This window comes from Rhodococcus tibetensis (assembly GCF_024438035.1).
GTDB lineage: Bacteria > Actinomycetota > Actinomycetes > Mycobacteriales > Mycobacteriaceae > Rhodococcus_F > Rhodococcus_F tibetensis.
The window spans coordinates 230,459-274,689 of sequence record NZ_JANFQF010000006.1 but is presented as its reverse complement, the minus strand read 5'-3'; the positions used below and the strand labels follow the sequence as shown (position 1 = coordinate 274,689).

The window sequence follows — 44,231 nt, the reverse complement described above, 5'->3', positions numbered from 1 at the left end:
GCAACTGGATCAAGACCTGGAACGACGACCCGAAGCCGTTCGTCTGGCACAAGACCGCCGAGGAGATCCTCGATTCCCTGGCCAAATATATCGCACGAATTTCTGACGCGGGACACTAGCCTAGGACGATGAGACCCCGAGGCAGGCAGTGGTGGAAACTCGTCGGGCTCGCCGGTGTGGTGGGCGTGGCAGCAACCGGCGTCGTGGCCGTCCGCGCGGAGCGGCAACGCAAGGCATACACCCCGGACGAGGTTCGCGCCCGACTCCACGAGCGCTACACCCGTGCGTACGCAGCGCGCGACGGACAGCAGGAGATGGCTGTGACCGCGCGGACCTGGCGGACTCGGGCGACTGCCGCCCTGCACGGGGTCCGCAGCCGGCTACCGGGATCCAGTTAGCCGAGTGCGCGGCCGATCCCGTCGGCGAGCGCGCCGACCTGCTCATCCGTCATGACGAACGACGGCGAGATCTGCATCGCACCTTGTCCAGCGGCACGACTCGAAATACCGTATTCGCGAAGTGTTTTCACGAAGGGCAATGCTTCCGCCGGATCGGCGAGCTGCACGGCCGCCACGGCACCGAGACCGCTACGAATCTCCTCGACCCGGGGGTGCTCGGCGAGCGGTGCGAGGTGCCGGTGCAACGACGCTTCGAGGCGTTTCGACTCCGCGAGAAGGTTCTCCCGCTCGATGATGTCGAGGTTGGCAAGTGCAGCGGCCGCCGCGCCGGCGTGCCCACCATAGGTGTAGCCGTGACGCCACCAGACGCCGCCGGTGAAGAAGGGTTCAGCCACCCGCGGCGCGACGAAGACCGCTCCCATCGGAACGTAGCCGGAGGTCAAGCCCTTCGCGGTGGTCATCATGTCGGGTTCGAGACCGAACCGCGTCGACGCGAACCAGTCGCCGCCGATCCGCCCGAAGCCCGTGACCACTTCGTCGACGACGAACAGGATGTCGTGCTCACGGCAGATGTCCCGAACCTCGGTGAGGTAACCGTCCGGCGGCAGGTACACGCCGCCCGCGCCGATGATCGGCTCGCAGAAGAACGCCGCAATCCGGTCGGCGCCGAGCTTCTCGACGAGCTCGAGGAGACTCTTGGCGTCGTTCCATGCGACGGTCGCGGCGTCGGCCATCAACTCGCCGTAACCTTCCCGGTTGACGGGGATGCCTGCCAGCGCGGTGCCCGCGACATGCATTCCGTGGTACGCCTTCTGCCGGCCGACCACGATCGTCTTGTCGGGCTTGCCCATTTCGTGCCAGTAGCGACGCGCCAGTTTGGCTGCCGTGTCCACGGAGTCGGATCCACCGGACGTGAAGAAGATCTTGCTGTCGGGTACAGGGGCCAGCGCCGCCAGCCGGTCGGCGAGTGCCGCAGTGGTTGCGGGCACGAAATCGCCGAAGTTGGAGAAGTGCGCGACGGTCCGAAGTTGGTCCGCCACAGCGTCCGCTATCTCCGAGCGTCCGTGGCCGACGTTGGTGAACCACAAACCCGCGGTCGCATCGAGGTAGCGGTTACCCTGATCGTCCCAGATGTACGCGCCGTCGCCGCGGGAGACGACGAATGCGCCGCTCTTCTCCACCGCGCCCATATCCGAGAAGCCGTGCCACAGTGCCGACGCCATGATCATCCCTTCGTGAATCCCACTCCGAGGCGACTATGCCATGTCACTCGGGTCGGGATTTCGCCCGCCTACTTCTCGGCGTATGTGGTGGGATGCGGTTCCGTGTCGATTCCGGGCATGCCTCGGCCTCGAATGGAGGCTCCTGCCGTCTCGGCCACGAAGTACAGCGCGACGAGACCGATTCCACACGCGATCATCATGTAGAACGCGGGCATGAGCGTGTTGTCCGTCCACTCGATCAGTAGTTCGTTGACGGCAGGCGCCGTTCCCCCGAACAACGAAGTGGACACGTTGTAGGCGATGGCGAATCCCGCGAAGCGGACGTGCGTGGGAAACATCGCCGGGAACGTGGCGGAGATCGTCGACAGCTGCAGCACGTACAGCAGTCCCAGGACGGCGAAAGCGATGATTGCCCAGGCAAATCCCTGACGCATGAGCAGATACATCGGAATCGCCAGCACGATGAGGCCGACGAGAGAGACGTACCACAACGGTTTTCGCCCGAATCTGTCCGACAACCCACCGGCAAACGGGATCACCGCCATCATCACGAGCTGCCCGACAATGAACAGGGTCAACGAGGCGGTAGACGACAGACCGATCTGTGTTTCCAAATATGTCGGCATGTAGCTGAGCAAGGTGTAGTTGGTGACGTTCAGCGCGACGACGAGACCGGCGAGCAGCAACATCGGCCGCCAGTACTCCGTCACCAGGTCTTTGAACTCCGTCGCGGCGCCCGCCTCGACCGCCCCTTCCTCGTCGAGTTCCCGGAAGACAGGAGTTTCCTCGAGTTTTGTGCGTAGGTACAAGCCGATCAGACCCATCGGGCCCGCGATCAGGAATGGAATACGCCATCCCCAGGTCTCCATGAACGGTTCGGTGGACGCCACCTCCACCGTCAGAACCACAATGGCGCCCAGTGCGTATCCGCCGAGTGTGCCGAATTCGAGGAAGCTCCCGCAGAAACCTCGCTTGCGGTCCGGCGAGTATTCGGCCATGAAAGTTGCTGCGCCACCGTATTCACCTCCGGTGGAAAAGCCCTGAACCATGCGCAGGAGCACCAGCAACAGTGGCGCCCAGAAACCGATGACGTCGTATCCGGGCACGAGTCCGACGCAGAACGTCGCGCTCGCCATCAGCAGGATGGTGAGCGCAAGTACCTGGCGGCGACCGAGACGGTCACCGAGCGGGCCCCACACCAGTCCGCCGAGAGGTCGCACCACGAAGGAGACAGCGAACACCAGCAAGGCATACAGCGTGGCAGAGCCGGTGTCGCCGGGAAAGAACGTCGCCGAAATATACGACACGGTGAACGCGTACACGCCGTAGTCGAACCACTCGGTGGCGTTGCCCATCGCCGAAGCCGCGATCGCGCGGCGAAGAACTCCTGGGGGCAGGGCATCCTGATCTGCTGGTGAATTCTCGTATGCCATGTTCCGCCTCCTCGGGGCTGCTGTGAGGTGTCCATTGTGGCCCGAGTGGCAGATGTTGTCGCCGCTTTGCCGATCGCCATCGAATCCCTGACGCCGAATGGCGAGGCGAATCGGCCAGGATTCCCATCGTTGCTCTTCCAGCCGGTCGCGGACGAGAAAGCGGTCAAGAATCGCCTGCACCTCGACATCGCCCCGTCCTCGCGCACACAGGACGGCGAGGTACAGCGACTTCTCGCGCTCGGAGCCCGGCTGCGAAGCGACGACCCCAGGGTGCCGTGGGTGGTGCTCACCGATCCGGAGGGCAACGAATTCTGTGTTCTTCCCCCGCGGCCGGAGGTTGCCGACGCGGGCGGATAGGCAGGCCCGTTCGGTCAGCGCCGCGCCGACCTCGACACCTTCTGCCGGAACGCCCGCTGCCACGCCTCGACTCGGCGACGGGCGATCTCGACCCACGGATGCTCGGTGACCAGCTGGAGGGCGTCCTGCCAGGCACTCGGCGACGGTAGCGATTCCACCGACCTGGTGATGAGGCGGTCGAGCGCCTCCGAGACGAGTGGTGCCCGTTCCAGATGCACCATATGACCCGCGCCGGGCACCCTCACGAGTTCCGCCTCCGGCAGTTCCACGGCGATCGCTTTCGAATACCGGAACGGTGTCAGAAGGTCTCTGTCACCGCACAGCACCAGGGACTGAACCGGTTCGAGCAGCGGTAGCACGGCAGTCTCGTCATGGTTCTTGAACGAGGGCAGGAAATCGACGAGGGTCTTCAGCGGTGTGTCGTTGATCATCTTTTCGGAATGCCACACGATTGCCGGGCTGATACGGCGATCACCGAATGACGCCGACCGCAGGATCGGAGCGAGGACGCGCTTGCTCGCTCCACGGCCACCCTGTACGACGCGCGGCAGGGCACGCGCCGCGGTGCTGAACCCGGCCACCACCGGCGTGTTGAGGGTCCGCGCGAGGCCGACATCCCCCAGTGCGCCCGCCGCGGTGGCAATCAGTCCGACCCCCACCACACGGGAACCGATCAGGTCGGGATGCAGGCCGACATACGAGAGCACCGCCATGCCGCCCATGGAATGCCCGACCAGCACGATCGGCCCCTCGGGAACGAGTGCCCGGATCACGGCATCGAGATCCCGGGCGAGATGTGGGATCGTGCACGTGTCACGGCGTGGCACGCCTGAATTGCCGTGCCCACGCAGATCGAAGAACACCATGCGGATCGTCGGTCCCCACACCTCTTCGAGGTGAACACGCTGAAAATGCCACCCGGTCATCCGGTTGCAGAACCCGTGCACGAAGACCACGGTCAGCGGGGCATACTCGGGGCCTACCTCACGGACGGCGAGCGGAACGCCGTCGTCGGCCGCGACGACGCTGCCGCGGTCGAGGCTGAGCAGGTCGAAGTCCTCACCTGCGAACTCGTCGAACATAGTCTCCCAGCCGTTGCCGATGTCGGGGTACGCGTCTGACGTTGGTCGCCTCGGAGGATAGCGGAGTTCACGGCCGGATTCGTACAGCGAACGGGCGCACCACCGGGTCATTCACCGGGTTGGCTAGGCTGTAGCTCAGCATGTCCATCACAGCACCGAGCCGGCGAGATCTGAAGAACTCCCTCGGCGAACTCACTTTGCGCGACGAGCACCGGCTCCGCAGAAGACTGGACCGAGCGCGCACGCCGCAGGCGCTCGCCGGCGTCTCGGACGAAATCGCCGCCGCGCGAGATCGCCTCGATCGGCGGCGAGCGAGTGTTCCTCGCATCGAGTTCCCCGACGCCCTCCCCGTCAGCCAGCGTCGCGACGACATCGCACGAGCCATCTCGGAGCACCAGGTGGTGATCGTCGCGGGTGAGACCGGCTCCGGTAAGACCACGCAGATCCCGAAGATCTGCCTCGAACTCGGCCGCGGTGTCCGCGGGCTCATCGGGCATACGCAGCCCCGTCGGCTCGCAGCACGCACCGTCGCCGAACGAATCGCCGAAGAGGTGCACAGCGAACTCGGGGAAACCGTCGGGTACACGGTGCGGTTCACCGACCAGGTGTCGGACAGCACACTCGTCAAGCTGATGACCGACGGCATTCTGCTCGCCGAGATTCAGCGTGACAAGATGCTCCGCCGGTACGACACCCTCATCATCGACGAGGCTCACGAGCGCAGCCTGAACATCGACTTCATCCTCGGATACCTGCGCCAGCTACTCCCCCGGCGACCCGACCTGAAGGTCGTCATCACCTCAGCCACCATCGATCCTCAACGATTCGCCGAGCACTTCGCTGTCGACGGCGTGCCCGCACCCATCGTGGAGGTATCGGGACGGACCTTCCCCGTCGAGATGCGCTACCGCCCGCTCACAGTCGAAGTGGGCGATCAGACTTTCGATCGCGATCCCGTCGACGCGGTATGTGAAGCAGTCGAGGAACTGTCCGCCGAGGGCGATGGGGACATCCTCGTCTTCCTGTCCGGCGAACGGGAGATCCGCGACACCGCAGACGCCCTTCGGGACCGTCGACTGCGCGGTACCGAGATCGTTCCCCTGTATGCGCGGCTCTCTGCGGCAGAACAGCACAAGGTGTTCACTCCCCACACCGGACGTCGGGTCGTCCTGTCGACGAATGTCGCCGAAACGTCCCTGACAGTGCCCGGCATTCGTTACGTCGTGGATCCGGGAACTGCCCGCATCTCGCGCTACTCGGTGCGCACGAAGGTGCAGCGTCTTCCGATCGAGCCGATCTCCCAGGCCTCCGCCCGTCAGCGCTCCGGCCGTTGCGGACGAGTCGCGGACGGCATCTGCATTCGGCTGTACTCCGAAGAAGACTTCGAGTCCCGGCCCCCGTTCACCGAGCCGGAGATTCTCCGCACCAACCTCGCGTCCGTCATCTTGCAGATGACGGCCCTCGGTCTCGGTGACATCGCCGCGTTCCCGTTCGTGCAGCCGCCCGATCCGCGGGCGATCCGGGACGGCATCGGCCTGCTCGAGGAGCTGGGTGCGATCGAGCAGTCCGCCCAGAAAGAGCAGCCCGTGCTGACCTCGGTCGGACGCGAGCTCGCCCAGATACCGGTGGACCCGCGAATGGCCCGCATGCTCGTCGAGGCGCACCGCAACGGGTGCCTCGCCGAAGTCCTCGTGATCGTCTCTGCCCTGTCGATCCAAGACGTGCGCGAACGTCCCGCCGAATTCCAGCAGGCCGCCGACGAGAAGCATGCGCGTTTCGCCGTCGAGAATTCCGATTTCCTCGCGTTTCTCGAACTGTGGAAGTATCTCGCCGAACAACGGAACGAGCTGTCGTCCAATCAGTTCCGGAAGATGTGCCGCAACGAATTCCTCCACTGGCTCCGCATCCGCGAATGGCAGGACCTCCACGGTCAGCTCCGCCAGATCACGCGGGGACTCGGCTGGGAGGTGAGCAGCACCACCGCCGGTGAGGCCGCGATCCACCAGTCGCTGCTGGCGGGCCTGCTGTCGCACATCGGACTTCGCGAGGGCGACAAGCGTGACTTCCTGGGTGCACGCGGAAGTCGATTCGCCATCTTCCCCGGTTCGGGCCTGTTCAAGAAACCCCCACGGTGGGTGATGGCCGCAGAGCTCGTCGAGACCTCCCGGCTGTGGGCCCGCATGTCCGCCAAGATCGAACCCGAGTGGGCCGAGAAGCTGGCCCCGCACCTCGTGAAACGCACCTACTCCGAACCGCACTGGTCGTCCAAGCGCGGATCCGCCATGGCCTATGAGCGGGTGACGCTGTACGGGATTCCTCTCGTCGCCGGGCGCGCGGTGAACTACGCCGCCATCGATCCCGAGACCTCCCGCGAGCTCTTCATCCGCCACGCGCTAGTCCAAGGCGAATGGCAGACCCAGCACAAGTTCTTCCACGCCAACCGGGCACTACTCGAGGACGTCGAAGAACTCGAGCATCGAGCGCGCCGACGCGACATCCTGGTCGACGACGACGCTCTGTTCGACTTCTACGATCAGCGTGTGGGCACCGAGGCCGTGTCTGCCCGCCACTTCGATTCCTGGTGGAAGGTGGCGCGCCGCACTACCCCCGACCTCCTCACCTTCACCCAGTCGACCGTCGTCAACGCCGATTCGGCGACCGTACTGGGCGGCGACTACCCCGACGCCTGGCGTCAGGGTGACATGCAGTTCCCGCTCACCTACCAATTCGAGCCCGGGAACGAGGACGACGGCGTCACCGCTCGCATCCCGATTGCACTGCTCGCAGGGCTCCGGCCGGTCGGATTCGATTGGCTCGTCCCCGGCATGCGCGTCGAGTTGGTGACGGCACTGATCAAGACACTTCCCAAAGGCCTACGCCGGCAAGTGGTCCCGGCTCCCGACTTCGCGGCAGCGGCCCTCGCTGCGGTGAAACCGCGTTCCGAGCCGCTCGTCACGGCGATGGCCCGCGAGTTGTCGCGACTCGGGGCCTGTCGCATCGATCCGAAGGACTTCGATGTCGCGGCACTCCCCGACCACTTACGGATGACGTTCGCGGCGGTGGACGAGAAGGGCACCGTTCTGGGTCGCAACAAGGATCTGGTGGCGCTCCGCACGTTCCTCGCTCCCCGCGTGCAGAAGGAAGTCGCGAAGGCGGCCTCCACTTCGGAGCGGCCACCTGCGCTCACCTGGACGCCGGACACACTCGGTGCGCTCGAGCCGACTGTGACACGCGAACTGGGCGGGCAGAAGGTCACCGGCTATCCCGCGCTCGTTCCCGAGGGCGACGGTGTCGCCGTCCGTGTCCTGAGCACGCCCTCGGCCCAACGAGCGGCGATGCGTGCCGGAACCCGCACCTTGCTCCTCGCGGCGGTGCCGACCCAGGCCAAGACGGTCATCTCCGGACTGAGCAACACGCAGCGACTGGCGCTCGGCCAGAACCCGGACGGGAGTCTCGACGCGCTGATCGACGACTGCCGCAACGCCGCGGCAGACCAGTTGATCGCCGCACACGGAGCACCGATCCGCACTCCTGAAGAGTTCGATACGCTCGTCACACGGGCACGGGCGGCGATGGCCCGCGACGTTGCAGTACTGCTCCGCCTGGTCCTGCCGACTCTGGAGGCAGATCACCGGCTGGCTGTGGTTCTCGAACGGGCAACCGGCGAGTCTGCCGACGATGTACGGGAACAGCGCGCCTCGTTGCTCGTCCCGGGGTTCGTTGCCGACATCGGAACTGCGCGGCTGCGTGAGCTTCCCCGCTATCTCACCGCCGCCACGGCGCGACTCGAATCGCTTCCTGCCAGTGCACCTCGCGATCGGAAGGGGATGGACGTTCTCGACCGCGTGTATTCAGGGTACGAACGCATGCTGGCAACGCTGCCGAAAGAGCGGCACCATTCGCCCGAGGTCGACGCGATCCACTGGATGATCGAGGAGCTTCGAGTCAGCTTGTTTGCGCAGACGATCGGAACACCGATCCCGGTGTCCGAAAAGCGGGTCTTCAGCGCGATGCAGAAGGTGCGCTGACGGCAGCGTCCCGTCTCATCCGTCGTCGCGGGCCTCGCGGTGAGCGCGCAGCTCTTTGATCTCGCGCGAAAAATCCTCCGCCGAGCTGAACGAGCGGTATACGGATGCGAATCGCAGATACGCGACCTCGTCGAGGTCCCGCAGGGGACCCAGGATGGCTAGTCCGACCTCGTTACTCGGGATCTCCGCAGAACCTGACGCCCGCACGGCGTCTTCGACCTGCTGGGCAAGAAGATTCAGTGCGTCGTTGTCGACCTGACGGCCCTGACAGGCACGACGAACCCCGCGCACCACTTTCTCGCGACTGAACGGTTCGGTGACGCCACTGCGCTTGACGACCGAGAGCACGGCGGTTTCCACGGTGGTGAAGCGGCGGCCGCATTCCGGACACGACCGTCGCCTGCGGATGGCCTGACCTTCGTCGGCTTCTCGGGAATCGACCACACGTGAATCGGGGTGCCGACAGAACGGGCAGTGCATGGCGATTCCTTCGTCGTAGCCGTCGTGGCCGCAACCTCTCGCCTCCCCCGATGGCGAACCGACGAATACGGATTCACACAGCGGATGCACGATCTCGACGCGACCACTCGAAGTGGTGGGACTGACAGCATTCGAGACTACTCGTCCGCCGGTCGGCGGAGTCATGCAGAGCCACCCCGATCACCGGGTGCCGGACGCGGGAACGATCAACGTCTGCCCCGGATACACGGCGGAGTTCGACATGGCATTGAGTTCCATGATCCGCTCGACCACCTGGGCCACCGGACGTTCGGGTGAGATAGTCGCGGCCACGACAGCGAGGCTTTCCCCCTCCCGCACGTGAATGACCTCCGTGGCGCCCGACGATCCCATGCTTTCGGTGGCGGCCAGCTGCGCCACCCCGACGAGCCCCACGAGGACCCCGGCCGTGATCACGACGCTCGCCAGCACCATCCGCCACCCCACCTCGCTTCCGCGATGCGCATGCTCGGCGCGAGACACCCGTGACCGGGCGGAGCCGTACGCGACCGTTCCGGCCGCGGGACGACGAAGATCGCCCTCGACGAAAGGCCGGCGAGGTTCAACCCGGTAAGGGCGACCCTGACGCGAGCGGACGACCCGCGAGCGTACGACGCCCGACCGAACAAAACGCCGGTCGAGTGCCTGTCGATCCAGGACGGCCTGGTCGTTCAGAACTGACTGCCGATGGAGAACTGCGTCGCTCATCGGTACCTCCGCTGCTCGAATCCGTTTCCGTCCCGCCAGGCGTTGCGTCTGCCGGGTGTTCGATCACGCGTTCGAAAGAACACATGTTCGATTTCTACCACGTCGGTCCGACAATGTCTTCACTCCGGCCCGCTCGACTCGTCCACGACACAGGTCGAACAGGTGTTTGATACTGCGGCGGAACCGGGATAGATTCGAGGCACACGGCACAACAGTCACTTGCGACCCATTCCGATCAGATCCAACGACAGAAGTTCCACACGACAGAAGTTCGACACCACAAACGGAGGCCCCTCGCCATGAAGGACGACAGCTCGACCGACGGTTCGGCTCCACGGGTGAGCGGCGGCGCCCCCGCCGGGTTGACTGATCGGCAGCGCCGCGTCCTCGAGGTGATCCGCACGTCCGTGAACGAACGAGGCTATCCGCCGAGCATCCGCGAAATCGGTGACGCAGTGGGCCTCACGTCGACTTCGTCGGTCGCCCATCAGCTCCGCACGCTCGAGCGCAAGGGCTTCCTGCGCCGCGATCCCAATCGTCCGCGCGCCGTCGACGTGCGCGGCCTGGACGAGGTTGCCGCAGGCGCCGCCGCGAATGCCGCCAATGCGGGGAATGCTGCGCGCGCCACCACCGCCCCGCTGGCTGCGGTTCCGTCCGGTGTCGACGGCGCACCGCTACCGGAGCCGACCTTCGTGCCAGTTCTCGGCCGGATCGCCGCCGGTGGCCCCATCCTGGCGGAAGAGGCCGTCGAAGACGTCTTCCCGCTTCCCCGCGAGCTCGTGGGCCAAGGGTCGTTGTTCCTGCTGAAGGTGGTGGGCGAGTCGATGATCGACGCCGCCATCTGCGACGGCGACTGGGTGGTGGTGCGCCAGCAGAACGTCGCGGAGAACGGTGACATCGTCGCCGCGATGATCGACGGCGAGGCCACTGTGAAAACCTTCAAGCGCACGAAGAACGAGGTGTGGCTGATGCCCCACAACGCATTGTTCGAGCCGATCCCCGGCAACGAGGCCGTGATTCTGGGCAAGGTCGTCACCGTGATGCGCAAGATCTAGCGAGAAGGAGAGCTCTCGCACGAAAGAGCCCGCGGCGCGTGCCGCGGGCTCTTTCGGTCTTCTCGGAGGTCCCTGACTGGGTCAGAGATTCAGGCCCCGACCGATGATCTCCTTCATGATTTCCGTGGTTCCGCCGTAGATGGTCTGCACACGAGAATCCATGTAGGCCTTGGCGATCGGGTACTCCTTCATATACCCGTACCCGCCGTGCAGCTGCAGGCACCGGTCGATGAGCCGGACCTGGGCTTCGGTGGTCCACCACTTGGCCATGGCGGCTTCCTGGACGGAGAGCTTCTCGTCGTTGAGCAGTTCGATGAACTTGTCGACGAGAACGCGCACGGCCGTTGTCTCGGTGGCGAGCTCGGCAAGCACGAATCGCGTGTTCTGGAAGCTGCCGATGGACTTGCCGAAGGCCTTCCGGTCGCGGCAGTACTGGATCGTCATCTCCAGCGCCGACTCCATGGCGGCTGCGGCCACCACGGCGATCGACAGGCGCTCCTGCGGAAGATTCTTCATGAGGTAGAGGAAGCCCATTCCTTCCTCGCCGAGCAGGTTCGCCGCCGGAACACGTACATCGGTGAAGCTCAATTCTGCTGTGTCCTGGGCTTTCATACCGATCTTGTCCAGGTTGCGGCCGCGCTCGAACCCATCCATTCCCCGTTCGACGACGAGGAGGCTGAATCCCTGCGCACCCTTGTCGGGATCGGTACACGCGACGACGATTACAAGGTCTGCGTTGATGCCGTTGGTGATGAAGGTCTTCGAGCCGTTGAGCACCCAGTCGTCACCGTCCCGGACTGCACGGGTCTTGATTCCCTGCAGATCACTGCCGGTGCCGGGTTCGGTCATCGCGATCGCCGTGATCAGCTCGCCGGAGGCGAAGCCGGGCAGCCAGCGCTGCTTCTGCTCCTCGTTGGTGAGTTCGAGCAGGTAGGGAGCCACCACGTCGTTGTGCAGCGTGAAGCCGATGCCGCTGTAGCCCCCGCGCGTGGTCTCTTCGGTGACGATCGCGTTATACCGGAAGTCGCGGACTCCGCCACCGCCGAATTCCTCCGGCACCGCCATTCCGAGGAAACCCTGCTTACCGGCCTCTACCCACAGGCTGCGGTCGACGATGTTCTGCTCTTCCCACTGGGCATGGTTGGGCTCGGCGTGTTGGGCGAGAAACTTTCGGTACGACTCCCGGAACAGGTCGTGCTCCGGTTCGAACAGGGTGCGCTCCACGCCGACTCCTCATATCAAACTTGTTCGGGTACGTCTCGTTCGACGGTAGAGGTGGGGGACGCAGCGGTGAAGGACCCAGGTGATCGCGATTCGTGACCCATCCGGTCGGTCAGGACCTGCGGATCTTCGCGAGCGACCGCATGACGGGATAGGCGACGAGGATGCCGATGGAACCCCAGGCGATTCCGCCCAGCTCCACCGAACCCATCGTCAGCGTGAGGTCCCCGATGCCGGCGACCAATGCTGCGGCCACGACGGTCAGGTTCACCGGGTCGGTGAAATCGACTTTCGCCTCCATCCAGATGCGTACGCCGAGGACGCCGATCAGCCCGTACAGCACCAGTGTGGCGCCGCCGATGACACCGCTGGGGACTGTGAAGACCAGGGCGCCGAACTTGGGCGAAAACGCCAGGACCACGGCCGTGGCGGCGGCGACCCAGTACGCGGCCGTCGAGTAGACCCGTGTTGCTGCCATGACCCCGATGTTCTCGGCGTAGGTGGTGGTGCCGGAACCACCGCCGAAACCTGCCAGTGTGGTGGCAAGTCCGTCGGCGACGAGCGCGTCGCCGGCAACGTCGTCGAGTGAGCGGCCCGTCATTGCGGACACCGCTTTCACGTGGCCGACGTTCTCGGCGACGAGGACGATGACAACGGGCAGTGTCAGCGCGATCACGGACCATTCGAATGTGGGCCCGCGCAATTCGGGCATTCCGAACCAGGCGGCGTCGCGCAGAGCGGTCACGCGTTCGTCGGCGAGGCCGCCGCTGGTTGCCGCGAAGATCCAGCCGACGACGACGCCCATCAGGATCCCGAGGCGGCCCAGCAGTCCGGGTCCGAGAACGGTGACGAGGAGAATCGCCAGCAGGGTGACACCCGCAACGAGGGGTTGTGACTCGAACGAGCCGACCGCTGTCGGAGCGAGATTGAGTCCGATCAGCGCCACGACGGCGCCCGTGACGACAGGTGGCATGATCGCGTCGATCACTCGGGAGCCCGCCAACTTCACGGCCACACCGACCAGCAGCAGGAGCGCACCCGCCGCCACCACCCCGCCGAGCTGCGCGGCGGGGCCGGATCCCTGGGATGCCGTCAACGGGGCGATGAACGCGAAAGAGGAACCGAGGTAACTGGGAATGCGGCCGCGGGTGAGAAGCAGGAAGAGCGCCGTTCCGATCCCCGAGAACAGCAGCGTGGTAGTGACCGGGAAGCCGGTGATCGTCGGCACCAGGAGGGTGGCACCGAACATCGCGATGACGTGCTGCATCCCGATCCCCACCGTGCGGGGCCACGTCAGACGCTCGGCGGGTGCAACCACGTCGCCGTCGGCAATCCGCCTACCGTCGCCGTGCAGGGACCACCCGAAGGACTTCGTGGTGGCGGCCCCCTCGGGAGCGCCGCCGACCGGCCCGTCAGGGGCGTCGGTTTCTCTTCTCGTCACAGTTGGCCAATAGTAGGGACGGTCTGCGATTTTCGCGCCGCCGGGACCGAATCGGCGCTCGAGGAGCGCCGTCAGCCCAGCACGCGGGCGGCAACGTTCCGCGCCTCCACGGGATCGCTGGTGGTCAGCACCTCCTCGGCGGCACGACGGCACTGCTCCTCGGATACTGTCCCCACCTTGGCACCCACACCGGACACCGCAGCCCCTGCGCAGGACAAGGACGTCACCCCGAGCCCTACCAGTACGCAGGCGAGGAGCGGGTCTGCTGCTGCCTCACCGCACACACCCACAGGTTTGCCGGCCGCAAGTCCCGCCGCGGCCGTGCGCGCCACGAGGTCGAGTACCGCCGGCTGCCATGGATCGGTGAGCGCCGCGAGTTCGGAGGACATGCGGTCGGCAGCCATCGTGTACTGCGCAAGGTCATTCGTGCCGATGGACAGAAAGTCGACGTGCCGGAGCAGTCGGTCCGCGAGCAGCGCAGCGGCGGGTACTTCGATCATCACGCCGGGGGTCAGACCCCGTGCCCGTACCTCAGCGGCGAAGCTTTCGGCCTCCGCGGCGGTGGCGATCATCGGCGCCATCACCCACGGCTGCGACTGCGTCTGTTTCGCTGCGGCAGCGATGGCGTCGAGTTGCCTACCGAGAATGCCTGGATTCTGCGCCGCGATGCGGATCCCGCGGACGCCGAGGGCCGGGTTCGCCTCGTCGGGGGAACTCGCGAAGCGCAGCGGCTTGTCCGAACCGGCATCCAATGTGCGGATCACCACCTTCCGATCGGAAAACGCCTCGAGCACCTCCGCATAGATTTCCGCTTGCTCGTCGACACCGGGTTCGGAATCACGGTCGAGGAAGCACAACTCGGTCCGGAAGAGGCCGACGCCCTCGGCGGCAGTCTCCCGTGCAGATCTGGCGCCGGCGCCGTCCTGCACGTTGGCGAGGATCGACACGGGGCGGCCGTCACTCGTCTGACCCGGACCCGACCATGACGAGATTCTCGCCCACTCTGCCCGGCCGTGTTCGACGGCTGCCCGCGCTTTTTCGGGATCCGGTTCCACCACCAGTTCGCCCGCCGCACCGTCGAGCAGCACGGGGGTACCGGCTGGCACCGCCTCGAGATCGTGTACTGCCACCACGCACGGAATGCCGAGCTGCCGCGCAATGATCGCGGTGTGGCTCGTCGGTCCCCCGAGCAAGGTGACGAGGCCGACGATCGACGCGGGGTCGAGGCCCGCGGTGTCGGCTGGAGCCAGATCCCGGGCACACAGAATCGACGGCGCGTCGGGAACGGGAATGCCGGGTTCGGGTAGTCCCCGAAGCTCCGACACGACCCGGTCGCGGATGTCGCGCAGGTCGGTCACGCGTTCGGCCATCAGCCCACCCATCTTGGTGAAGAGCGTGGCGAACTGCTCGGTTGCTTCCGACGCCGCTTCTTCGGCCGGCGTCCCACCGGCGATGAGTTTCGAAGCGGCGCCGAGCCAGCCGCGGTCCGCCGCCATGGCCGCGTTGGCCTGTAAGACCTCCGCCGCCGCTCCGGACACTGTGGCTGCACGATCGCGCAGGCGCTGGGCCACCACGGCCGCGGCCTCCTCGAAGCGGGCCTTCTCCTGGTCACGCCGGGACTCGTCGACCCTCGGCAGGCCCCCGGTGACTTCGGGCCGGGCGGCAGGCCAGATGACCGGCGCATAGGCGATGCCTGGCACCACCGGGGTACCTCGCACGATTTCACGGTTCTCGGTCATCGGGTCCTCCTGGCCGCTTCGTTCTGTTCGTCACGCCGCTCGCGATCGCATCAGCTCTGTGACGGAGATTACTCTCAACTCTTGACATGTCAACACAGTCGGGCGTAAAACAACATGACACAACATTTCGTGTGATGCGGACCATATCGGATTCCTCACCCGAACATCTACGAGACAAGAACGGGGAGACGGTGTACCCGGAAGAACGTCAGCAGGCAGTCACCACACTGATCTCACAACGTGGCCGCATGTCGGTCACGGATCTCTCCGACACCTTCGGCGTCACCACCGAGACGGTGCGGCGCGACCTCGCCCTGCTCGAGCGGTTGGGACACGTCCGCCGAGTGCACGGTGGTGCGGTACCCGCAGGATCCCTCACCGTCACCGAACCGGGTATGACGGAGAGGGACCACACCCGCGCCGAGCAGAAGGACCGGATCGCCAAGCGCGCCGCCGCCTACCTGCCCCCCTCCGGCGGAAGTGTGCTGTTCGACGCAGGAACGACGACCGGCCGGATCATCCCGGAACTTCCGTCCGACGCAGACCTCACGGTGATCACGAACTCCGTGCCGATCGCCGCCCGGCTCGCCGGACTGAACTCGGTCACCCTTCACCTTCTCGGTGGCCGGGTACGCGGCATCACCCAGGCCGCCGTCGGCGAGGAAGCACTGCGCATCCTCGACGTTCTGCGCGTGGACGTCGCGTTCATCGGCACCAACGCCCTCAGCGTCGGCCACGGCCTGTCGACCCCGGACACCGACGAGGCGGCAGTGAAGCGGGCGATGGTCCGATGCGCCAACCACGTCGTCGTAGTAGCCGACTCCTCCAAGGTGGGGCGCGAGCACCTCGTGAGCTTCGCACCCATCCACAGTGTCGACATTCTCGTCACCGATGCCGAGATCAGTACCGCAGACCGAGCCCATTTCCACGACCAGGGAATCGAGGTGGTGATCGCATGATCGTCACGCTGACCGCCAATCCGAGTATCGACCGCACCGTCACCCTCGGGGGACGGCTGGTACGCGGATCCGTCCTTCGCGCGGCCGCGACCCACAACGATCCGGGCGGCAAGGGCGTCAACGTGGCCCGGGCACTGACCTCGGCCGGTGTCGCGGCAGTGGCGATCCTCCCCGCCAACGCCGGCGATCCGTTGCCCTCCGCCCTCGCGGAGAACAGGATCGAACACGTCACGGTGGCCATGTCCGGTTCGGCCCGCACCAACATCACGATCACCGAGCCCGACGGCACCACCACGAAGATCAACGAACCCGGTGTCCCGATGACGGCACAGTCTCTCACCGACCTGCACACCGCGATCTCGGAGTTCGGCGCGCGTGCCGACTGGGTCGTGCTGGCCGGTTCGCTTCCGCCGGGCGTCCCGGCCGACTGGTATGCCACCCTCGTCGAGTCGCTGCGCTCGGCGTCCTGCAAAGTGGCGGTCGACACCTCCGACGCTCCCCTGCTGGCCCTCGCAGAGCGCTTTCCCACCGCTGCACCGGACCTCGTCAAACCGAACAGCGAGGAACTCGCCCAGCTCACCGGATACGACGGGCATCTACTGGAAGAGGCCGCGCTGCAAGGTGATCCGGCTGCTGCCGCCCGTGCAGGCAGGCTCCTGCTCGATCGAGGGGTCGAGACAGTGCTCGTCACGCTGGGAGCGGCCGGTGCAGTTCTCGTGACAAACGACGGTTCCTGGTGGGCGACGCCTCCGCCCATCGTTGCGCGCAGCACCGTCGGCGCCGGTGATTCTTCGCTGGCCGGCTATCTGGCGGCGCACGTGGCGGGTGCGCCACCCCCGGAATGCCTACGATCCGCCGTCGCCTACGGCAGCGCGGCGGCAGCCCTTCCCGGTACCACCCTGCCGAGTCCCGAGCACGTGCACACGGACGCCGTCACCGTCACCGCCCTTACTACCCCCGCCCCCGATCCGGCCTGACCCGAAGGACACACCATGTCTCACTCCACTCCCGACCGCGATTCGGGGCCGCAGATCATCAGTGAAGATCTGATCTCCCTGGATTCCGACCTCGGATCCTCCAAGGAGGACGTGATCTCTGCGCTCTCCACCCGATTGGCCGACACCGGCCGCGCCACCGATGCCGGCGCTCTCCGCGACGCAGCATTGGCACGTGAATCACAGTCCGCGACAGGTCTTCCCGGCGGAATCGCCATTCCCCACTGCCGCGCGGCGGCGGTGGAGACCGCCTCTCTCGGATTCGCCCGGCTCGATCCCAAGGTCGACTTCGGCGCCCCCGACGGTCCCGCCGACCTGGTCTTCCTCATCGCCGCCCCGGAGGGCGCCGGGGCGGAGCACATGAAGTTGCTCTCGTCTCTTGCCCGGGCGCTGGTGCGTCCCGATTTCGTGAACGCTCTGCGGGGGGCGTCCGCCCCGGCCGACGTGGTCACCCTCGTCGAGGACGTGCTGTCCCCGGCACCGTCCACCCCCGCGGCGTCGACGCCCGCGCCGACACCGACCCCGGCGCCGACACCCGCAGCTGCTTCCTCAGCACCGGAACCAGCTGCCGAGGAGAAGCCTCGGCACATCGTCGCTGTCACGGCCTGCCCCACCGGAATTGCGCACACCTATATGGCTGCCGACTCTCTGGTCGCCGCCGGTGAACGCGCGGGGGTGAAGGTCCATGTCGAGACGCAGGGATCGAGTGGCAGCACGCCCCTCGCCCCCGGACTGATAGCCGGCGCCTCCGCGGTCATCTTCGCTACCGACGTCGGTGTGAAGGGCAAGGAGCGGTTCTCGGGCAAGCCCGTGGTCGCGTCCGGTGTCAAGCGCGCGATCAACGAGCCCGACGTGATGATCACCGAGGCTTTGCGGGCCGGTATGAACCCGTCTGCGGCGACCGTGGCGGGCAGCGCATCCGCCGATTCTGCGGAACCGGCCGGCTCGATCGGCTGGGGCACCCACCTGCGTCAGGTGCTCCTGACCGGTGTGAGTTACATGATCCCGTTCGTCGCCGCGGGCGGCTTGCTGATCGCCCTCGGATTCCTGCTCGGCGGATACGAGATCTCCGGGCCCGCCGAGGACATCGTCCTGAACAATTCTCTCGGCAGCCTGCCCGACGGCGGTCTCACCACCTACCTGGGCGCAGTGCTCTTTCAACTCGGTTCGCTGGCATTCAGCTTCCTCGTTCCGGCCTTGGCCGGCTACATCGCCTTCGCGATAGCCGACCGACCGGGTATCGCGCCCGGTTTCACCGCCGGCGCGGTAGCAGTGTTCGTCGGAGCCGGCTTCATCGGCGGCCTGGTCGGCGGCCTGATTGCAGGTGTCATCGCCTTGTGGATCAGCCGGATCGCCGTTCCTCAGTGGTTGCGCGGCCTCATGCCGGTGGTCATCATCCCGCTCTTCGCGACGCTCATCGTGGGTGCGCTGATGTTCCTGGTGCTCGGCCGTCCCCTCGCCGCCATCACGTCCGGCCTGACCGACTGGCTCAACGGGCTGTCCGGCAGCTCGGTCATTTTCCTCGGCATCATCCTCGGACTGATGATGTGCTTCGACCTCGGTGGTCCGGTCAACAAGGCCGCCTATGCCTTCGCGGTGGCGGGGCTCAACGTCAACGATCCCGCCTCGCTTCGCATCATGGCTGCCGTCATGGCGGCAGGAATGGTCCCGCCGCTGGCCATGGCTCTCGCCTCCACCATTCTGCGACCGAGCCTGTTCAGTGAGGCGGAACGGGAGAACGGTAAGGCTGCCTGGCTCCTGGGTTCGGCGTTCATTTCCGAGGGCGCCATTCCGTTCGCCGCCGCCGATCCCCTGCGCGTGATCCCGTCGATGATGGCAGGGGGCGCTGTCACCGGCGCTCTGGTCATGGCCTTCGATGTAAGCCTCAGCGCACCCCACGGCGGAATCTTCGTATTCTTCGCCATAGGCAACCTGCTGTGGTTCCTCGTCTCGCTGGCCGCCGGCGTGGTCGTAGCCGCGTTGTGCGTCGTCGGAGCCAAGGAATTCATCAAGCCCGGCGCGTCCGACGCCGAACTCGACCCCGACGTTGCGACGGTCGCAGCGTAGGAAACAACCCCGTCAGACAAGCACCAACCTACGCAAGGAGAGATCCCATGCCCAGCACCACAGTCGCTGTCGGTTCGTCCATCGGACTGCACGCCCGCCCCGCCGCCGTCATCGCCGAAGCGGTTGCCGCTGCGGGAGTTCCCGTCACCCTGTCGGTGGCGGACGGCGAACCGGTCGACGCCGGCTCCGCGCTTCTCATCATGACGCTCGGCGCCACCAAGGGCACCGACGTGACGGTGACCAGCGACGATGCGGATGCTGTCGAGAAAGTGGCTCAGCTCGTGGCAGCAGACCTCGACGCGTAAACCCGAACCCCGAGGTCGTCCTGTTCTGCCCCTCCGGAGCCCTGCCGTGCCGCCCACTCGGCCGGGCAGGGCTCCGGAGGCGTTGCTTGCTACACAGCGCCGCCAGCTTCGACGGCGTTCAATCGGGCTTGCAGATGCAGGCGTTCGGGTTCGGTACCCACAAGGACGAGCGCGTCCCGGTACGCTGCCGCGGCCTCGGGAAACCGGCCGAGGCGGCGCAGCAGCTCACCCCGGGTAGCTGGATAGGGGTAGTAGCCGCGGAGCCGGGGCTCGCCGTTCAGCTCGTCCAACAACGCCAACCCTGCCTCGGCGCCGTCGCGCATCGCCACTGCGGCGGCCCGGTTGAGGGCTACCACGGGCGACGGCGCGATCGCGGACAGGACGTCGTAGAGTGCCACGATCTGCGGCCAATCGGTGGTCAGCACGGCTGCCGCCTCGTCGTGCAGCGCAGCGATCGCCGCTTGCACCCCGTAGGGTCCGGGTGGGCCACCGGTCAGCGCGGTCAGCACCAGCGCACTGCCCTCCTCGATCGCCGCACGATCCCAGCTTCCGCGGTCCTGGTCGTCGAGCAGCACGATCTCGCCGCCCGGGCCGGTTCTGGCCTCGCCGCGCATGAATCAGCAGCATCAGCCCGAGGAGCCCGGCAACCTCCCGCTCTGCCGGTAACAACTTACGCAGGATGCGTGCCAGGCGGATCGCTTCCTCGGTGAGACCGAGCCGTTGCAGGTCCGGGCCTGAACTCGCTGCGTAACCCTCGGTGAAGATCGAATAGATCACTTGGAGCACTCCCGGCAGACGTTCCGGGAGCTCGTCGGCGCCGGGGACGCGGAACGGGATCCGAGCCTCGCGAATCTTCTTCTTCGCCCGCACGATCCGCTGGGCCATCGTCGCTACCGGAACGAGGTATGCCCGCGCGACCTCCGGCGTCGTCAGGCCGGCGAGGCAACGCAGCGTCAGGGCACCCCGATCCTCGGCGGGGAGCGCCGGATGGGCGCAGGTGAAGAAGAGTTGCAGCCGCTCGTCCGACAGGCCGGTGCCGACATCTGCGGGTGGGGCAGGATCGGCGCGGTCCGCCTCGACCTGCAGGACTGCGAGCCGGGCGGCATAGGCCTTGTCCCGCCGCAACCGGTCGACCGCCCGCCGTCGCGCTGTGGTCAGAAGCCACGCCCCCGGCTTGGCCGGCACACCTTGCACCGGCCAATGCACGAGGGCAGCCTCAATGGCTTCGGAGGAGACCTCTTCGGCCAGGTCGAGATCGCCGAAGCGGCGGACGAGGGACGCCAGCAGCCGACCACGTTCCTCCCGGAACACGGACTCGACGGACCTTTCGGTACCGAGCGTCCCTTCGTCGTTCACGGTCAGACCCCGAAGTCGGCGATCGGCCGCACGACCACGGAACCTCCCCCGCGTGCGCCGGGACAGCGAGCTGCCCAGTCGAGCGCGACGTCGAGGTCCGGTACGTCGATGACATAGAAGCCGCCCAGCACCTCGCGTGTCTCGGCGAACGGTCCGTCCGTGGTGATCGACCGGTCCCCGTCCGGCCCGACACGCACGGTCGTAGCGGTGGTCAGGTCGGCCAGCGACTCACTCGCGACCAGAATGCCCGCCTCGGTGACCTGCTTGTCGTAGACCATCCAGTCTTCGACGGTGCACTGGGAGGCCGCATCCGCCGAAGCGGCGTTGATCAGCATCATGTACTTCATGTTCGACTCCTGTTGTCCGCTGTGGTGCCGTGGTCCGGCGGGTTGCCGTACACCATGACGACGAACAGGACGCAGCCGAATCGACACGTCCCTGAGAGAAATTCTGGGCGATTGGCCATTGCGCCGCACCATTCAACGGGTGCGACGACGCAACGCATAGGCCACGATCGCGAAAAGCCCGCACACCGCCAGTGCCACCACTGCGATCGACAACCCGCCGGAAGAGCTCTTCTCCTCGTCAGTGACCGCCTCGGAAGTGGCCTGATCCTGCGCCATCGACACCGCGCCTCGCAGCACCTGCACGGGCGGTATGGGACCGTCCCTCGCCTCGGAAGCGATGAGAAGGTCTCCGTCCTCGGTGAACGTCACGGCTTCCCCCTGCGGCTGCGCGGGCACGTGCACCCGGACAGCGGGACCCGAAGCCAGAGCCGCGGCGACATCGCCGTCCGGTGCGGCGAACAGGAACACATCGGAGTAACTGCGCACGGCCGCAACGGTTCCGTCTGCGGACACCGCACCTCCGGTGAACATGGACGAGTACACGGACGGCGCCGTGGTCCCGGCGCCGGTTGTCGCGTTTTCGGCGCCGGTCGGTTCCGCGACATCGAGTGTCCCCACCCTTTCGAGCGGGGTCGGTCCGGGACTTGCCAAGGCATCGACGGGAAGTCCTCCCGCAGGCCGGTACACAGTGCCCGGTCCGAAGATCTCTTTCGTCACGATCAACGCAGTGCCGTCACGCTGAATCAACACCGTCTCGGCGTCGTGGGCTCCGTCCGGATACGTGAGGCGGTGCAGTTGCCCTGCTCCGGTCTCCGGATCCATCCCGATCAGCGCGACCGTCTCACGTGTGCGACCGTTGTCGCCGATGTCGGCCAGCCACACACGCCCGTCCGGACCTGTTGCCAGATCCTCGACGTCGTAGGGGTCGACGGGTACCGACAGCCAACGGGTGACCGCACAGTTGGCGTCCAGGTCCGCGACGGCACGATCGGAGCCGCTGTCTCCGACCGCGTAGAACCGACCCCCAGCCGACGCGAGTCCGGACAACTCCGCCAACGACGCTTCGTCCGGGATCGACCCGGAATCGGTTTCGTGTGGGGTGCAGAACGACTCGAAGCCGGACGCCTCGACCGTGATCTGATCACCCAGGGCAGGCTGCGCCGAGCCCGGCCCGGAAGTCGCCAGGAGTGCGCAGACGGCGACGACAGCGACCGCTCCTGCCGTGAACCACCCGGAGCGTTCAGGCACTGCCGGCGTACTGGAGCAGCGCCGACGCCAGGGCCTGCGGCACACGCGCGTGAACGAACGTGCCGTCCTCCTCGTGCGAGGATTCGATGATCTGTCCGTCGGAGTGGATCCGCGCCATGAGATCGCCCCGCGAATACGGCAGACGCACATTGACCTCGATCTCGGGCCTGAGCAGAACGTCGTCGAGTTGTGTCCGCAGTTCGGCGATTCCCTCACCCGTGCGAGCGGAGACGAACGCTGCACCGGGCAACAGTCCGCGCAGCTGAGTCAACGTGACCGGATCGGCTGCGTCGATCTTGTTCACCACGATGAGTTCGGGCGGCGCGGGTGCGTCGTTCTCCCGAATCACCTCGGTAACGACTGCATGGACGGCTCGAATCTGGTCGAGCGGCAACGGGTCGGACCCGTCCACCACGTGGAGCAGCAGATCCGCATCCGTCACTTCTTCGAGTGTGGAGCGGAAGGCCTCGATCAGCTGAGTGGGCAGGTGCCGCACGAAACCGACGGTGTCGGTGAGGATGTACTCGCGGCCGTCGTCGAGCGCAGCCCGGCGGGTGGTCGGGTCCAAAGTGGCGAACAGGGCATTCTGCACGAGCACGCCTGAGCCGGTGAGCGCGTTGAGCAGACTCGACTTGCCGGCGTTGGTGTAACCGACGATGGCGATCGACGGCACCTCGCTGCGCAGGCGGCGGGTGCGCTTGGTGTCGCGGGCGGCCTTCATACCTTTGATCTCGCGCCGCAGCTTCGCCATCCGCTCACGGATACGACGCCGGTCGGTCTCGATCTTGGTCTCACCGGGTCCGCGCAGACCCACACCACCGTTGCTACCGGCGCGACCACCGGCCTGCCGGGACATGGACTCGCCCCAGCCACGCAGGCGCGGCAGCATGTATTCCATCTGGGCGAGCGCCACCTGAGCCTTGCCCTCTCGGGAGGTGGCGTGCTGGGCAAAGATGTCGAGGATCAGGGCCGTCCGGTCGATGACCTTGACCTTGACGACCTTCTCCAGTGCGGTGAGCTGCGCAGGAGTGAGTTCACCGTCGCAGACGACGGTGTCCGCCCCCGTCGAGAGGACGACTTCACGCAGCTCCTGCGCTTTGCCCGAACCGATGTAGGTGGCGGCGTCGGGTTTGTCCCGCCGCTGCACGAGACCTTCGAGGACCTCGGATCCGGCTGTCTCGGCCAGAGCGGCCAGCTCGGCCATGCTCGACTCGGCCTGCGCGGCGGTGCCCTGGGTCCAGACACCGACCAGGACCACCCGTTCGAGTCGTAGCTGTCGGTACTCGACCTCGGTGACGTCGGTGAGTTCGGTGGACAGGCCGGCAACTCGGCGCAGCGCGCCGCGATCCTCGAGTTGCATCTCGCCGACCGAGGGTCGCCCATCCTCGTGGGCGAACTCACCGGAGTCCGAGATCGGCGTTTCTTCTGTGCGATGTGATTTCGTCATACACGCTCATGATCCCACGGAATGTCGAGGGTGCGCACGTCCATTTCGCGCAGGGCGATCAGGTGAGAGCGTTCCACCACGAATCGTCGATACTGCCCGACGCCACCAGGACGGACGGTCCGCGCAGGGTCGCCCGGCCCTCGGACACGGCAACAGTGACCTGACCACCGGGAATGCGAACGACGACCTCACCCGAATCAGAGCCTTCGTGGCGTAACGCGGCGGTGGCCGCCGCGACGGTCCCGGTTCCGCACGACCGCGTCTCCCCGACCCCACGCTCGTGGACCCGCATGTCGACGGCACCGGAATCGATCCGGGTGAGGATTTCCACGTTGACGCCGTGCGGGAAGAAGCCTGGGTCGAAGCCGGGGGCGGCGGTGAGGTCGAGCGCCGAGAGGGATGCGGCGGTGAGGTGGGGGTCGACGCACGCCAGGTGCGGGTTCCCGACGTCGATGCCGATTCCGTTGAACACTTTGCCGTCGAGGGTGGCAGCACTCGATCCGAGGTCGCGAATCTTCCCCATGTCGACGGTGACGTCACCGAGCGGACCGTCGGAGGAGTGGACGACGACGGGCTTACCCCCGGCACGACTACCGACCACGAATTCCTCGCGTGTCTCGAGGCCGGTGGAGAGAAGGTAGTGGGCGAAGACCCGGACGCCGTTGCCACACATTTCGGCGAGGGAACCGTCCGCGTTGCGGTAATCCATGAACCAGTCGTCGGCGGACGTTCCCTCGGGCAGGTCGGCGAGAACACCGGCCTCGGCAAGCGCGCCTGCCTTGGCCACCCGCAGAACCCCGTCGGCGCCGAGTCCGCGCCGACGATCACAGAGCGCCTTCACCCGCGGCACCGTCAAGTCGAGACGCACGTCGGGATCCGGGAGAACGACGAAGTCGTTTTCGGTGCCGTGCCCCTTACTGAAGTCCATGGGTCCCACCTTATCCAACAGAGATGCTGGCCAACCCCGACCATGCGTCTCGGTGACCGCTCACCGTCGCTGCCGGGCGATCTCGTAGAGGGCCACGGCGCCGGCCGACGGTGCACCGAGCGAACTGGCCGCGCCGCCGATGGGGATGTTGACGACGGTGTCGCAAGCCGCACGCCACGCCGCGCTCATTCCCCGGGTCTCGTTGCCGACCACCAGAACCGTGCCCGTGGTGAAGTCGTGGGCGTCGATCGTGACGGAGCCGGTCTCGTCCGTGCCCACGAGGTGCAGATCGGTGCCGGCCGCTCGCCGCGTGTCCCGGAAGGCGAGGACGTCGTCGACCGACGAGACCGTGACGACCGGCATCGCGAAAAGCGATCCGGTGGAGGCGCGCACGCTCTGCGGGTCGAACGGGTCTGCTCCGTGACCGACCACGACCACCGCATCGGCGCCGAATGCGTTGGCGGACCGGACAAGGGTGCCGAGGTTGCCCGGCGAGCCCGGCCGATCGAAAACCACGATCAGTGGGCTCGCCTGCAGCCGAACGTCCTCCAGGCGTGGGGTGCGGATCTTCGCCACGGCGATCAGTTCCGGGGCGGTGTCGGCCTTCTCACCCAACTCCGCCATCAGTTCGGCACTGACGCCGATCTGTTCGATCGACAGGGCGGCTCGTAGGTTTCGGGCCCATTCCGACAGGGGCGGGCCGTCGATGCGGTACAGCAGCGATTCGAGCGGCCACTCGTGGTCGAGCGCCAGCGTGAGGGGTCGGACACCCTGAATCAGGAAACGTCCCGACTTCGAGCGTTTGCTGCGGTTGGTGAGGTAGGACTGCCACTGCTGGAAGCGGGCGTTGCGGGCGGTGACCAGCAGATTCGAGCCCTGACGGTTCCGTCCGGACGGCGTGCGGCTCATCGTTCTCCCGGGATCGGCGGCTGTTCCAGCATTCTGACGGTGGTGTCGGTGAGGTGAGGATCACTGCCGTCGACCCAGCGGATGCGCGCGTCCCGGCGGAACCACGACCGCTGACGGCGCACGTAACGACGGGTGCCGATGAACGTGCGTTCCCGTGCCTCGTCCAGATCGTATTCGCCGTCGATCCAAGCGAGTACCTGGGCGTACCCGATGGCGCGCGGTGCGGTCACCCCTTCGCGCAGGCCCACGTCGATCAGACCGCGCACCTCCTCCACGAGACCTCGGTCGAACATCAGCTCGGTTCGAATCCTGATGCGTTCGTCGAGTTCCGCGGTCTCTCGATCGACGCCGACGATGCTTGTGCCCCAACGCGGTTCGCCGATGCCCGGCGCAGACGCCGCGAATGGCCGACCGGTGATCTCGACGACCTCGAGGGCCCGCACCAGCCGTCTGCCGTCTGTCGGAAGGATGGATGCGGCGGCATCGGGATCCACCCGGCCCAGCTCGGCATGTACCGCGGCGACGCCGTGCTCGGCGAGAACGGCTTCCCACCGGGCGCGCACCGACGGGTCGGTGGCAGGGAAGCTCCACTCGTCGAGCAGGGACTGCACGTACATCATCGATCCGCCGACGATGATCGGAACGGCGCCGCGAGCCGCGATCGCCTCCACGTCGCGGACTGCCGCCTGCTGATAGTTCGCCACGGTCGCGGTCTCGGTCACATCGAGCACGTCGAGTTGATGGTGCACGATGCCGCGCCGCTCTTCGGGTGGCAGTTTCGCGGTGCCGATGTCCATCCCGCGATAGAGCTGCATCGCGTCGATGTTGACGATTTCCCCGCCCCACCGTTCGGCGAGGTCCAGCGCAAGGTCTGATTTGCCGGTGGCTGTAGGGCCGACGACCGCAACCGGAACCGGTGGCGTCACGGAAGCCACTCCCCTACGTGGTAAGCCACCCCGTACGGCGCCGCGCTGTAGAGCGTCCGGCAGGAGGCAGGCGACACGTCGAATACGCCGGCCAGAACCTGCCACGGTACCCGTCCGCCGAGGCCGAGTTCGCCGCACAGCCCTGGGTCGAGGGAGAGGAGCGCGTCGCGGTCGCCGGAGCCCAAGGCCGCATTCACTCGCGCCTGCACTCCCTCCGCGCGCGGGTCGAACGCACCGGGCGCCTTGGCGGTGAGGGTGTTGGCCCCGTCCGCGACGATCATCAGGCCGCGGGGTTCGCCGTCCCGATCGAGGAATTCGCGCAATGCCGCGCCGTACTCGGCGCACCGCTCGACCGGCAGGTCGGCGGCCAGTATGCGGGCTTCGACCACGGCGTCCGGCGCCCAGGTTCCACGTATCCATCCGGCCGTCAGTGCTGCGAGTGGCAGCTCGGGGTCCGGCTTCCCGGCGGTGCCGGGTCGCAGCGCGACCCGGACGTCGACGCCATAACCCAGGTAGGTGCCCTGCGCCTCGGAAGGCACATCGACGGTGGTGGTACCCGCTCCGACCACAACCCACTTCGAGGTGAGCGCTGACAGGGCCTTGGCGGCAACCCCGACCGCGTCCCTCAACGCCGCCGTCTCTGCAGCCGCTGCCCCAGCGAGTTCGGGAACCAGAAGCGGCGGTGACGGCACGAGAATTGCGGCGGTGAACACACGCGTCACGCTAGTCGACCGCCTCCGAGCACCCGACAGCCGATTCGGTGCCTGCACTCGTTCGGTACCAACGGTCCCCGTCTGACCTGATTCAATAGTCCCCAGAGTCCGTACCGGGTTGAATGGAACCAGCCCTCCGGGTCGGTATGGAGCCGGTAATGCGTTCAGGCAGCCGTGACGCGCGGCAGAGATGAGGAAGCGATGACCGACAGTAGCGACGCCCAGCCCGCCGTGGAGCCTGCCGCCGAGCAGCACGACACGCCGAAGCCGAGCGTCCCTAAACCGGGCGGCGCCGCAAAACCGGGTGCACCCAAGCCGGGCCCCACGCCTACGCACGCACTCTCCGCCCCCGCCGTCGCGGCCCCGCCCGGGAGCGACCCCAGCAAGTTCGGCCGGGTGGACGACGACGGCACCGCATGGGTCAGGACCGCCGACGGAGAGCGGCAGATCGGTTCGTGGCAGGCCGGGGACGCCGCCGAGGGGCTGGCGCATTTCGGTCGACGATTCGACGACCTCGCCACGGAGGTGGCACTTCTCGAGGCTCGGCTGAACTCCGGGGCCGGGGATGCGAAGAAGACCAAGGCCGCCGCACTCGCCCTCGTCGAATCGTTGCCGACCGCAGCGGTGATCGGTGACATCGATTCGCTCGCGGCCCGTCTCGACGCCGTCATCGCCGGCTCGGACGAGGCCGCCGCGCACGCGAAACACGAGAAGGAGAAGTCGCGGCAGGCCCACACCGAACGCAAGGAAGAACTGGCCGCCGAGGCCGAACGGATCGGCGCGGAATCCACGCAGTGGAAGGCGGCAGGTGATCGCCTCCGCGAAATCCTGGAAGAGTGGAAGACCATTCGCGGCATCGACCGGAAGGTCGACGATGCCTTGTGGAAGCGGTATTCCAAGGCACGGGAGGCGTTCAACCGGCGCCGCGGCGCGCACTTCGCCGAACTCGACCGAGAACGGGCGGCGGCGAAGACGAAAAAGGAAGAACTCGTCACCCGCGCGGAGGCGTTGGCCGACTCCACCGATTGGGGCCCCACCGCCGGTGCGTTCCGTGATCTCCTCGCCGAATGGAAGGCCGCGGGCCGCGCCCCACGCGAAGCTGACGACTCCCTGTGGAAGCGGTTCAAGGGCGCTCAGGACTTATTCTTCGCGGCGCGCAACGCCGCCTCCTCCGAACGCGACGCCGAGTTCGAGGAGAACGCGGTCGCCAAGGAGGAGCTGCTGAAGACCGCCGGAGACATCGATCCGACCAAGGACATCGACGCCGCCCGGGCCGCACTACGCGACTTGCAAGAAAAGTGGGACGCCATCGGCAAGGTGCCCCGCGAGCGGATGCACGACCTCGAGGGCAAGTTGCGGGCCATCGAAAAGCGCGTACGCGACGCCGCCGACGAACAGTGGCGACGCACTGATCCGGAGGCTCTCGCCCGGGCCGCGCAGTTCCGCGAACGCGTCACTCAGTTCGAGGAACAGGCCGCCAAGGCCACCGCGGCGGGTAAGACCAAGGACGCCGAGAGTGCGCTCGCTCAGGCCAGGCAGTGGCGTGAATGGGCTGAGGCCGCCGAGGGCGCCGTCAGCGGTCAGTAAGCCCCGAGGCGGGCGTCACCCGATGTTCCAGTCGCCGCGTCGCTCCGCTTCGGCGGCAGCGGCGCGGCGTTCTTCTTCCGCGGCCAGCTGCAGCGCTGTCCTGCTCCACACGACTTTCAGCCAGTGGAAGGTCAACACGATCACGGTCAGCCAGCCCACGATCAGGCCGATACCCGGACCCGCCGCCTCGACACCCGGCGCTGGGGTTTGGCGGGTCCAGATGGCGAGCATCCCGAACACGATCGACACAGCCGTTCCCGCAAGAGCTATCCAAGCCAGGGCCCAGCGGCGCGTGATCAGCGCCAGCATCGACGCGACGACGCCGAACACCACCTCGAACCAGACGAACAGTCGCGACGGCAATGTGATGACTTCCGTGCGGGCGTCGTCCCCGTAGACCAGCACCTCCCAGCCGTTCGCGACGCCGGAGTGCGGCAGCGTGAGGGATCCGAGCAGAACGACGACAGCGATCGCGACGACCAGCGCCCGCACGCCCGGGTCGATTTCACCGGCCACCTTCTTCTCGGCGGCGTCGAAATCTTTCAGGTAACTCTCGATCGGGTCGCTCGCACTGCTCGAACCGTCGCCCCCGCCGGTGCGATCATCGTCGTGCCGCTTGTCGTCGAACGGGGAGGTCATGCGCTGCATCCCATCTGAGCGGGTAGTGGTGCCGGTGCACCGATCTGCGGGAGTCCGAGACCGACACCGATCGGCGGAGTCTTGGGTGTAATGCCCTTGTCGAAAGAGTCACCGGCACGGGTTCGGCGGTGGGTGAGGACCGGGGTGTCGGCAACGAGATGGTGCGGGGCCGCCGCACTCACCACCAGGGTGACGACATCGCCGGGCCGGATGTTGCCGTCGACGTTGCCTTCGGGACGGAAATGGACCAGTCTGCCGTCGCGGGCGCGTCCGCTCATCCGGCGGGTTTCCGCGTTCTTGCGGCCCTCACCGGCCGCGACGAGGAGTTCCACCTCGGCGCCGACCAGCTTCTGATTCTCCTCGAGGGTGATCTCCTCCTGGAGAGCAATGAGACGCTCGTACCGTTCCTGAACGACAGCTTTGGGGAGCTGTCTCTCCATGTCTGCAGCGGGCGTTCCCGGACGCTTGGAGTACTGGAAGGTGAAGGCACTGGTGAACCGGGCCTGACGGACGACGTCGAGGGTGCCCTGGAAGTCTTCCTCCGTCTCGCCCGGGAAACCGACGATGATGTCGGTGGTGATCGCCGCGTGCGGCATCGCGGTACGGACCTTCTCGATGATGCCCAGGAATCGCGTCGTGCGGTACGAGCGCCGCATCGCCTTCAAGACGCGATCGGAGCCGGACTGCAGCGGCATGTGCAACTGCGGGCAGACAGCCGGAGTTTCTGCCATCGCCTCGATGACGTCGTCCGTGAACTCGGCCGGGTGCGGTGAGGTGAAGCGGATCCGCTCGAGTCCCTCGATCTGGCCGCATGCGCGTAGCAACGAGGCGAACGCTCCGCGATCGCGCGGTTGCTCCGGATCGGCGAAGGACACGCCGTAGGCATTGACGTTCTGGCCGAGCAGGGTCACCTCGACAACACCCTCGTTCACGAGAGCCCGAACCTCGGCGAGAATGTCGCCGGGCCTGCGGTCGACTTCCTTTCCGCGCAAGGCGGGCACGATGCAGAACGTGCAGGTGTTGTTGCAGCCCACCGAGATGGACACCCACCCGGCGTACGCCGACTCCCGCTTGGCGGGCAGCATGGACGGGAACGCCTCGAGGGCGTCGAGGATCTCGACCTCCGCCCGCTGGTTGTGACGCGCACGGTCCAGCAGCGCAGGCAGCGATCCGATGTTGTGGGTACCGAACACGACGTCCACCCACGGCGCCTTCTTCACGACGACGTCGCGGTCCTTCTGCGCCAGGCAACCACCGACAGCGATCTGCATGTCGGGGTTCTTCTCCTTCGCCGGCGCGAGATGACTGAGGTTGCCGTACAGCTTGTTGTCGGCGTTCTCGCGCACCGCACACGTGTTGAACACCACGAGGTCGGGGGTCTGCCCGGTCGCGGCCTTGGTGTATCCGGCGTCCTCGAGCAGACCCGATAGACGTTCGGAGTCGTGCACGTTCATCTGGCAGCCGTAAGTGCGCACCTCATAGCTGCGCTGAGAGTTCTGGTCGATCGTGTCCACGTTCCCAGGGTACGGGCCGCGACAAATCGCCTCGTCGCGGCCATTGTGCACCAGGACACCCTCACCGTCGGACAGTAAAGTTTCCGTGACATCCCGAGGATTCTCGGAGTAAATGTCGAGACTGCCGCCTCCACCACATAGGGTCTTCGACTATGACGCAAGCCGACGACGCGACGCCGACACCCTCGACAGGTGTGGCAACGTCCATGATCTCGATGAAATCGGTGAACAAGCACTTCGGCGCCCTCCATGTCCTCCAGGACATCGACCTCGAAGTCCCGCGCGGGCAGGTCGTGATCGTCCTCGGGCCGTCAGGTTCCGGGAAGTCGACGCTGTGCCGGACCATCAACCGCCTCGAGCCGATCGACTCCGGGGTGATCGCAGTGGACGGCAAGGTTCTGCCCGCGGAGGGCAAGGCCCTGGCGGCGCTCCGTGCCGACGTGGGCATGGTGTTCCAATCGTTCAATCTGTTCGCCCACAAGACAATTCTCGAAAACGTGATGCTCGCACCGATGAAGGTCCGGAAGAAGAGCACTGCGGATGCGAAGGCCACCGCTCGCCAACTGCTCGAACGGGTCGGAATCGCCAATCAGGCGGACAAGTACCCCGCTCAGCTGTCGGGTGGACAACAGCAGCGTGTGGCAATCGCACGGGCACTCGCCATGAATCCCAAAGTGATGCTGTTCGACGAGCCCACCTCCGCACTCGACCCGGAGATGGTCAATGAGGTCCTCGATGTGATGACCTCGCTCGCCAAGGAAGGCATGACGATGCTCGTGGTCACACACGAGATGGGCTTCGCCCGCAAGGCCGGCGATCGCGTCCTGTTCATGGCCGACGGCCAGATCGTCGAAGACTCCGAACCGGGCACATTCTTCTCCGCTCCCGAATCGGAGCGCGCGAGGGACTTTCTCGGCAAGATTCTCAGCCACTGACCCAGCTGAGGGCCGCCGGCGGAGCGTCGCTCGCGGGCTTCGGTGGACTCACCTGTCTCAACCCGTTATTTCTATGGAGAGGAACTCGATGAGGATCAATCGCGCGATTCGTTGGGGAATCGGCGTCATGGCGGTCGCCGTCGTCGCGTCCGGCTGCGGCGGAGGCGAGGAGAAAAGCGCCTCCCAGAGTGCGTCGGAAGGCAAGCTGACCGTCGGAATCAAGTTCGACCAGCCCGGCCTCGGCCTGCGTAACCCTGACGGAAGCTTCAGCGGCTTCGACGTGGAGGTGGCCGAATACGTCGCCGGCAAGTTGGGTGTCACACCCGAGAACATCGAGTTCAAGGAGTCGCCCTCCGCGCAGCGCGAAACCTTGATCCAGAACGGTGAAGTCGATTACATCGTCGCCACCTACTCGATCACGGACGCCCGCAAGGAGAAGGTCGACTTCGCCGGTCCGTATTTCATTGCGGGACAGTCACTTCTGGTGAAGTCCGAGAACACCGACATCACGGGCCCCGACTCGCTGCGCGGTGGAAAGAAGCTGTGCTCCGTCACGGGTTCGACTCCTGCGCAGAAGGTCAAGGACCAGTACGCCCAGGATGTGCAACTGCAGGAGTTCGACACCTACTCCGCCTGTGTCGAGGCATTGCGTAACGGCGCTGTCGACGCCGTGACCACCGACGACATCATTCTGGCCGGTTACGCGGCGCAGTACCCGGGCGAGCTGAAGGTGGTCGGTGAGCCCTTCACCGAGGAGCGGTACGGTATCGGCCTGGCGCAGGGTGACGACGAGACCCGCGGCAAGATCAACGACGCCATCGACGCGATGATCGCGGACGGTTCGTGGGAGAAGGCGTTCAACGACACGGTCGGCGCTTCCGGCTACCCGCTGCCGGCACCGCCGACCGTCGATCGTTACTGAGCAATTTCCGTATCCGGCTCGGACGGCCCTCTTTCGGTGGGCCGTCCGACCCGGTTTCGACTCCAACCACCGGGATTTCGGGAGACGGTAAGTGGACCTACTGAGCAAGTACAGCGATCAGCTGATCGACGCATTCTGGACGACGGTGCAACTCACCGCGTTCTCGGCCATCGGCGCGCTGATACTGGGCACCATCCTCGCCGCGATGCGGGTGTCGCCGATTCCCGTCGCACGCGGCGTCGGGACGGCCTATGTGACCATCTTCCGCAACACTCCCCTGACACTCATCATCATCTTCTGTTCCTTCGGGCTCTTCCAGACGATGGGCGTCAAGCTCGCGCCCGAGCAGTCCCCGACATTTTTCACCCAGAACAACTTTCGGCTGGCCGTCCTCGGACTGAGTATCTACACCGCGGCCTTCGTCTGCGAGTCGATCCGATCCGGCATCAACACGGTGCACGTCGGGCAGGCCGAGGCCGGACGGTCGCTCGGCCTCACGTTCTCCCAGAACCTGCGCCTGATCGTGCTCCCCCAGGCGTTCCGTGCAGTGACCGCACCCCTCGGTAGCGTCCTCATCGCCTTGACCAAGAACACCACGATCGCCTCGGTGATCGGCGTCGCCGAAGCCTCACTGCTCATGAAGGAAATGATCGAGAACGAGGCCGCCATCTTCGTCGTCGGTGGCATTTTCGCCCTCGGGTTCGTGGTCCTGACACTGCCGATGGGCCTTCTGTTCGGCTATCTGAGCAAGCGATTCGAGGTTGCACGATGAGTAGTAATTCGGCCACCGTCCTCTACGACGCTCCCGGACCCCGGGCGAGAAATACCTACCGCCTGATCTCCGCGGCCGTGGCCGTCGTCCTTCTCGGCATCGGATACCTTGTCTTCGCAGCGCTCGATGACAAGGGACAGCTGACTTCTGCGAAATGGAATCCGTTCGTCGAGTCGACGTCGTGGACAACTTATCTGATCCCCGGTATCCGCGGAACGCTCGTGGCTGCAGCCGCGTCGATCGTGTTCGCGTTGATTCTCGGCGCGATTCTCGGTATCGGCCGACTCTCGGATCACCGGCCGATACGGTGGATCGCCGGCGCGTTCGTGGAACTCTTCCGTTCCATACCGGTGCTGATTCTGATGATCTTCTCGTACCAGCTCTTCGCTGAATACGAGGTCTTCAAATCGAAGTACCTGGCCCTCGCTGCCGTCATCGTGGGCCTCACGCTCTACAACGGTTCGGTGATCGCCGAGATCGTGCGTGCAGGAATCAAGTCCCTCCCCAAGGGACAGAGTGAGGCCGCGATGGCCCTGGGCATGCGTAAGGGCCAGATCATGCGGACCATCCTTCTTCCGCAGGCTGTCACCGCGATGTTGCCTGCGATCATCTCCCAGATGGTGGTGGCTTTGAAGGACTCCGCCCTCGGTTACCTCATCGGGTACGTGGAAGTCGTGCGCTCTGGGCAACAACTCGGCGCCTTCTACGGCAATTACCTGCCCGCGCTGATCGTCGTGGCCATCATCATGATTGCGCTCAACTCGACACTGACCGTGTTGGCCACAAGGTTGGAGAAGCGTCTGCGTTCCGGCCGCAAGGGCGGCGCGATTCCCGGTGCGGATATTGCGGCGGTTCCGGCGGTCTCCGTTCCGGGGATGGACATCACTGACAAGAGACTGTGATGTGTTGCGGCCGGGCGGGACACAGTCCCACCCGGCCGCGTACTCCCGAGACCCTGTTCGCTCATCCTTGGTCGAACATTCCATCGGTTTCGGCGCCGAGGTGATCGAGCTGTTCCTTGACCACCTCGAACGCCATTCCCTGTGGAAAGCCGCGGCGCGCAAGCATCGACACGAGGCGCCGAACTGCCCGGTCGCGGTCGTTTACAGCAAGCGTGCGTAGTTTTTTCGCGACGAGTTCGGTCGCCCGTTCACGTTCGTCTTCGCTGCCGATCTGCGAGAGGGCCTCGGTGGCATGCTCCTGACCGATGCCTTTGCGGCGCAACTCCATTGCGAGCGCCCGCTTGCCTTTGCCGGAGTAGGTGTGCCGCGACTGGACCCATTGCTGGGCGAAATCAGCGTCGTTGACCAACCCGACCTCGGTGAGGCGATCGAGTACACGTTCTGAGATGTCGGCCGAGTAGCCCTTCTTCGCGAGCCGCTCGGCCAGTTCCGCTCTGCTTCGGGCGCGATCCGTGAGGAGACGCAGGCACAAATCCTTGGCCTGCGTCTCCGTCCCGCCTTCGCCCGTCGGACGCACGTGTCTTCCTAGAAGTCGACCGGGGCGGCGTCGTCCGTAACAGCGGTCACGTCGGCACCGATCCCGAGCTTTTCCTTGATCTTCTTCTCGATCTCGTCCCGGATATCAGTGTTCTCCAGCAAGAACTTCCGGGCATTCTCCTTACCCTGTCCCAACTGGTCACCTTCGTACGTGTACCAGGATCCGGACTTGCGGATGAACCCGTGCTCGACACCCATGTCGATCAGCGAGCCTTCCTTGCTGATTCCGAGGCCGTAGAGGATGTCGAACTCTGCTTGCTTGAACGGCGGGGCCACCTTGTTCTTGACCACCTTGACGCGGGTGCGGTTACCGACCGCGTCCGTGCCGTCCTTGAGGGTTTCGATACGCCGAACGTCCAGGCGCACCGAGGAGTAGAACTTCAGTGCTTTACCACCCGTGGTTGTTTCGGGGGAACCGAACATGACACCGATCTTTTCACGCAGCTGGTTGATGAAAATGGCGGTGGTGCCCGAATTGCTGAGCGCACCGGTCATCTTGCGCAGCGCCTGGCTCATCAGACGGGCCTGCAAACCCACGTGACTGTCACCCATTTCGCCTTCGATCTCGGCGCGGGGGACGAGAGCCGCCACCGAGTCGATCACGAGAATGTCGAGGGCACCGGAGCGGATCAGCATGTCTGCAATCTCGAGTGCCTGCTCACCGGTGTCGGGCTGCGACACCAGCAGAGCGTCGGTGTCGACACCGAGCTTCTGGGCGTAGTCGGGATCGAGAGCGTGCTCGGCGTCGATGAAGGCGGCGATGCCGCCGGCGGCCTGAGCATTGGCGACCGCGTGCAGAGCGACCGTCGTCTTACCCGACGACTCCGGGCCGTAGATTTCGATGACTCGGCCACGGGGCAGACCGCCGATGCCAAGGGCCACGTCCAACGCGATGGAACCGGTCGGGATGACAGCGATGGGCTGACGCACACCTTCGCCCAGGCGCATCACCGAGCCCTTGCCGAAGTTCTTGTCGATCTGCGCAAGCGCCAGGTCGAGCGCCTTGTCGCGATCGTGTGCTTGTGGTGCCATCGTCGTCCCCATTCTCGAGTTCGTCTGTGCTCTGCGGTTAGGTTAGATCCAGGTACCGACAACAACCGTGACCACCGAACATCTCCAGCATAGGGGAACGTGTGTTCGATTGTCGCGATCGGGTGTTCGACACGCCGAGCGGATCGTCGGCCCCTTGATCAGGCCGTGGCGGTGCCGCTCATCTGCGCTGCGGGGGGACGTCGAATTCGACGCAGAGTTCTCGCCACACTTCCCGGGGTTCGCGGCCTTCCTCGATGGCTTCGGCGGCGGTTTTGCCGCCGAGGCCGAGGAGGACGTGGTCGACGAGCAGTGCGTCGCCGCGCATCGGTCCGAACTCGTCGCGGACCAGTTGGTGAAATTCGGTCAGTCGCACGTTTCCACGCTAGCGGACGCGTGTGGCGCGGGTTGTCATCGCAGCGCTGCCCGGCACACTTCGACAGGGTCGTCGACTTCGGCGATGGTCTTCGCGGCCCGGTGCGCCGCTTCGGCGTGGGTCGCGTCGGACAGCACCTGTTCGACCGCGGCACGAAGAGCTTCCGGGCTCGGTGGTCGCACGATGACGGCGCTCCCCTGTCTGGCGGCTCGGTTGGCCAGTTCCCATTGATCGCCACCGCCGGGTACCACCACGACCGGGACTCCGGCGAGAAGTGCCTTCGCCAGCATCCCGTGTCCACCCCCGCAGACGACGACGTCGGCCTTCTGCAACATGGCGTCCTGCCTGCCGAGTCCGGCTCGCGCCCAAGTCGGGACCGTCGACGGCGCTCCCTCCAGAATCGATGCGATTACCCGCACCCCGGCTCCGTCGAGTCCGCTGAGCGTGGTCTCGAGCATGCCTTCGGCACCGGTGAATGCGGTGGACGGCGCAACCATGACCAGCGGATCACTGCCGTCGGGGACGGGCAGTACCTCGTCGGTGGGTTCCCACAACAATGGGCCCACCACGAATGTCTCCGCAGGCCAGTCGGGTCGCGGCACCTCGAGCGCGGGGAGGGTCGCGATCAGTCGGCGCACGGGTCCCGGGTCCTCGGCAGGCAATCCGACACTGACGCGCGCCTGCGCCCGCTGCCGCTCACCCTGTCGGATCGATCGTGCCGTCGCGGCCCTCATCAGGGTGTCGCGAATACGCCCCCGCACACCGGTGCCGGGCGCGAGACCGCTGCCGATCGGCGGCAAGCCCTTGGACGGCGCGTACAGCGGGTGCGGCGACAGTTCGATCCAGGGGATCCCCAACCTTTCGGCGGCCATTCCACCGCCTGCGGTGAGGATGTCGGAGACCACGAGATCGGGATTCATCGTGCGCAGATCGGGCAGAAATTCGGTAGAGATGTGCGCCGCTCGTCCGTGGATGCGGGCACCTGCGTCGAGGTCGTCGTCGATGGGCCGGGGCGCGAGGCCCTTCAGCAGTTCGGTGGGAACTCCGGCGGCCCGCGCCTGCTCGATCCAACGGGCGCCCGTGAACAGAACCGGTTCGTCGCCCGCCTCGATGAAGGCCAGGCACAACGCAAGGGCAGGAAAGGCATGTCCGGGGTCCGGCCCGGCGACCACAGCGACTCGCACGAGCACAGGGTGTCACACGTCCGTCGTCACCGAATCCCGAACGCTGATTCGGCGGCGTGCAGCGCCCGCGCCCGATCGTCCGCGACGAGCCCGATCCGCGTGCGACGGTCGAGGAGGTCGCCTACGTCGAGTGCGCCCTCGTGTGAGACACCGAAGTCGAACTCGGCGCGGCTGATGTCCAGGCCGACCGCAATCGGTGCGAGCAAGGCGGGGTCGGCGGCGACCAGCGCGGCTTCCGTTCCGTAGCGGGCCACCAGCGACGGCGGCGCTGCCACGTTTCGCAGGGCTGCCTGGGAGGCGGCACCGACGAGCGGCAGCACCCGGGTCCGGCAGGGGCCCGCAGTCAGTCCTGCGAGTTCGACGACGGCGTCGACGGCGTCCTCCGCCATCTTGCGGTAGGTGGTCAGCTTGCCGCCGACGACACTGACGAGTCCCGTGCTGGAATGCAGGATCGCGTGGTTGCGAGACAAGTCGGCAGTCGAGCCGTCCCCAATGTGGAGCAGGGGGCGCAGACCAGCGAAGGTGCCCAGAACATCCGTACGTACCAGCGGGTTCTCCAGCGCAGTGTTGACCGTCGCCAGCAGGAAGTCGATCTCGCCTTCGGACGCAACCGGGATGTCGGGCACCGGTCCCCGCGCCGCCTCGTCCGTCAACCCCAGATACACACGTCCCAATTGGGCCGGCAACGCGAAGACGAAGCGATTGGTTGCCCCCGGAACGGGCACGGTCAGCGCCGCCGTGGGATTGCCCAGCCGGTCGGCGGACAGCACGAGGTGCGTGCCGCGACTGGGCCTGAGGCTGATGTCGGGGTCGATCTCTCCCGACCAGACACCCGCTGCGTTGATCACCGTGCGCGCCTCGATCACCATTTCGGACCCGGTCAACTCGTCGCGCAGCGTGGCCGACGTTCCGGTCACCGCGTACGCGCCTGTCCGTGTGAGTATCTTCGCGCCGTGCATCGCAGCCGTCCGCGCGAGGCCGATCACGAGTCGGGCATCGTCGACGAGTTGGCCGTCGAATGCGACCAGTCCGCCTCGCAGCCCTTGCCGCCGCACCGCGGGAGCGAGCTCGGCCACGCGGTCGGGACGCACGGTGCGCGACCTCGGCAAGACGGTCGGCGACGTGTGTGCTCCGGCGCGCAATATGTCGCCCGCGAGGAAGCCGGCGCGGATCAGGGACTTGCCGAACAGTGTGGTGGAATCGAGGACGGGGACGAGTTGCGGCAGCGCCCGGACCAGGTGGGGGGCGGTGCGGGTCATCAGAATCCCGCGTTCCATCGCACTTTCCCGCGCGATGCCGATGTTGCCCGACGCCAGGTAGCGCAGTCCCCCGTGCACGAGTTTCGAACTCCACCTACTCGTTCCGAAAGCGAGGTCGCGCTTCTCTACGAGCACGACGTTCAACCCACGTGAGGCGGCGTCGAGCGCCACGCCGGCGCCGGTCACGCCGCCGCCGATCACGAGTACGTCTACCCGCCCATTGTCGGCCAGCTGCTGGAGCTCGTGCGTCCTGCGGCGGGCATTGAGCGACGAGGAGTGTGTCGCATTTCCGTCGTTCACCGTTTTCCTCCAGCGCTCTCGTGATTCTGCGGTGCCAGGTAGGCGCCGATTGCCTGGCGCAGTTCCACGGTCAGGGCGTCACCGGGAAGTTCCCCGGCAACCATCGCCGCCGACTGGACAGCGGACTGTGCGATGAGCAGCACCATGGTGGCGATGTGGCGACTGTCGCCGGTGCGCACGGAGTTCTGACGCTGACCGGCCACCACGGCGAGCGCGACCCGGTCGATGATCGCCTTCTGGCTGGTCCCGAGCCGCTCGAGCACATACGTCGTGAAGAGTTCCTGGTCGGAGCGCAGTATCTTGACGAAGAGAGGATGGTTTCGCACTGCGGCGGATACGTCGACGACGGCCTCGACGAGTTGGTCGTATACCGACTGCTCGAGCGTGAAGGCGGGCGTCAGAGCAGCGATCTCGCGGGTCATGAGGTCGGCGACCACAGCCCGGGTGTCCGCCCACCGGCGGTAGACGGTCGGCCGGCTGACTCCCGCCCGTCGCGCGACCTCGGCCAGTGTGGTTCTGCGAAGCCCGAAGTCGAGGATGCAGGATCGTGCTGCATCGAGTATGGCGTCGTCGACGCTCGGCGTGCTGTCGTCGCTCGACAGTGGATTACGGATAGACATTGTATGTAACACCGTAACGCATTTGCCGATTTCCATACGGTTGGACTGAGGTGGCGAGTGTGCTCGAGACGGTGCGCGTCGGCCGCCGATGTGATCGTCCGGAAGCAAGTTCGGAAATTCCCCCGATTCCGTCAGTGTCCGATTCATGCCTCCAGTTCTGCCGCTTGGGCCTGATGTCACATCCGTCTACTCAGACGTGCCCGCGGTGACATTCGGTTACGCGTGTCGTGCCCCACCGGTGGGGACGAGGGAGTTACGCGAAATAGTAGAGGTCGAAGCCGACGGCCCGGTCGGCGTCGAATCCGGGCTGGGGGCCGGTCACAGCCTCGACTTGCGCACGCGCCTGTTTCCCCACGGGTATGTCGGACAGCGCTTCGAGATATCGCGCGTGCTCAGCGAGTGACAGGACGGCTCGATCCACGGTGTGCGTGACGTCGACCGCATGAGTAGGTTGCATGGTGTTGACCGCGACCCAGCGCACTCCTCGCCACGACGGAAGCCCCCTGTCCCCCAGTTCGGGGAAGATCCACTCGTTAGCGGCATCCGCGGCGGCGTCGAGGACACAGCGCCCGAGGGCGCGGTGATCGGCACTGTTGGGCTGCCCGGGACCCCAGGTATCGCCGAAATGGGCGGTCACCACCAGGTCGGGGCGATGGCGCCGAATGGCCGCAGCGAGGTCGCGGCGCAGTTCCAGACTTTCGACGACCCGCCCGTCGGGGTAGCCGAGGAACTCCACCTGCGAGACCCCCACGACGGCCGCCGAGCGACGCTCTTCCTCCTCGCGGAGAGGCCCCGATTCACGGGGGTGCAGACCAGCAATTCCGGCTTCGCCACTGGTGGCGAGCACGTATCGGATGTCTTTGCCCTGTTCGGTCCATCGGGCGACTGCTGCTGCCGCCCCGTATTCGATGTCGTCGGGATGGGCGACGATGACGAGCCCACGATGCCAGTCCTCGGGTACCGGTTGCATGATTCGAGACTGCACCTCAGAGGTGTGTGATGTCCGACTTCTCGCCGGATCCGGACATCGCCTTGTACAAGAGGTACGCCCCGAACACCACCGCGCTGACGACGAGAACCCAGAAGAGGCCCTCGATCAATGCACCGACGACGGCCAGCGCGATCCAGATCACCACGACCGCAAGAACAATCTTCCAGAACATGACTTCCTCCACTCACATCTCCCCGATCGATTTCTGCGCCCGACATCCGGTCGACCCCACTCATCGGGTACGCACCCCAGCCTGGCACGCTGCCTTCGGTAAATCACCAGGTCAGCGCAAAGATCAGGGAAAGTTCAGGGTTGTCCCCCACTCCCCCGAGCCCGCGTGGGCCGTCGCGACGCGAGTGCGACCGGCCTCCTGACGTAAACTTCGCGCCATTCAGTCCTGCAGCAGGAGGAGCACGCCGACCGTGTCGACGACATCCCGATTTTCCGCACGCGACCTCGCCCACGTCGCTGTGTTCGCCGCGTTGATCGTGGCGCTGGGACTTCCCGGCACCATCAACGTCGGCTCGTCCGGCGTCCCGATCACTCTGCAGTCGCTCGGGGTCATGCTGGCCGGTGCGCTCCTCGGTGCGCGCAAAGGTGTGCTGTCAGTCCTGACGGTGATGGCTCTCGGTCTGGTCCTACCGGTCCTCGCCGGCGGACGCACCACCCTCACCTCCCTGGCGGGCCCCACTGTCGGCTTCCTCATCGGCTGGATTCCCGCTGTCGCGGTCATCGGCTGGCTGACCGTACGCATGCTTCCCCGATATCGGGTGATCCTGGGGATCGGTATCAACATCCTCGGCGGAATCGTGGTGCTGTACGCCTTCGGACTGCCCGGGATGATGCTGCGTACCGACCTCTCGTTGTGGCAGGCGATCACCGCGAACGCCACCTATCTGCCGGGCGATCTCGTCAAGGCCGTCGTCACCGCACTCGTCGCCGCGCAGGTCCACCGCGCCTACCCGGCACTGCTGAAGGATCCTGCGACCGCACCGCACCGCACCGCAGAGGTCCGCTGACTCCGTGATCGGTTCGGGGCGATGAGTGACATTCGGTTCCACGGCGTGAGCCATTCCTACGGCGAGCGCTCGGTACTGGCAGGGGTCGACCTCACCCTGTCCGAACACCGCATCGGCATCGTGGGTCCCAACGGCGGCGGTAAGTCGACTTTGGCTCGGCTGATCAACGGGTTGGTCCTTCCGTCCGCCGGCTCTGTCACCGTCGACGACCTCGACACGGCGCGACGCGGTCGCCAGGTGCGCAAGAAGGTCGGTTTCGTGTTCACCGATCCCAACCACCAGATCATCATGCCCACGGTGGCCGAGGACATCCGTTTCTCGCTCCGTCGGTCGTCGTTGTCCACGACCGAACGCGCCGAGCGCGTCACCCGGGTGCTCGAACAATTCGGACTCGCCGGCCATGCCGACCACCCGACGCACCTGCTGTCCGGGGGCCAGAAACAGCTTCTCGCGCTCGCCGCGGTGATGGTGACAGAACCCGAGGTGCTGGTTGCGGACGAACCGACCACACTCCTCGATCTACGCAATACCCGCGTCATCGCGGAGACTTTCGCACGACTACCGCAGCAGGTGATCGTGGTGACGCACCACCTCGCGTTGCTCGACTCGTTCGAGCGGGTCCTCGTGGTCGACGAGGGGCGCGTGGTCGCTGACGGCGCGCCGAGTGCGTCGATCGACTTCTACCGCAACCTGGTTCGATGAGCACCCTCGGCCTCTACCACCCCGGCGACACGGTCGTGCATCGGCTACCTGCCGGCGCGAAGGTCCTGGCCCTGATCGCGTGCATCGTCGCTATCACCGTCGGTGTCCGACAGCCGTGGCAGCTGGCGCCCGCGGCACTGCTCGTCGGGGCCGCCTACGCGGTCGCACGGATACCCGTCCGGGCGGCGCTGGCTCAGCTCCGGCCACTGCTGTGGATGCTGCTGATCATCGGCGCCTTCCAGCTCGTGTTCACCGGATGGGTGCGCGCTGCTCTCGTGTGCGGGACCCTTCTGCTGTCGGTTGCTGCTGCCGCACTGCTCAGTCTCACCACACGTGTCACCGACATGCTCGACGCGATCACCACCGCCATGGCGCCCCTGCGCCGCTTCGGCGTGAACCCCGACCGGATCGCGTTGGTGCTGGCGATGACGATCCGCTGCATCCCCCTGATGTCGGGGATAGTGCAGCGCGTAGCCGATGCACGGAAGGCGCGGGGGCTGGGTTTCTCGCTTCGCGCGCTGGCGGTGCCCGTGGTGGTGAGCACCTTGATGACGGCCGACGCCATGGGCGAGGCACTCGCTGCGCGCGGCGCGGACGACTGAGCTCAGCGGTATCGGCGCACGATGTCGTCGATCTCCCCGAGTGCGGCGGCGAGGCCCGCCAGCTTTTCCGTGGCCGACACCAGCTCCGCGCGCTCACACGCCAGACCGCCAACCGCCCCGGACGCACCGGGAACCGTCACTTCGGCCGCAGCAGCCACCAACTCTTCGAATTGATCGACGCCGTCGTCGAGTTGTGCGGCCGCGGAGGCAATCGCCCGGTGGAGCGACGGTGCTGCCGCCCGGCTCCCACTGGCCGCACTCTCCATGGCCACGATATCGACGGCGACCGCGTGCAGGGCGGCCGCCGCGGACCGGGCAGTGCCGTGGGTGTCCTCGATGTCATCGTCGCTGATCGTCGCCGAGCGGGTGAGCACCCCGAGTATTCCGTGGAGTGCCCGCTCACTGTGTACTAGCCGCTCCATGGGCGCCCGGGCCACCGAGGACGGCGACGGGAGGGAACGCCGGGCCGGACGACCCGGCGGCGGCACGACCGCATCGAGCTCTCGGTAACGGTTCAGCGCCATTACCGCCGGCACCGCGAACACAACAGCACCCCCGCCTGCCATCACCAATGACCATTCGGGAGCCGCAGCAAGGGCAAGCCCCGCGGCACCCGTGGCCGAGGATCCCGACACGACGCCGAAACGCTGCGCCCGCCGCCGAGCTCGTCGCTTCTTCCGTAGCAGGCGTTCGCGCGGATCACGCCACCGCTGCGCCGCCTCGACGACGGACTCGCCGGCGTCCCGCAACGCTCCCTGGACTCCGACGAAGCCGGATACGACAGTGGCCGACCGGACTGCACGTCCGGGTCGGCCACCTCGGGTGAAACCCATGGGTTCGGTGTTTCGGCTACTGGCCCGCAGTGCCGGTCTGGCCCGCGGCAGGAGGCTGCTGATTG

At 66.2% G+C, this 44,231-nt stretch carries 43 protein-coding genes and 2 pseudogenes (1 of these 45 cut by a window edge); 17 read left to right on the top strand and 28 right to left on the bottom strand.

Translation table 11 applies throughout. The features are described from left to right. A pseudogene (locus NOF53_RS09770) lies at window positions 1–119 on the top strand (IS630 family transposase); the annotation flags it as partial. Between the two features lie 9 nt (window positions 120–128). Beyond that, on the top strand, window positions 129–398 hold the full coding sequence (locus NOF53_RS09765; protein ID WP_255967697.1) for a hypothetical protein: 270 nt from the start codon (window positions 129–131) through the stop codon (window positions 396–398). Here the strand turns inward: NOF53_RS09765 and NOF53_RS09760 are convergent. Both NOF53_RS09760 and NOF53_RS09755 read right to left on the bottom strand, forming a co-directional pair. Continuing rightward, window positions 395–1,627, bottom strand: a complete 1,233-nt coding sequence (locus tag NOF53_RS09760) for an aminotransferase family protein (RefSeq protein WP_255967696.1) — start codon at window positions 1,625–1,627, stop codon at window positions 395–397. The two genes, NOF53_RS09765 and NOF53_RS09760, sit on opposite strands and share 4 nt — an antisense overlap. Window positions 1,628–1,689: 62 nt before the next feature. After that, a complete protein-coding gene (locus tag NOF53_RS09755; RefSeq protein ID WP_255967693.1) occupies window positions 1,690–3,054 on the bottom strand; it encodes an MFS transporter in 1,365 nt (454 codons plus the stop codon). Window positions 3,055–3,099: 45 nt separating this feature from the next. On the opposite strand from NOF53_RS09755, the gene NOF53_RS09750 reads away from it, so the two are divergent. Further along, window positions 3,100–3,411 (top strand): VOC family protein, encoded by a 312-nt coding sequence (locus tag NOF53_RS09750; RefSeq protein ID WP_255967691.1) that lies wholly within the window; start codon window positions 3,100–3,102, stop codon window positions 3,409–3,411. Between the two features lie 14 nt (window positions 3,412–3,425). Here NOF53_RS09750 and NOF53_RS09745 read toward each other — a convergent pair whose 3' ends face one another. After that, entirely contained in the window at window positions 3,426–4,493 is a 1,068-nt protein-coding gene (locus tag NOF53_RS09745) for an alpha/beta fold hydrolase (protein ID WP_255967689.1), read from the bottom strand. Between the two features lie 140 nt (window positions 4,494–4,633). Between NOF53_RS09745 and hrpA the strand changes: the two genes are divergently transcribed. Further along, on the top strand, window positions 4,634–8,521 hold the full coding sequence (gene hrpA / locus NOF53_RS09740; RefSeq protein ID WP_255967687.1) for an ATP-dependent RNA helicase HrpA: 3,888 nt from the start codon (window positions 4,634–4,636) through the stop codon (window positions 8,519–8,521). Between the two features lie 15 nt (window positions 8,522–8,536). Here the strand turns inward: hrpA and nrdR are convergent, their stop codons facing one another. After that, complete coding sequence (gene nrdR / locus NOF53_RS09735) at window positions 8,537–9,001, bottom strand: transcriptional regulator NrdR (protein ID WP_255967741.1); 465 nt, start codon at window positions 8,999–9,001, stop codon at window positions 8,537–8,539. A 180-nt stretch (window positions 9,002–9,181) separates the two neighbouring features. Beyond that, a complete protein-coding gene (locus NOF53_RS09730; protein WP_255967685.1) occupies window positions 9,182–9,727 on the bottom strand; it encodes a LysM peptidoglycan-binding domain-containing protein in 546 nt (181 codons plus the stop codon). Window positions 9,728–10,026: 299 nt separating this feature from the next. Between NOF53_RS09730 and lexA the strand changes: the two genes are divergently transcribed. Next, complete coding sequence (lexA, locus tag NOF53_RS09725) at window positions 10,027–10,782, top strand: transcriptional repressor LexA (RefSeq protein ID WP_255967683.1); 756 nt, start codon at window positions 10,027–10,029, stop codon at window positions 10,780–10,782. Between the two features lie 81 nt (window positions 10,783–10,863). Here the strand turns inward: lexA and NOF53_RS09720 are convergent, their stop codons facing one another. The 3 genes from NOF53_RS09720 to ptsP form a co-directional block, all read right to left on the bottom strand. Further along, window positions 10,864–12,006 carry an acyl-CoA dehydrogenase family protein gene (locus tag NOF53_RS09720; protein ID WP_255967682.1) on the bottom strand — a complete coding sequence of 381 codons (1,143 nt, stop codon included), beginning with the start codon at window positions 12,004–12,006 and terminating at the stop codon, window positions 10,864–10,866. A 109-nt stretch (window positions 12,007–12,115) separates the two neighbouring features. After that, window positions 12,116–13,444: a uracil-xanthine permease family protein gene (locus NOF53_RS09715; protein WP_255967681.1), complete on the bottom strand. Its 1,329-nt coding sequence runs from the start codon at window positions 13,442–13,444 to the stop codon at window positions 12,116–12,118. A 71-nt stretch (window positions 13,445–13,515) separates the two neighbouring features. Then, window positions 13,516–15,183 (bottom strand): phosphoenolpyruvate--protein phosphotransferase, encoded by a 1,668-nt coding sequence (gene ptsP / locus NOF53_RS09710; RefSeq protein WP_255967680.1) that lies wholly within the window; start codon window positions 15,181–15,183, stop codon window positions 13,516–13,518. 191 nt (window positions 15,184–15,374) lie between these two features. Here ptsP and NOF53_RS09705 point away from each other — a divergent pair, with 191 nt between their 5' ends. Genes NOF53_RS09705 through NOF53_RS09690 form a run of 4 tightly spaced genes read left to right on the top strand, consistent with a single transcriptional unit; the run spans window position 15,375 to window position 19,509 of the window. Beyond that, entirely contained in the window at window positions 15,375–16,142 is a 768-nt protein-coding gene (locus NOF53_RS09705; protein WP_255967739.1) for a DeoR/GlpR family DNA-binding transcription regulator, read from the top strand. Further along, a complete protein-coding gene (pfkB, locus tag NOF53_RS09700; RefSeq protein ID WP_255967678.1) occupies window positions 16,139–17,119 on the top strand; it encodes a 1-phosphofructokinase in 981 nt (326 codons plus the stop codon). Before NOF53_RS09705 ends, pfkB begins: the two co-directional genes overlap by 4 nt. Before the next feature lie 15 nt (window positions 17,120–17,134). Beyond that, the gene (locus NOF53_RS09695; protein WP_255967676.1) at window positions 17,135–19,204 is read left to right on the top strand and encodes a PTS fructose transporter subunit IIABC; all 2,070 of its coding nucleotides are present in this window, start codon (window positions 17,135–17,137) and stop codon (window positions 19,202–19,204) included. Window positions 19,205–19,251: 47 nt separating this feature from the next. Continuing rightward, complete coding sequence (locus tag NOF53_RS09690) at window positions 19,252–19,509, top strand: HPr family phosphocarrier protein (protein WP_109330731.1); 258 nt, start codon at window positions 19,252–19,254, stop codon at window positions 19,507–19,509. A gap of 89 nt (window positions 19,510–19,598) precedes the next feature. Here NOF53_RS09690 and NOF53_RS09685 read toward each other — a convergent pair. The 8 genes and pseudogenes from NOF53_RS09685 to NOF53_RS09650 all read right to left on the bottom strand — a co-directional run bounded on the left by NOF53_RS09685 (window position 19,599) and on the right by NOF53_RS09650 (window position 27,383). Beyond that, a pseudogene (locus NOF53_RS09685) lies at window positions 19,599–20,865 on the bottom strand (RNA polymerase sigma factor). A 2-nt stretch (window positions 20,866–20,867) separates the two neighbouring features. Next, complete coding sequence (locus NOF53_RS09680; protein WP_255967674.1) at window positions 20,868–21,212, bottom strand: YciI family protein; 345 nt, start codon at window positions 21,210–21,212, stop codon at window positions 20,868–20,870. A 132-nt stretch (window positions 21,213–21,344) separates the two neighbouring features. Continuing rightward, the gene (locus NOF53_RS09675) at window positions 21,345–22,460 is read right to left on the bottom strand and encodes a hypothetical protein (RefSeq protein WP_255967672.1); all 1,116 of its coding nucleotides are present in this window, start codon (window positions 22,458–22,460) and stop codon (window positions 21,345–21,347) included. Continuing rightward, window positions 22,453–23,907, bottom strand: a complete 1,455-nt coding sequence (gene hflX, locus NOF53_RS09670; protein ID WP_255967670.1) for a GTPase HflX — start codon at window positions 23,905–23,907, stop codon at window positions 22,453–22,455. The genes NOF53_RS09675 and hflX overlap by 8 nt, the downstream gene beginning before the upstream one ends. 58 nt (window positions 23,908–23,965) lie before the next feature. Next, window positions 23,966–24,835 carry a diaminopimelate epimerase gene (dapF, locus tag NOF53_RS09665; protein ID WP_255967668.1) on the bottom strand — a complete coding sequence of 290 codons (870 nt, stop codon included), beginning with the start codon at window positions 24,833–24,835 and terminating at the stop codon, window positions 23,966–23,968. 60 nt (window positions 24,836–24,895) lie between these two features. Then, entirely contained in the window at window positions 24,896–25,744 is an 849-nt protein-coding gene (locus NOF53_RS09660; protein WP_255967666.1) for a TrmH family RNA methyltransferase, read from the bottom strand. Further along, complete coding sequence (gene miaA / locus NOF53_RS09655; protein ID WP_255967665.1) at window positions 25,741–26,670, bottom strand: tRNA (adenosine(37)-N6)-dimethylallyltransferase MiaA; 930 nt, start codon at window positions 26,668–26,670, stop codon at window positions 25,741–25,743. The genes NOF53_RS09660 and miaA overlap by 4 nt, the downstream gene beginning before the upstream one ends. Beyond that, the gene (locus NOF53_RS09650; RefSeq protein ID WP_255967664.1) at window positions 26,667–27,383 is read right to left on the bottom strand and encodes a class III extradiol ring-cleavage dioxygenase family protein; all 717 of its coding nucleotides are present in this window, start codon (window positions 27,381–27,383) and stop codon (window positions 26,667–26,669) included. Before NOF53_RS09650 ends, miaA begins: the two co-directional genes overlap by 4 nt. 201 nt (window positions 27,384–27,584) lie before the next feature. Between NOF53_RS09650 and NOF53_RS09645 the strand changes: the two genes are divergently transcribed. Beyond that, complete coding sequence (locus NOF53_RS09645; protein WP_255967663.1) at window positions 27,585–28,970, top strand: DUF349 domain-containing protein; 1,386 nt, start codon at window positions 27,585–27,587, stop codon at window positions 28,968–28,970. Between the two features lie 15 nt (window positions 28,971–28,985). Here NOF53_RS09645 and NOF53_RS09640 read toward each other — a convergent pair whose 3' ends face one another. Continuing rightward, a complete protein-coding gene (locus NOF53_RS09640; RefSeq protein WP_255967662.1) occupies window positions 28,986–29,609 on the bottom strand; it encodes an Rv2732c family membrane protein in 624 nt (207 codons plus the stop codon). Next, on the bottom strand, window positions 29,606–31,123 hold the full coding sequence (miaB, locus tag NOF53_RS09635; protein ID WP_255967661.1) for a tRNA (N6-isopentenyl adenosine(37)-C2)-methylthiotransferase MiaB: 1,518 nt from the start codon (window positions 31,121–31,123) through the stop codon (window positions 29,606–29,608). Before miaB ends, NOF53_RS09640 begins: the two co-directional genes overlap by 4 nt. Before the next feature lie 206 nt (window positions 31,124–31,329). On the opposite strand from miaB, the gene NOF53_RS09630 reads away from it, so the two are divergent. From NOF53_RS09630 to NOF53_RS09615, 4 genes are all read left to right on the top strand, one after another. Continuing rightward, a complete protein-coding gene (locus tag NOF53_RS09630) occupies window positions 31,330–32,058 on the top strand; it encodes an amino acid ABC transporter ATP-binding protein (RefSeq protein ID WP_255967738.1) in 729 nt (242 codons plus the stop codon). Window positions 32,059–32,146: 88 nt separating this feature from the next. Further along, a complete protein-coding gene (locus tag NOF53_RS09625; RefSeq protein ID WP_255967660.1) occupies window positions 32,147–32,980 on the top strand; it encodes a glutamate ABC transporter substrate-binding protein in 834 nt (277 codons plus the stop codon). 91 nt (window positions 32,981–33,071) lie between these two features. Then, window positions 33,072–33,752, top strand: a complete 681-nt coding sequence (locus tag NOF53_RS09620; RefSeq protein ID WP_255967659.1) for an amino acid ABC transporter permease — start codon at window positions 33,072–33,074, stop codon at window positions 33,750–33,752. Next, window positions 33,749–34,654, top strand: a complete 906-nt coding sequence (locus NOF53_RS09615) for an amino acid ABC transporter permease (RefSeq protein ID WP_255967658.1) — start codon at window positions 33,749–33,751, stop codon at window positions 34,652–34,654. Before NOF53_RS09620 ends, NOF53_RS09615 begins: the two co-directional genes overlap by 4 nt. Before the next feature lie 61 nt (window positions 34,655–34,715). On the opposite strand, the gene recX is transcribed toward NOF53_RS09615, so the two are convergent. From recX to NOF53_RS09575, 8 genes are all read right to left on the bottom strand, one after another. Next, window positions 34,716–35,231: a recombination regulator RecX gene (recX, locus tag NOF53_RS09610; protein WP_255967657.1), complete on the bottom strand. Its 516-nt coding sequence runs from the start codon at window positions 35,229–35,231 to the stop codon at window positions 34,716–34,718. An 8-nt stretch (window positions 35,232–35,239) separates the two neighbouring features. Next, entirely contained in the window at window positions 35,240–36,283 is a 1,044-nt protein-coding gene (gene recA / locus NOF53_RS09605) for a recombinase RecA (RefSeq protein WP_109330760.1), read from the bottom strand. A gap of 178 nt (window positions 36,284–36,461) precedes the next feature. Further along, window positions 36,462–36,656: a DUF3046 domain-containing protein gene (locus NOF53_RS09600; RefSeq protein WP_255967655.1), complete on the bottom strand. Its 195-nt coding sequence runs from the start codon at window positions 36,654–36,656 to the stop codon at window positions 36,462–36,464. Window positions 36,657–36,691: 35 nt separating this feature from the next. Next, complete coding sequence (locus tag NOF53_RS09595; protein WP_255967654.1) at window positions 36,692–37,840, bottom strand: glycosyltransferase; 1,149 nt, start codon at window positions 37,838–37,840, stop codon at window positions 36,692–36,694. A 26-nt stretch (window positions 37,841–37,866) separates the two neighbouring features. After that, complete coding sequence (locus NOF53_RS09590; RefSeq protein ID WP_255967652.1) at window positions 37,867–39,399, bottom strand: glycerol-3-phosphate dehydrogenase/oxidase; 1,533 nt, start codon at window positions 39,397–39,399, stop codon at window positions 37,867–37,869. After that, a complete protein-coding gene (locus NOF53_RS09585; RefSeq protein WP_255967641.1) occupies window positions 39,396–40,019 on the bottom strand; it encodes a TetR/AcrR family transcriptional regulator in 624 nt (207 codons plus the stop codon). Before NOF53_RS09585 ends, NOF53_RS09590 begins: the two co-directional genes overlap by 4 nt. Window positions 40,020–40,272: 253 nt before the next feature. Further along, window positions 40,273–40,989 carry a PIG-L deacetylase family protein gene (locus tag NOF53_RS09580; RefSeq protein ID WP_255967639.1) on the bottom strand — a complete coding sequence of 239 codons (717 nt, stop codon included), beginning with the start codon at window positions 40,987–40,989 and terminating at the stop codon, window positions 40,273–40,275. Window positions 40,990–41,005: 16 nt separating this feature from the next. Next, window positions 41,006–41,182, bottom strand: coding sequence for a hypothetical protein (locus NOF53_RS09575; protein WP_255967637.1), 177 nt, complete (start codon window positions 41,180–41,182; stop codon window positions 41,006–41,008). Between the two features lie 250 nt (window positions 41,183–41,432). On the opposite strand from NOF53_RS09575, the gene NOF53_RS09570 reads away from it, so the two are divergent. The 3 genes from NOF53_RS09570 to NOF53_RS09560 are packed head-to-tail and all read left to right on the top strand — an operon-like array spanning window position 41,433 to window position 43,333. Beyond that, on the top strand, window positions 41,433–42,029 hold the full coding sequence (locus NOF53_RS09570) for a biotin transporter BioY (RefSeq protein ID WP_255967635.1): 597 nt from the start codon (window positions 41,433–41,435) through the stop codon (window positions 42,027–42,029). 21 nt (window positions 42,030–42,050) lie between these two features. Continuing rightward, window positions 42,051–42,731, top strand: a complete 681-nt coding sequence (locus NOF53_RS09565; protein ID WP_255967634.1) for an energy-coupling factor ABC transporter ATP-binding protein — start codon at window positions 42,051–42,053, stop codon at window positions 42,729–42,731. Continuing rightward, on the top strand, window positions 42,728–43,333 hold the full coding sequence (locus NOF53_RS09560; RefSeq protein ID WP_255967633.1) for an energy-coupling factor transporter transmembrane component T family protein: 606 nt from the start codon (window positions 42,728–42,730) through the stop codon (window positions 43,331–43,333). The genes NOF53_RS09565 and NOF53_RS09560 overlap by 4 nt, the downstream gene beginning before the upstream one ends. Window positions 43,334–43,335: 2 nt before the next feature. On the opposite strand, the gene pspM is transcribed toward NOF53_RS09560, so the two are convergent. Together pspM and NOF53_RS09550 are read right to left on the bottom strand one after the other, a co-directional pair. Beyond that, window positions 43,336–44,166, bottom strand: coding sequence for a phage shock envelope stress response protein PspM (gene pspM / locus NOF53_RS09555; protein ID WP_255967632.1), 831 nt, complete (start codon window positions 44,164–44,166; stop codon window positions 43,336–43,338). A gap of 16 nt (window positions 44,167–44,182) precedes the next feature. Further along, a protein-coding gene (locus tag NOF53_RS09550) for a PspA/IM30 family protein (RefSeq protein ID WP_255967631.1) crosses the window boundary here: on the bottom strand, window positions 44,183–44,231 show its end. 773 nt of this gene lie beyond the right edge of the window; 49 of the gene's 822 nt are visible here — the last part of the coding sequence; the start codon falls outside the window, past its right edge; the stop codon is at window positions 44,183–44,185.

Bases quoted from the DNA above. Each gene is read 5' to 3' on its own strand.
- NOF53_RS09695 (WP_255967676.1), top strand. From the start codon at position 17,135: ATGTCTCACTCCACTCCCGACCGCGATTCGGGGCCGCAGATCATCAGT.
- NOF53_RS09680 (WP_255967674.1), bottom strand. From the start codon at position 21,212: ATGAAGTACATGATGCTGATCAACGCCGCTTCGGCGGATGCGGCCTCC.
- NOF53_RS09645 (WP_255967663.1), top strand. From the start codon at position 27,585: ATGACCGACAGTAGCGACGCCCAGCCCGCCGTGGAGCCTGCCGCCGAG.
- NOF53_RS09575 (WP_255967637.1), bottom strand. From the start codon at position 41,182: ATGTTCTGGAAGATTGTTCTTGCGGTCGTGGTGATCTGGATCGCGCTG.
- NOF53_RS09585 (WP_255967641.1), bottom strand. From the start codon at position 40,019: ATGTCTATCCGTAATCCACTGTCGAGCGACGACAGCACGCCGAGCGTC.
- NOF53_RS09625 (WP_255967660.1), top strand. From the start codon at position 32,147: ATGAGGATCAATCGCGCGATTCGTTGGGGAATCGGCGTCATGGCGGTC.
- NOF53_RS09660 (WP_255967666.1), bottom strand. From the start codon at position 25,744: ATGAGCCGCACGCCGTCCGGACGGAACCGTCAGGGCTCGAATCTGCTG.
- pspM (WP_255967632.1), bottom strand. From the start codon at position 44,166: ATGGGTTTCACCCGAGGTGGCCGACCCGGACGTGCAGTCCGGTCGGCC.
- NOF53_RS09640 (WP_255967662.1), bottom strand. From the start codon at position 29,609: ATGACCTCCCCGTTCGACGACAAGCGGCACGACGATGATCGCACCGGC.
- NOF53_RS09615 (WP_255967658.1), top strand. From the start codon at position 33,749: ATGAGTAGTAATTCGGCCACCGTCCTCTACGACGCTCCCGGACCCCGG.
- NOF53_RS09580 (WP_255967639.1), bottom strand. From the start codon at position 40,989: ATGCAACCGGTACCCGAGGACTGGCATCGTGGGCTCGTCATCGTCGCC.
- NOF53_RS09690 (WP_109330731.1), top strand. From the start codon at position 19,252: ATGCCCAGCACCACAGTCGCTGTCGGTTCGTCCATCGGACTGCACGCC.
- hrpA (WP_255967687.1), top strand. From the start codon at position 4,634: ATGTCCATCACAGCACCGAGCCGGCGAGATCTGAAGAACTCCCTCGGC.
- NOF53_RS09560 (WP_255967633.1), top strand. From the start codon at position 42,728: ATGAGCACCCTCGGCCTCTACCACCCCGGCGACACGGTCGTGCATCGG.
- pfkB (WP_255967678.1), top strand. From the start codon at position 16,139: ATGATCGTCACGCTGACCGCCAATCCGAGTATCGACCGCACCGTCACC.
- NOF53_RS09565 (WP_255967634.1), top strand. From the start codon at position 42,051: ATGAGTGACATTCGGTTCCACGGCGTGAGCCATTCCTACGGCGAGCGC.
- NOF53_RS09755 (WP_255967693.1), bottom strand. From the start codon at position 3,054: ATGGCATACGAGAATTCACCAGCAGATCAGGATGCCCTGCCCCCAGGA.
- lexA (WP_255967683.1), top strand. From the start codon at position 10,027: ATGAAGGACGACAGCTCGACCGACGGTTCGGCTCCACGGGTGAGCGGC.
- dapF (WP_255967668.1), bottom strand. From the start codon at position 24,835: ATGGACTTCAGTAAGGGGCACGGCACCGAAAACGACTTCGTCGTTCTC.
- NOF53_RS09760 (WP_255967696.1), bottom strand. From the start codon at position 1,627: ATGATCATGGCGTCGGCACTGTGGCACGGCTTCTCGGATATGGGCGCG.
- NOF53_RS09630 (WP_255967738.1), top strand. From the start codon at position 31,330: ATGATCTCGATGAAATCGGTGAACAAGCACTTCGGCGCCCTCCATGTC.
- recA (WP_109330760.1), bottom strand. From the start codon at position 36,283: ATGGCACCACAAGCACACGATCGCGACAAGGCGCTCGACCTGGCGCTT.
- ptsP (WP_255967680.1), bottom strand. From the start codon at position 15,183: ATGACCGAGAACCGTGAAATCGTGCGAGGTACCCCGGTGGTGCCAGGC.
- nrdR (WP_255967741.1), bottom strand. From the start codon at position 9,001: ATGCACTGCCCGTTCTGTCGGCACCCCGATTCACGTGTGGTCGATTCC.
- NOF53_RS09765 (WP_255967697.1), top strand. From the start codon at position 129: ATGAGACCCCGAGGCAGGCAGTGGTGGAAACTCGTCGGGCTCGCCGGT.
- NOF53_RS09745 (WP_255967689.1), bottom strand. From the start codon at position 4,493: ATGTTCGACGAGTTCGCAGGTGAGGACTTCGACCTGCTCAGCCTCGAC.
- hflX (WP_255967670.1), bottom strand. From the start codon at position 23,907: ATGACGAAATCACATCGCACAGAAGAAACGCCGATCTCGGACTCCGGT.
- NOF53_RS09730 (WP_255967685.1), bottom strand. From the start codon at position 9,727: ATGAGCGACGCAGTTCTCCATCGGCAGTCAGTTCTGAACGACCAGGCC.